The sequence below is a fragment of the Acidithrix sp. C25 genome (genome assembly GCF_904848545.2).
Genome location: NZ_CAJHCI020000006.1, coordinates 576717 through 634387 on the forward strand (window position 1 = coordinate 576717; position 57671 = coordinate 634387).

Below are 57671 nucleotides of genomic sequence, written 5' to 3' on the forward strand. Positions count from 1 at the left end.
CGTAATGGCTGAGCGCAATGGCTGAGCGTACCGGCTGACCGAGATGGTTTATACAAACTTGGAGAAAACGCCTGAGTAGATGAGTTCTTTTTAGGTGGTGAGAGCCATGGCGAAGGCTAACGAGGAAAGGGAACAAAACAAACCAATGTTCTAATTGGAGTATCGATTAGCAATGGTGCTCCTACTCATTGCTTCATGGAAGTAATCAAAGATACCACTGCTAAATCACCCAAAGATGTTTTTGTGAGACGTTTAGATTCTAATACCAAGCTGATAAGTGATGGTAACCCAAGTTACGGGGTATGTGCTGAAAGACCTTGGACTAGCGCATTCGATCACTCTATCCAAAGACGAACAAGCACATGTAACATTCAAATGGCTCAACATCCTGATAGGGAACTGCAAGAAATTTATCGACGGAACCCACCACGGAGATGAAGAACATAAGCAACTTTACCTCGAGGAATTCGCATACCGATTCAACCGAAGGCACTTTGAAATGTCATTGGTAGAGCGACTTCTCAATACATGTGTGTTTGCGTCTCCACATCCGCTACTCCGCGAATCTGACTCCAAAATGGCTCTTGCTGGTCAACTATCCGCTGCTGTTCTTGGGGATCTACTTGGTATTCATGTGACTACTGCCGTTCGTTTGATTCACGAGGCCGGAGGTGACTGGTCAAACTATGCTGCACAACTCAGCTGCACAACTCAGCTACACAACTCAGCTACACAACTCAGCTGCACAACTCAGCTACACAACTCAGCTACACAACTCAGCAAAGTAGAAACCACCCAATCAATTGATCTCCTTCTAAGGTAAGTTATGCATCCTTAACGTAGATGGTGGAAATTTAGGCTCTCCCAAAGATATACCCGTTGTACCCATGGTACCCATGGTAAGCCTGACACAGATACAAAAGAAGACCGATGATGGAGATGCGTCATGAAGGAAAGAAGTTCTAAACCATGTAGAAGCTGGTAACGCTCACACTGCAATGTAAACATAAATGATGGAGGTAGACCCTACGAGACCTCCTGCTGGGTTGGGTAAACTTCTAGCTATTCAGGTAATCCATGAGGGGTTATTGAGTTGTGGACGATTGCCAAGCAAGCGATCACTGAAATGTGGAAAACGCTTCGTGTTTACGCACAATCCAACGATCTTCGCCCACAGGCTCAACAACCAGCTACTACTAATCAACAAAAAAGGCTCTATTAATTTCCCTTAGAGCCGCTTACCCCTAAAAACAACCCTATCCAAAAATCACATTAATTTTGGATCATTAAATGGGGACACGCCACCGAGAAAATTAATCACAAACCATGCGGAATAGCAATTTTCAAAGTATGTTTAAAAACCTATTCGACACGAACGGAACATTGCTCATTACCACTAGCGATCGTCCACAACTCAATAACCCCAGTTAGCTTCCTAAAGAGCTAGAGGCCTGAGATCTCAGAGGGAAGGTGGGTATAAATCACACCACAAGTCCGTCATCGATCAACACAGCCAGGAGGTTTCCTATTTGCGAGCTCCAATGGTCTGTTGCGTGACGATAGTGCGACGATTTTGTTATCCAGCTTCGATCTCATGAGCCCAAAGATATTTAGGATTGTCAATTAGTTAGCCAAATTGGCAGACCCAAGTGTAGTCATTTGATCTAGTTGCCGACTTGTCGTCGGCAACTAGATCAAAATTTCGCCACGGATAAGTCGATCAATGAGGAACCTAAATTAACTAGATTTTGGCGGCACGAAGGTGCCAGAAAACCATTAATCTCAAACTAAGCAAATGTGCCAACTATCTTGGCAGTCACCGTAACTCTAGAGTAAAGTTCGCTATTGAGTGATGCATTGAATATTGATTTATTAACGCATGAGCATAAAAGTATTCATGTTAATTGTCTAATTATTTGAGCTTTTTATTTCCTCTTGGTTTGAAATAAGGATTACGATTGTAATTTTTATAGTTAAGCAAGCTAGCGTCAGTTCTTGTAGTATATTGTTACAAACTACTTTGGTGGTAAGACTACAGATATTTCGTTGAATTCCCTTGGTTGCTTTTGCTCGGTGTTTTTTTCAAAGAGATCAATTTAGTCAACTAGGAGCTGAGATGGTCGATAGATATACCTATCGCAGTAATTTTATTCTCGCGCAGCGATTCGGGGCGGGCTTTAGGGGAGTGTCGAAATAAATGGATGGGGTCGACTCCACACAGCGGGTATTTCTGGCTAAGGTAACTCGAGCGCTGGCATTTCCATCGACTCCAGGAATGGTGGTTAAAACTCTGCTTGAGGAGGCTGCTGCCTTCTTTGGTTGTCGGATTATTCTCTTTAGGCGCCATCAGCTCTCGAAGATTTTAAGACCTGTCCTTACTTCAATTGATGCGCTGGAGGATTTTAAGTATCAGCGTAGAGAGATTGAATTCGACGACTTAGTCAACTTTAGCCACCTGATAGATGAATATTATGATGGTAAAGCCAGTGGCGAGATAGTTTCAATTGATCCTAGGGATATAAAAGGGCTCTTTGATGGTGGTGCTCCTGCCGTAATGGCAGTTTCCATCCACCTCGGCAACGAGGAAGGCGATTTTTTAGGTTTGTTTGTGGGAAGTTGTCAGGGGACCGCACTCTGTGAATCTTGCGAGATCCTTGATCCCCTAACACACTTTAGTCTTGCTCTCAAGCTTGCATTGAGAGGTTATCAAACCCAGTCCAGGTTGACCGTCGCGGAACGAAAGAATGTGGTTGTCCGTGATCTGGCCCATTTCATGGGTGATGAGTTGTTGGACGATAGTTCTTGGTTGAAAACGCTCATTAGTGGTATTTCTTCGTTGCTTCGGGTCAGCAATGTCAATTTCTACTCTAGAAGCATCGTTGGGGAGGCGGATCCCACCAAAGATCGCTTTGGTTCTTCTGTTAAATTTGTAATGGGTGAGCGCATTGCCGCGACGGGCGAGGCCGACTGGGAATCTTTAAATATCTTTAATTCCATTGATTCTGGAATCGAGACCAGAAGACCAAGTGACTGTCTCACCAGCAGAAAAGGGATAAATTATTCAAGTATCGAGATCCGCTTTGGCCTAGAGCGTATCAACAGGGAGTTTTTTATTCGTATCTCATCAGCTCGTCACTTACGCTTTGATTTGGGTGAGATTCTTATCCTAGAAGAGTTAGTCGCACTTTGTCGGATCGGTCTTGAACTTAGGCATGCACAATCAGATCTAGTCGTAGAGCTTGAGAGGAATCGTTATCTTGCCTTAGCATTAGATCAGGCGGTTGAGGGGATCTGTATTTACGATATGGATCTAGGAATTACCTACGCTAATCAATCCTTTTTAGAACTACATGGTTATAAGCGTAGTGAAATATCGGGTTTACACTCTCGAGATTTTTACGACGAATCCACTCCTGATGATGTCTTGTCGTATCTCCTCGATAGAGTCGACAACGAGGAACGGATCGTCACCGATGTTCTGCGCCGACGAAAGGATGGTTCAAAGTTCCAAGCCACAGTCCTTTTAGGATCGATCAGGGATCGTCATGGGATGGTCGTCGGGCGGATGGCTACGGTTCTAGACGCTAGCGAACAAGCAAAGACGATCGAACTGCTCAAGCAACAGGCAGATAGGGATCCCCTTACGGGTCTTTTCAACAGGCGCCATCTGATGAACGAACTAACTAGGGTCTTGGGTGAGGTTGATGGGCGCGGCAATCCCAAGAAGGTCGGTGTAATCTTCATAGACTTAGACCATTTTAAGTCGATTAACGATACTTTTGGTCATGACGCTGGAGATGAGCTTTTGCGTGTCGTGTCGATAAGGCTGAATGGCGCATTACGACTGGACGATATGGCGGGCAGAATTGGCGGGGATGAATTTCTCGTCCTATTGCCCGGCGTTGGCGGTCTCGTCCAAGCATCACGTATCGCTAAGCGCATTGCTGCCAATCTCTTCGACGATCCTGTAGCAATTGGAGAGAGAACGATTCGCTTTGCAGCATCAATGGGCGTCGCGGTGGGAACTGCTGCAGATTCTACTGCTGAGCAGCTAGTTAAGGTTGCAGATACGATGATGTATCGCTCTAAAGCGACTTCGAAGGGGATTTCGGGTGAACGTACTCGAACGAATCGACCACTCGATATGGCTCTGGCCGATCACGAGCTTGGTGAACTCCTTGAATTGGCGATTGCGGATCCGGTTGGGTGTGGGCTGGGTCTTCACTATCGACCAGTCTTTGATGTCTTTGAGGGTTCCGTTGTAGCCCTTTTGGCTTCAATTGAATGGCAGCATCCAAAAGTTGGATACATTAGTCAAGCTAGATTGGAGTCTGCGGCATCAGTGACAAGGCACTCCTGGAGGATATTTTGGTGGTATCTGACTACTGCCTTTGACGAATGGAATGATCTAGCTCTCCATGACGGTGTGCTCTACGACTTGAATCTATCACTTACGATTCCTGATAAATTGATATTAGACGAAGAGCTTTCGTCGGCAGTAGAGCGAAATATCTTTTCTGGAGGAGTCCGGGCCAATAACGTAGTTTTAGAGATAGATGAAGCTGCATTGAACGGACCACTGACCGACGAGGTGGCCCGTGTTATTCAAAAGATGGGCGATTTGGGACTGACTTTAGCATTGGGCGATTTCGGTCTATATTGTGCCCCGTTGAAGGTGATTGATCTTCCGATTTCGATCTACAAGGTATCCAAGCCCAAGCGTTCTGTTCCTTGGGCTGATAATGAGGGATTTTTGGATTCCATCTCTCGTTTGGCTCGTTCTCGCCATGGCGACGTGATGATTGACAATGTTGATTCACAGAGTGACTTTAACTTTGCGCGGCGTTATACCAGATATTGTGCCGGTAATCATCTTGGCCGCTCCTCTTCAGCCTTGTCGCTTCCAAGGAACTTGGAGAGGTATAAGAACCGAATTACAGGACTTCTTGGCCAAGGGTGATTTGTTTTGGTTTTTGATTTACCAGGATGGGATTTCTTTGAGAAACTCAGTAGGGCTATCCGTCATATTGGTAATTTTTATTTATGAGTTTTTTGAAGTCTGCCCCCCCCAAAAAAACTATCTAGTTTCATCGTCAAGTTAGAGGTATCTATAGTCTTCCGCATGGTTGGTTTGATTTTTTCGGCCGTAGGATGAGAGATTCATGGAGATTACCATCTCTTAAAGGATGTTGCCAACCAAGACTAAGGGTCGAATTATCTTGATACCAATCGAGCTTGATTTTTTCTGATCGAGTTTTTCAAAGTAGTATCTTCTCCAAGATAATATTTGATTGCCAATGGTGCTAGTGAAATTGGTAGCTTAGCCATGACAGACAATGACCCAATTGGCTTTCACCCCAAATGGCGAATCAAATAAGTGGCTGAAAAATTCGAAGTTAGAAGTGAATTAGTCTATTGGGAGCCCTCAATAGTGACCTTCATAATTGCCTTTATGGAAGTTTTCGATGGGTTCGTTTTTTGACCTATACCACAAAAAAGACGAAGAATCCCCTGGGTGCTTTGGGGGTCGTCTCCATTGTCGCTTTTTTAATTTTGGGGGCCTTCATCTTGGAGCCGACGGCCAACCAAATGGCCGCTCTGGTGATCCAATTCGGAGCCTACCTTATCCTAATTGCATACCTAATGACGGTAGTGGGAGCTTTTGTCTTTGTTCTAAAGACAACTAAATCTATCCTTCCACTTCTGATCTTGGCCCTTGGGGTAGCCATTTTGGCCTTCATTATCTATAAGACCTTCTCTCCATTTCCAGCGGCGTCCTTTAGCTATGTTGTGTTTGGTGGTGGGCTATGGGTGCTCATGGGAGTTGGACTTACATTGGTACCCACCATTAGATCGTCTATGGTGGATTCTTCTTTACTGGTTATCACGAGGGCGCTCTATGGAGGAAGTTCGAGCCCCTTATGATAGTTATAGTTTGGATTGGGCGATAATTGCCAGGTAACTATTTCTGGGTTGGAATGAAAAATGGCGAAAAGGAGACGATATTTGCAACGAGGCATTGAGAATTGGAGCGAATTTCTTACCAGCTTTCACCAAGAGCGAGCCGGAATAACTGAAGATATACTATCACGCTCGGCAAACCAAGATCTGTACCCCTATCGATGGCTAGAGAGTGCCCTACCGGCATCGGGGCGGATCCTAGATCTTTGTTGTGGTTCTGCGCCGATACTGTCGTCGCCGACTGTGGCTCAAAGTGTTGTGAGGATTGATCGTTCACTTGGTGAGCTCGAAGTGGCCAAGGACCATGGTAGATCTGGATTAGTTGCCGCAGACGCTACTAAGTTGCCATTTCGTAGCGACATCTTCACTGGGATCTCAATTTCAATGGCGCTGATGTTGGTCGAGCCGCTTCTTGGAGCTCTTGATGAGATCCATAGGGTGCTTGAAACTAAAGGCTATGTTACAGCTTTGCTTCCGGGAGGATTTCCGCTTTCGCTCTCAGATTTAAATACTTATAGGATGATTCTCTCCTACCATGACGCGTCACGACAGACTTATCCAAATGGCCGGATGTCTAAAAAGATTGTAAGCCTTTTCACCCAAAGAGGTTTTATTATGACTTTGAATCAAAGAAAGGTCTTTACCTTCTCTTTCGAAAAGAAGAGCGATGCATTGTTGTTTGTCAAGTCACTTTATATCCAAAGTCCCAACAAGCAGTTGGAGCCTCTTATTGATAAGGTCTATGCCAAGGCTAAGGTGACTATTCCTCTTCGGTTGGTCGGATTTCGCAAGGTACTTTAGTCTCTCAAGTGGGAGCTCAATTGAATTAGTTCCATCGTGGTTGCTAGAGGGTTTGGCGGATTCAATAGAGGGTGATTTGACTATAGGTCCCTTGGTCGTGGCTCGATCACATCAATGGATTGATATTGATGTGATCTGGCGGCTTCATAGATCTCCGCTTGGTGGCTAAAAAAAGAGCCCTAGCTCAGTGTCGAAAGAGCTAGGGCGCCAAATTGCGAGCTATCTAAGACAAAGTCAGGGGGTCTATCTATACCAAAAGTGGAGCTTGCCCAATTGTTACTGGTGTCACTAAGGGGAAATGGCAAGCAGCTTCGTGAATGCCGCCGAAGTTTGACATCGGCGGTTCCTCGTCAGAGCAGATCGGCTGCACCCGATCACACCGAGTACGAAATCGACAACCAGAAGGGGGGTTGATGGCCGAAGGGAGTTCACCCTTTATCACCCTTCTGTTCTTAGTTCTTTCAAGTTCTGGCTCTGGGACCGGCACTGCCGACAAAAGGGCTGCAGTGTAAGGATGGGCTGGATTTTCGTATATATCGTAACCGTTACCGATCTCCACAAGCTTTCCTAGGTACATAACCCCGATTCGATCTGCCAAGAATCTAACCACAGATAAGTCGTGAGAGATGACGACGTATGTGAGTCCGTGCGTGGATTGAAGGTCCTTCATTAGGTTCAAGACTTGGGAACGAATAGATACGTCTAATGCTGAAACCGGTTCGTCAGCCACAATGAGCTTCGGATTGAGCGCAAGTGCTCGTGCCAAACCGATTCTTTGTCGCTGACCTCCTGAGAATTCATGGGGGTATCGTTCTACCGCTTTTGGACTCAGTCCTACTTCTCCAAGTAGCGAAACAACTTTGGCATCTCGTTCGGAACGTGTTCCAATCTTGTTGATTTCAAGTGGTTCTCGAATGATCGAGCCCACTCGCATCCTTGGATCAAGACTGGCATAGGGGTCCTGAAACATCAATTGCAAGTTACTACGTCGAGTACGGAGCTCGCTCTCTTTGAGGCCAAATAGGTTTTCCCCATTGAACTCGATGGTGCCAGAGGTAGGCTTTTCGAGAGCTACCATCATGGAACCAGTAGTTGATTTTCCGCAGCCAGATTCACCTACGATCCCCAAAGTTTCGCCTTCGTAGATCGTCAAAGATAGATCCGAGACCGCCTTTAACGTTCCAGCCTTTCGCTGAAGGATTGCGCCTTTTGTTATGGTGAATTCCTTGGAAACGTGGTCTATTACCATGATGGGGCGACCCGTTGGTACATAAGGAGCCTCTGCTTCCTCTAGAGTACGCGTCTCAACCTTAACGTGTTCAGTCTCGATGCCGATTGGGTGAAAGCATGCATAACTGTGGCCGTCATAGCTATTGAGCTCAGGTGAGGTAGTTACGCAATGGTCATCGGCTAAGCGACATCTTGCTGCGAAGCGGCATCCCTCTGGTGGATTTGAGAGGTCGGGAGGTATGCCTGGTATCGAATAGAGCCTCTTTGTAGTCCCGTCGATCTTGGGAATTGACGCTAAAAGAGCCTCGGTGTATGGATGGTTCGTTGCCGAAAATATCTTATCGGTTGGTGCTGATTCAACAACCTTGCCAGCATACATAACTGTAACTCGGTCTGCACGCCCAGCGATCACACCCATGTCGTGCGTGATGAGCAGCATGGCCATTCGAAGCTGATTCTTTAGCGTATCGAGAAGCTCGAGAATCTGGGCTTGAATGGTCACGTCGAGGGCAGTTGTTGGTTCGTCAGCAATGAGGAGCTTTGGCTCGCAAGCCAGAGCCATAGCGATCATGACACGTTGACGAAGGCCACCAGATAGCTGGTGTGGAAAGTCGCCGATTCGTTCAGATGGTTTAGGCATTCCTACTAGATCAAGGACCTCCATTGCGCGCTTGAGGCCATCGGCTTTGGATACGCCCTTGTGCAAGACGACAGATTCAGCTATCTGTGTGCCGATTGTCAGACATGGATTCAAAGAAGTCATGGGATCTTGAAAGATCATTCCTATGTCGTTGCCTCGGACTTTTCGCATTTGGGGCTCTGTGAGTTTTACGAGATCTTCGCCATCTAAAGTGATTGAGCCACCAGCGATGTAGCCAGAAGAGGGAAGCAATCGCATGATTGACATTCCGGTCATGGTCTTACCGCAACCGCTCTCTCCGACCAGACCTACAGTCTCTCCAGCATTTATCGATAGTGAAATACCACCTACCGCTTTGACTTCGCCCTTTCGAAGGCGAATATTTGTCTTAAGGTCTTTTATCTCTAATAAAGACAAGTTCATCTCCAGAATTAAGACCCCGTAATTTGGAATCTGTGATCGGTTGCAAGGTTGGAATTCTTATTGCGCTATCTACCTAAGTAGGTAGATAGCGCCTCTGAGGTTCGTTACCTCTTTTGGAGTCGCACCTCAAGTGAGTCTCTTATTGCATCGCCAATTAAGTTGAATGCTACGACTGTGAGAATGATCGCAAAACCAGCAGGGTAGATGAGCCACCAATAGCCGTCATAGACGTAGTTGACGCCGTCTGAGAGCATGCTACCCCAGTTTGCCGCGGGAGGTGGAAGGCCAAGTCCCAGATAGGAGAGGGTTGCCATGATCAAAATCGCATCAGCGATCTGAAATGTGGCATTGACGACAATGGTCCCAATGGCATTAGGAATGATGTGCCTAACGACTATTCGACGGGATCCTCCGCCCATAACACGGACTGCCTTCACATAGTCCCTGACTCTTAGGGTCAATGCTTCACCGCGGACTAGTCGTGCCGGTGAAAGCCACGAGACGGCTGAGATCACTATGATTAGGAGTTTTAGCGTTGGCTTGAAGACCGATGCTAGGAAGATCAAGAGCAATAGAGTTGGGATTGACAAAAGAGTATCGACGATACGCATCATGATTGTATCGACAATGCCGCCGACGAAGCCAGCTATGGCGCCCCATAGAACTCCGATAAAGGTAGCGATTATTGCGACGCTAAAGCCGATTTCAAGAGATGATTGTCCACCGATCATCAGTCTACCAAGGACGTCATAGCCATTTTGATCTGTGCCCAATGGATGATGGCCACCAGGTGCAGCTGTAATGTTATAGGTCGTGGCTACCTGATTAGTGTGGTAGAAAAGAGGACCAATAAAGCAGAATATGGCTGCTATAACGACCAAGCCGACTCCTACGATCGCTAACTTGTTCTCAAAAAAGGTCTGAAGGATTAACTTAAATTGGGATCCGCTGGCATAGGCTTCACCTCCCTCTGGGGATGATGGAGTGTTGGTCCCAATCTTCGAATTTGGATCGTTTACAGGAGAGCCATATGCGTCTAGATCTTCAGTTTTGGACATTTTTCACCTCATTTCTTAAAGTTGTTGTTGGATTTAGCAACTTTATTCTCGTCAAATGGTTAGCAATTTTGGTGCAAAGCTTTGGTGGTAATCTCATCGGTACCGCACTCTTGGGTCGAGAACTGCATAGGCTATATCGGCTATAAGGTTTCCCACTACAGTTAGAACGCCAACGAAAATGATGATTCCAAGGAGGAGCGAATAGTCCTCTGTATTGGCAGCATTTATAAAGACGAAGCCGGTTCCGGGGAAGTTGAAAACCGATTCAGTTATAACACCTGCTGTGATGAGACTTGGTAGAGACAGGCCAACCAGGGTTGCAATCGGAATTAGCGCGTTGCGAAGCATGTGCTTGAAGAGAATTGTTCTTTGACTCAAGCCCTTTGCCTTTGCTGTTCGAATCCAATCCTGTGCTAGTGCTTCGATCGCAGAAGAGCGCATATAGCGCGAGAACGATGCGTAGCTGACGAGTGTTAGTGTCAGAATGGGAAGTACTAATCCTGAAGGATGAGCCAAGATAGCTCCAAGGTTTGCGCCTTGAGGTGCCTCTGCCGGAAGGAAGTGGACGTTGACGGCGAGAAAAAGGATGAGGATTATTCCGAGCCAGAAAGACGGCATCGAATAGAGTAAGAAAGAGATTGAAGTAGCAGTGTAATCAAAGATTCCATTGCGCTTGACTGCTTGGTAGATACCTATCGGAATTGCGATTATCAACGAAAAGACTAGCGCCGATCCAACCAGCAGGATAGATTCAGGCACCGTTCTAATGAGAATCGAATTCACAGTTTGATTCAATTTGTAGGATCGTCCAAGGTTGCCTTGAAGCAGGTGCCACATGTAGACAAAATATTGGACTACCACTGGCTTATCTAGTCCATTTTGATGGTTGAAAGCCGCTATCTGAATCGGGGTAGCCCTAGGACCAATGATCGCTTTGGCAGGACCGCCTGGCAGGAGATGTTCAAGAATAAATGCAATTATTGATACACCGATAAGCACGACGATCGATTGACCTATTCGTCGAACTAAAAAAGCAATCAAGCTTGACTCCATTCATCAGATATGGTTGGTTTTTGGGAACATCTTTCGGGACCAAAAGGATTCTAGCAGTTCCCGTCGATTGATGTTGAATTGTTGACGCTAAGGAAGATGATTGTCCTGCTGCCTTAGGTCCTAGGAGTGGTTTTGGGTAATGTGGGGCTGGTAACACATGATTTACGCCGATCCTAGACGATATCATTTTCATATATCGCTTGATCGGCGTAAATCGTCTTATTGGATTGGTCCGACCTCTCGCATAATCCTCGATGGGTCTTACTTGGAGGTCGAACCTTTTAGCTTTGCTTTGGCCTACTTGGTGTAGTACCAGAATTCTGGTAGCAAGACGCCAAATGCATTGTGTTGAATACCATGAAGAGTAGAGCGGATCTCACCTAGTTCGTAGTCAGGGTTTGGCTGAAATAGAACTGGCAAGTTGGTCGCTATGTAGTCTTGGTAGGCATTTAAGGCTGACTGGGACTGTGAGGCTGGCGCAGTGTGGGTTGCAGCAATCAATTTGTCCGCAGTTGGGCTGGAATAGCTACCGAAGTTTGATCCAGCGCCAGTTGCGAATAGTCCACCACCGGTAGGGTAGTAGTCAGGTGCATACGTCCAGCCACCTGCCCAGTTTTCCATATTCCACTTACATGCAGCCTGGGTTGCAGTACATGGTGTGGCATTGGAGATAACTTGGTTGAAGGTTGACGAGGAGACACTTATTGTAATACCAGCTTGAGCAGCAGCCGACTTGAAGGCAGCCATAGCTTGCTGTACTGCTTGAGTACCAGATGCATATTGCAAATTGAAGTTCATCTGGGCACCTTGGGCAATTCCGGCACCGCACTGAGTTGCCCCTGTTCCAGGTGAGGTACAGGTATCAGTTCCATTTGGCGTTACAGTCCATCCATGCGACTTGAGAAGGCTTACCGCCGTCGAAACCGAGTATGGAAATGGATTGGTCTTGGATTGCGAATCAGCAAAGGCAGCCGACGGTACAGTCGGAACTGGACCATAGGTAGGAACTGCATAACCCTTATAGAAGGATGAAATCCACTGCGGTTGGTCGATCAGGTGCTGGAGCGCTTGACGTACGTATGGTTGCTGGTAGATCGGTCCAACTGTTGGGTTGTTGAAGTTGAGTACCCAATAGTTGAAGGAGAACAAGATCCATGGACTAAAGGTGTAGCCCTGCGACGCCATAAGGCCCTTTTGAGCTACGTCCGTTACTGGGATATATCCGTAGTCGATGCCTGTGCCGGTTCTAAGAACGTTGTATTCAGCAGTGTCAGAGGTAAAAGGCAGCTCAATAAACTTAGAGAGGCTTGCCTTTTGAGTACCCGAATACGCTGGGTTTGGCACGAAGGTCGCTTTGCCGGCATTGGTGAAGCCCGAAAGTTTCCATGGGCCATCTACAACTGACCAAATAGAGTTTGGAGCCGCAAAGGTTGTGGTGTTCTTTGAGAGACTATTGAGATAGTTATAGACTGCGACTGCGCCTGCGGTCGTTTGGTCTGGAGCATTCGTTGCGGTTGGCGATGGAGGGGTTTGACCCGCTGCTGTGATATCCCAGGCCATTGGCATTGGGGTAATCTGCGACAGTTCATTGTAGGTGAACCAAGTGGGGTTATAGCTCTTGTTCAAGTTGAAGACAACGGTGGAGCTGTTAGGAGAGCTCATTGAGACGATGTTGTCGGGGAATGCGCCAGGTACATAGGCTGCCCAATTGGCCTTGTTTGCCTTGACCATATTCATCCAAAAGAGAACGTCACGGGCGTTGACGGTTTCACCATTGGACCACTTGTAGTTCTTGAGGGTAATCGTTACAGTCTGATCATTGTTTGAAAAGACAGGCGGATTAGCCAAACTGAGGCTGTTGTTGATAAGAACGTCACTACCATTTCCAAAGAAATAAAGGGGACGGTACATCAACTCTTGGAATTGCGAGAGGTTGGCAACTGAGAAGTATGCGCCGCTCGCAAGAGGGAATATATAGTTAGGGGTCGCGTTAGGACCTTCCGCAAATGTTGCGGTGCCTCCTGCGACCTTCGTGGTTGCACCGCTACTACTACTGCTAGATGTACCACTAGTACTCGATGACGTCGACGACCCACACGCGGCTAACAAAGTAGCCGTTGCTGCGGTCGAAGCTAGTGCTGTCGCGATGCGACGCGTTTTCTTCGACAACATTTTCTTAGAACCTCCTGAGAAACAACGATGACTAAAGCAAAGATAGTCGCAAAATTACTGATTGGTAAGTCGCTGTTTGTAATTTGTTCACATTTATCGTTACCGAAACAAAGTAGCACGGAAAGTGAGTTTTATGCATGCATGCATATTTAATTAAAAGTTTCCTGATTGAGGGCCCTTTCTTTCACTTGTAACTTGCTCTAATTGCCTCTAACGACCTTTAGAATTATTTTTAGCAACGGTTTCCGTGGCTTGGTGAGCTAATTTAGGGATAATTTGAGGATATATAGCTATTGTAGTCGTATTTAAGTAGGTATGGAATCCGTATAAGACCTTGAAATTATTTTCAAACAACTATTAGGAGTTGCCCCGTATCGTGAAATCTCATATCTGTAAATTGATATATGCTTGCTTATTGCTCATCTATGTGTGCAAGGTTTAAGTACGTTTTATGGTAAGGCAATTCGTTTATATTAAAGATTGTTCTCTCTTAGTTGAGGCGTTTTGATCAGTTTGGCGTTTCTAAAAGCAAAAGGGGCGTTGACGGTTTCCAGTTTTCGAATGCTGGCCAATCGCTGCTAACCTATCGCGCATTTGTTGGCGGAGTTGAGTGATAGTCCCAATGGTTCTAAGGTGACTGATAGTAGTAGTGTTAGGGTCTTAATAATTTTCTATGCGCTTTAGGTGGTTGCTATTTTGCCTCGATCCGCTAAGGTCGGGTATCCGATTGGGTTTTAGCTGCTTAGATCTTCTAGCGGAGCTGCTAAATTTAGCTGCTAATTGGGTAACTTTGATGCTGAAGTGCTATCGCGGGTGATTCCGAGATAAGTTACCTTTAGTCCGACTTTTCAAGCTATAACTTTTCCAAACGGTAACTGGAACTTGTTTTTTTAGAGATCTCCCTAGAGCAGTTCATAACATAGGTTGTAAAAATAAGTGCCTCAAACCGGTGATCTAAATAGGTCGTCCAGATAGGTGACTTTTTCGGTTTCTACTAGTTGGACTTCAGGTAGTAGAACCTCAGGTAGTTGAACCTCAGGGTGGCCCTCTAAATTATTTCGCCTTGAATGCGTTTTGGAAGTTTTTATGCCCCAATCATCGTTTGTGCGATGGTCGCAGTTTTGGTCGTTCCGAGTTGATCGCTACAGCATGGGCCGTTTCTTATATAAATGTTTCTGCCGTGTATTGATACTTAAAGGATATCTTTGGCCTTAGCCAGGTTCTGATTTGCTTTAGCTTTTTGTGAATTCTAAGATAATTACGAATTTTTACTTTGTCTATATAGACGCTATCAAGACTAAAGATTTGAGGAATCACCTGGTCCGATGATTTTTGCGACTTGGTCCAAAGATGAAAGAAAAGCTGCCCTCCTTGGTTTTTGTTCAAGGTACTCAGATCCCTCAGATTGCAATTGAGGAGTTCTTTTGTTTGTGCTAGACCAATTACTGATTTTAGGTCAGTCACCTCTCTCTATCGGTGCGTTTGGTCGTCGCTAGTGATGCTTTGGACCTCGCAAGTCGTGCTCTTAGAAGTTCACCTCTCGGCATGCGTTGAGGTATTGGCATGCCCTGAAGTTCTAAGAGCACAAGGAGTGGAAAAACCGGAGTGATTTGGTGCCGACCCTCGCAATGGAGTGTCTCTTGGGGCATTAATACGCCATTACAGATGGGGTATTGCCTTGTAACTAAAGTGACGAATCTAAAGTCTATCGCGATTCAATTCGAGCGACAGAGCGCTGTCTAAAGGCCATTGATCGATGGTTAGCGGCATCGGGGTTAGGCCTATCGCTCGATAGGCCTAGAGATCGCATGTTGTAGGTTGTCTTATTCACATGGTTGCTATTTATTTGGTTGTGGGGTCACGCGGAGATACGGCTTTAGCTTGGCGTAGCCCTGGGGAAACTTCGCGGTGGCCTCTTCGTCGCTGAGAGCCGGTGAGATCACAACATCGTCGCCATCTTTCCAGTTGACAGGAGTTGATACCATGTATTTGTCGGTCAGCTGTAAGGAATCGAGAACTCTTAGTATCTCTTTAAAGTTACGACCCGTCGATGCTGGATAGGTCAAGGTTAGACGAAGTCTCCGTTGATGGTCTATTACAAAGACACTTCTGACAGTCGCCGTAGTCGAAGCGTTTGGGTGTATCATCCCAAATAGATTTGCGATAGTAGCATCGGGGTCGCCGATCATCGGAAAATTCACGACCTGGCCCTGGGTCTCTGCGATATCTTTTTCCCATTCAACATGATTATCTACCGAATCCACGCTCAGTCCGATTACCTTGGTGTTTCGAGTAGCAAAGTCGCCTCTTAGTCGCGCAACTTCACCAAGTTCAGTCGTACATACGGGTGTGAAGTCTTTTGGATGTGAAAATAGAATGGCCCAACCTTCCCCGATCCAGTCGTGGAAATTTATAGTCCCCTGGGTGGTGGCTGCCTCGAAATCTGGGACGATATCCCCAAGCTGTAGCGCCATATGATCTCCTTTGAATAGGTCATTAATCGTTGTTTCTAGAGTAAAGTTATAACATAAGTAAAGCGATTCCCGACCAATTTGGTCGAGAATATGGGGATTACTTAGATCTTGACCCATAATTATCTAAAGCCGCCTCTATTTAGATACTAGGTCGTAGTGAGTTTATGGAATAAAGTTTGACTTGTGTTGAGGTTGGTTCTGGTCGACTGCATCTCAATTCACCAGGAATCCTCAAGGCCATTTATCTAAATTAAATGACCTATATTGCTTTTTAATCACGGGGCGACTTTAGAGGGATCTATGAGATGATCACAAGGGTTACCATGTTGGATGTAGACAAAACAGGCTAGTAGAATCAATCTTGTGATAAAGATCTTGTCGATTAAAACCTAGTTCCCATTGTGGTGGTGACCTTGTGATTTTGCCTGGAATTCGAGACCCTACCCGCGTTACCTAAGGTTGCTGTTGCATGTCGATAATTGGAATGGACGGAGTCTCAACTTGGATTTGAAGGGTAAAGGTGAATTTGATAGTGGTCACAGCCATGGTGTCGAGAATCTCGGTGCCTCCTCCTATTATTTTTGGGTTTTAGCTTTAAATTTAGTTTTCTTTTTTGGGGTGCTTATAGAGGGTTTCAAAAGCCACTCATTGACACTAATTTCAAATGCATTTCATTTGATTGGCGATGTAGTTGCGCTGGCAGTATCGCTTTTTGCTTCAGTTCTAGCCAGAAAGCCAGCCTCTCTTCGTAATAGCTTTGGATTAGTTAGAATAGAAGTTTTAGCAGCACTAGCAACTTCGGTACTCTTGATTGTAACCTCATTTATCATCCTTTATAATGCGGGCTCGAGACTCTTTTTTACAAATTACGGATCGATCCCGTCCCCATCGTCTTCGGACCTAACGTGGTTCGGATTTATTGGTGTTATTGTCAATTTGATATCTGTAATGATTGTAGTGAGGGCGGCAGGTGAAGCAACATTGCGCCGCTCCAACATAGTTCATTTTATCTTTGACGCGCTTGGATGGATGGTAGCAATTTTAGCTGGAATTGTTGCACTTTTGATAAATTTTAAACCGATTGACGCTATTGCAAGCATAATAATATCGATTCTGATTATTGGCGCTGCGATTCAGATACTTACAAATGTCACAAAGATTCTTTTGGACTCTGCTCCAAATGAGGTGGATCCAATTGCAATTCGTGACGGAATTGTCCAGCATTTTACTCAGGTAGAGGAGATACACCATCTCCATATTTGGTCGTTAAATTCTGCTCAAACTGCCCTATCTGTTCATGTAGTGATATCAGGGGAGCCGTCGCTTCACGTCGCTCAGGAGTTGGCTATTTCTATCAAAGAGTATTTAAGGGCGACCTTTGGGATTGACCACTCGACCATCGAAGTGGAATGCCATCTATGTGATCAGCCTCTTCACAGCACGAATGGCGAACATCATCATTGATTGAATGGAGTGGTAGCGAGCGTCTTTACTTGAGAGACCATGGTTGTGACAGTACGAAACGATTCACCGATTGTGTGTGTTTTCCAACAGCGTTGCTTCATCTATAGTTCTTTGGTCTGTTTTGCTTTTTTAGAGATGGCTGATGATCTATAAGGTTTGGATCGGGGTTATGGCATCGAATGGACTCCAGGGCGAGATTTAAAAGAATACTTTGTGTCACGATTTGATAGATTGAAAAGAGCAGGTTTCGAGGGAATTGTTGATTTTATGAGCGGGGCACCTTCTTGTGTGATCGTGATTTGACGGTTAGATTCAACTTCGGCCGAAGCGAACGTTATATAACGAAAGCATGAGCACCAATATGACCATATTTGAAGGGTTTATAGAGACCGGGCTTGGTTAGCTATGGTCTGATTAGCTTTGCAATCGAAATTGGCATAGTGGAACGGATCTTTGCGCTTTTAGTTTCGAGATTAGAGAGTGGTATAAAGAGCTCTCTGAATGGAATGCTTTTCTAGCTTTGTTGCAGCAAGAGTAATTATGGAATCGATTCTTGACTTTATCTATTCATTCATGTTTTTTTCTAATGCAAGATTAAGGACAAAATTTGAATAGGGAAAACGATTCCATCTTTAAACGATTTTATCTCTACGACTAGGCGTAGTTCTTGGAGAATCGGACCCCAAGGACTACGCCTGTCAAATATATATGCGCAGGACTATCCGAGCGAAGTAACTATTATTCCTCGAAGCAGAGTAGTCACGACCTGGTCGACGTCTGCTGGCGAAAGAGACTGCTTTGAGAGCATCTTTCGCGCTAAGACCATCCCAAAGGCCATCTCGGTTACGATTTCAGGGTCAAGGCCGTGCTGGAGATATCCTTGTTCGATGCCATGGGTGATTGACTTTGTCAAAAGCCTGTCCTTGAAGGCTCGCCAGCGTCGATCGACCAATAGCGAGAGACTTTCAATTGTTTGTGCTTCTCCAATCAAGCGTGAAATAGCGGTTCCATTGCGTCCCTCAAAGAGTTGGACAATTTTTATCACGACACCCTTTAGGTCGTTCTCAAAGTTACCGCTGAATCCGACGATGGCAATCTTGTCGAATTCTTGACCGAGAGCTTCTTCTACCAGTTCTGCCTTTGTCTTCCAATGGCGATAGATGGTGGACTTGCCGACCTTGGCGTTTCTGGCTACCGCTTCAATCGTGACGCTTGAGAAACCTTTTTCACTAAGGAGCTCCAATGTCGCGTTGATGATTCTTTCGTGCGCCTCTTTGCTTCGTGGTCGGCCTCGCTTGCGTCCTCCGCCTGCTAATTGAGCTGCTTTTTCTAGATTTGCTTCAAGATTGTCTATCATTTAAATATCGCTATCGTTATTGTTTTTCTTGTGCTTTAAATCAATTGGCTTGGTCATATTTATTTTCGGCACTTTCTTATCTGTTTACTAGGATACTTGAAAAGTAGCATTTAGGTATGAATCTATCGATTTCTTTACCGAAACTTAATCGTTCACATGGGACCGGAACTCGAGAACGGCGATCCTATTCTCACACTTTTGGGTCCGGGGCCTGGGCGGGATAAGGCGGTGAACTTTTGAATTAATCCCAGATCGCTTGCCTGAATTAGAGGCCGGCATGGCGGATGGTTTAGTGGCGGGGTTTTTTGAGATATGACCTTACTGGGGAATTAGTCATCTAATGTTGACTCAGTATCGCATATATTCTATCGATGACCCAGGTGAAGATCAGAGTTCCCTTGGCTATTTCCTTTGTCCTACGTTTATTAGCTCTTCATTACCAGAGATCGATATCAAGAATCGATATGGAGCCTTCGGAAGATCCAACTCGTCTTTTGGGCGATTCGAGTCTTTACGCGTGAGATATTTCTGATTCTGGTTTGGAATTCCCTGGCTTGAGAAGCTTTTGGAGGCGGCACTTAATGTTGCGCTATTGCCGTTGCGCTATTGCCAATGGTAGGTCGTACTTGGAGATAGTGTCTTTTCCATATGATTTGGAGATGTGATCATTCTGACCAGGCACGCCCTGTGGCGTATTGGTCATTGTGCCTGAGTCGCAGTTATGGATAATTTCAAATTGAGCCACGAGACGAGCTCGCTTACTTTTGAAGATGGGGTCGATAACTTTCGTTATTTTTTATCAGAAAAAGCTATCCTGGACAGTTCGAATCTTCCGAGAATTACCATTAGAGACGTGACCGACACCAATGCGCCGCCAAATAGCGTTGAATTGCTGTGGTCTTGTATCGCAATTGCGATTCCAATTAGGCACCAAAGGGCGAAGAAGATCGAATCAAAGCCAATTCGCGATCGCAAGAGCGAGCTTAGCTTAGAGATCTCCATCTCAAAGATTCTTCGATCGATCTCATTGCTAAATTTTGTTGAGCAGCTGGCGCCGGGACTGTCGCATTCAGGTTTTCCACATCCGCCAGAGGAGTCACACTCACTGGGAGATGCCCATCTCATCTTTTCATTTCTCCAATTGATGAATCCATAGAGGAATAAGAGTACGCCAATAACAACTGAGATAGCGATCGCAGCGGCAGCGCCCAGGGTGAAGGTCAACGAGACTGCTAAGAGGAGAAGCGAATACAGCCAAAGGCTCGCGCAAAGGAGGCCGAACCTTTTGGCGTTCTTATATGCCGATAACTTTGCAGAAAAGCTTGTTCCTATCGTTACATTAGTTCTAGTTTCGCTCAACTTTCGCCTTTCAAGTCGAAAAGTAGTTTAGCAATTTAGGTTTCATGGTCAGTGGGGTTAGCTTTCGTTTGGGGAACTTTTATTAATTTTGCGGGGGCTAGTTCTTGACCTAGGCCGAACTTACGACTGATTTTGGCCTAAATTCTCACCTCTACCTGGGCAAGTTCTTGTTTTTGGGCTGACAATGTAAACAGCGACGTTTTTTTGACCCACATCAGCGGTTTAAAATTGACCCACCCAATTGAGTTCAATAGTAGTTGTTGGTGTCAGTAAAAGTGTCTCATTTCTAAGTCACCGTGTATCTGAAAATCTCAGTAGAGAAATTCGTTTAGCCGAGCAGTAAGACGTTCTGCATTATCTCTAGTTTGACCGAAGGTGACTATCACTTCTTCATTATCTCGAAGTAACTTGACCATCCAGGATCGCTCCTCTGGTCTACTCCGAGTAGTTGCAGAACCAAAATGTACCTCTGCTCTAATCGGGCCTCTTTTCCTCTGTCTATGAGCTGCCATACGACAAGCTGCTGAGCAATACCTTTGTGGTCTTCCTATGCAATGTTCCGGAAGTATTTGATCACACCCCTGTCTCTCGCAGATCTTTGAGATAGGTAGTTCCGTAACGTTATGAAATGGTTCTCGGGTTCGCTCTAGTGATCCCAGCTGAGATAGTTCCGTAACGTTATGAAATGGTTCTCGGGTTCGCTCTAGTGATCCCAGCTGAGATAGTTCCGTAACGTTATGAAATAGGTATTGGCTCTTCGGTACTTGTATCTCTTCCACTGATTGGAAATCATTTGAGACCGGATTAGGTTCGCTTAGGTAGCGGAAGTGATGATAGGAAGTTTTCATTTTTCCACCTCTTCACCTTTCTTGGCGTTGTCACCAGTTTGTGGGTTGGTATAGATTCCTTGTTTGATTCGATCCTTGAGCCGGTAGCTGTTGCCCTTGATGTTGATTACATGGCAGTGGTGTAACAGTCTGTCTAAAATTGCAGTACTTAGTACTTGATCTGAGAAGAGATCGCCCCACTCGGAAAAGCCCTTATTGGAACTAAGGATTACGGTTCCGGTTTCGTATCTGGCGGAGATAATGTCAAAGAAATAATTCGCTGCCATTCGATCAAGTGGCCTATATCCCATTTCATCGATTATCAGTACCTTAGGAGAGGTGTACTTTCGCATCTTGGTTGGACTGTAGGAACTGGAAAGGTCGTTTGCAATTTTTGACAATGTAGTAAAATAACAAGAGAATCCACCAGCGATTGCCTCAAGACCAAGTGCTACAGAAATATGAGTCTTGCCGATCCCGGGCGGACCCAAAAGGACCAGGTTGGTGGCACTAGAGATAAAGGCCAGAGAACGTAGTTCAGAGATAAATGCCTTATCAATACTTGGACAGAAGTTGAAGTCGAAATCTGAAAATGACTTCCTAAACGGCAGTCCCGCGGTCTGCAGTCTTATCTCATAGGTCCTTTTTCTTTTTGATTCAATTTCAACTCCCAATAGTTCAGATAGAAATGCCAAATAGGAAAGGTCTTTTTCAGTTGCAGAAGATACCTTGGCATCTAATAGTTCAGCCATATGGCCAAGACCCAGTTCTACTAGCTGGTTTTGAGCTAATTCAAGATCTAACATTTGCAGCCTCCACATATTCATCAAGCGAACGGATCTCAACTGAAGTGTCAATGATTTGTCTTACAAGTACCGGAGGAGCCAGTCTGCCAGCTTCAGCAGTGATCCCGCTGTATTGATGAGGAAGGTAAACCAACGAGCGCTTTTGGTAGGTAAGTTGATGAGAAGCTATCAACTCTCCGTTTGAATAAATCTCAACGGTTCGCTCTTTTGGAAGTACCTCTACCTGTGAAAGTGAGTATTTCCAAGGTACTCCGTATTTGACTCCAGCAAATGAGACAAACGAATCAGCTGTTACCTTTCTGATTCTCTTTTCAAAACCGTACAATGTCTCCCGGGTTGGAAGTGGTCCTAAGTGTGGCTGTTCTACTATGAAGGCTTCATTTGGGGTAATACCGAGACTTTGATGAATCCGGTTATCTGCTTCGCTACACCAGATAAGGGCTTGTTGATTTAGATCAGCTAGATCGCTAAAGGTTCTAGCAGGCCAGAAGTTCTCCTTGGCATATCTAATCCCTCGTTCTACCTTGCCTTTGGTTTCTGGCCGTCTCACTCTGCATAGTTTGATTGATATTCCCAAGAAATTAGCCAGATCTGCCATTTGCGAGTTGAACTGATATCCGTCTTTTCCGTTTCCACCGATTACCACGGTCTTCATATGATCAGTGAGAAACACATCGGTTAGTCCACCAAAGTAGAAAAAGGCATTGATCAGACAAGTTATAAGACCGTATATATCGCCACTCAGTGCAAATTCCAGATAACTCCTGCGACTTCGTCCAAGTGTTACATATAGTCCGGGAATATGTCTTTTTGTTCCTCTCGAATCGACATAGCTAAATATTCCCCAATCGAACTGACACTGTTTACCTGGTTGGGTTTCATATCGCCTGATAGCTACCTGTTTTGGCTTTGCCGGTGGTCTGATACTACTGACATATGTTCTCAAGATACTTTCTTTACCGGTATAACCCAGTGGAACAATTCTTGACATGATTGCCGGAACGCTCAGAAGTCCTTCAGATACAAGTCGATCGATCTCAGACTTATAGGGATCGAGTTTTGAGTTTCGTTGTGGCTTTGTCTCGATTGGTTTAGAACTTGCTCCGTCTCTTAGATATTTACGTACGGTGTTTCTTGAATGTCCAGTTTCTCGGGCAATTTCTCGGTAACTGAGACCTTGTTGCTTCAAATCAAATATGTTCATAAGTGGCCTACCCTTCAGCATGTAAAACTCCTTCGTGAAAGTGGATATTCACTCAAGAGTATTGTCTGTTGGGTGGGTCAATTTTTATCGCTGATGGTGGGTCAATTTAATTCCGCTGTTTACAGACAATGTAGGCACTAAATTACTGGACAGATCTAGTGGCATCTGCTAGGCTATCTGGTATAGCTCGTCGCGGTAGTGGGGTTCATGTACATACCACTCGTCGTAACTACAAGGACAAGGTCTATGAGAGCCATCTCCTTCGAAGGTCTTATCGCGAAGACGGTAAGGTCAAGAATGAGACCTTAGCCAATCTCTCTCATCTTCCTTCTGTAACAATTGAAGTTATTCGTGAATCATTAGCTGGTAAAAGCCATGTAGTAGCAGGAGGGGAATTTGAGATAGAGAGATCTCTATTTCATGGCCATGTAGCAGCAATAGCTGCAATGGCCAATAAGTTGAAGCTTGCATCTCTATTGGGTCCAGAATCCAAAGAGCGAGACATTATCCTCGCACTTGTAATAGCAAGAGTGACAAGTCCTTCTTCTAAGCTTGCCACCACCCGGTGGTGGCAAGACACTACTATCGCTTGTGACTTTGGTGTTGGTGACGCTTCTACTGATGATCTATATGGAGCAATGGATTGGATATTACAGCGTCAAGGGGCTATTGAGACCCAACTATCTCGACGTCATCTTACTGAGGGTAGCCAACAAGGTGGAACCCGACTTCGCGATAGTGCTAAAGGAATTGGAGGCTGGCAAGCGACAAAACCTTACCAGATACCTGCTTTGGTGCGAATATGAATACGAGGTAGGCGAAGATCATGCCTATGGATACTCAAGTTTCTGTGAGAAACTTGCCCGTTTTGATGAATCCAAAGAGATATCGATGGTCCTTCATCACGCTCTAAGGTGACGTTGCAATGGTTGACTACGCCGGGCAGAAAATACCAATTTATGATTGCACAAGTGGCGAGGTAAGTTTCGAAGCGTCAATATTTGTTATGACTCTTGGTTATTCGGGATACGTCTATGTCGAGGCCCAGAGGTCACAAGATATCGCCAACCTCATGGAGGGCCATTCTCGGGGGTTCGAATTCATAGGAGGTGCATCGATTGAGCGTCTTCGCCGAGTGCCGCTTGGCATAGAAAGTCCCATAGGAGTATAAGTTACTTATCTGGGTGAATAGGTAATTTTATTTGTAGCGTCTACGTGAATGACCACCGGAGAATGGCCTTTCACTTCGCTTTCTTCAAAGTCAGCGTAGGTGAGTATGATGACTTTATCTCCCACGTGTACTAGCCTAGCAGCGGCACCGTTTAAGCATACCTCACCTGGCTTTCCAACTAAGGCATAGGTCTCTAACCGGGCGCCATTATCGATGTCAACCACCATCACCTGTTCGTTTTCGAGAATGTCCGCTGCGGCGAGCAACTCCGGACCGATGCTGACCGAACCGACATAGTGTAGGTTAGCGTCGGTAACCGTGGCACGGTGGATTTTAGCCTTTAGCATTCTCCGTCGCATCGCTCCAGTCCTTTCGATGTAGTTATTTGGGGTCAATTCTGCGACCACCCTATGGTCTAGAGCTGGGCACTTACTAAAGTCCCGGGAATTTCGAAATGATCTTCCTCTGGATTCGTGGCTGTGGCACAACTTGCGACCAACATTAATGTACCTGAACTTCGGTACTAGATGCCTCGTTTTTTGAGATTTATTTGTACAAAAACCTCCCGTTATTGGATTAGAAAGTCATCGTTGTCTCTTTGAGGATTATGAACAACTCTCAGCCGGGGGTAGGACTAAAGGGCAGCTGATTCCAAAACAGCGTATGCGAATCACAACCCTTTAGTTCGAATCTAATAAAGCTAAAAATAAAACTCTTAGATCCAATTACCGGACTTTTTATTTCTTTGGATCCAAAGAAATGTCCGAGGAGAGTTCTTGAATTTGAAGCAACCATTTCGTGTAAATGCGTTGCTATCGAATACGCCAACATGCTCATTTCGCAATAGCCCCTGTGCTGGGTTAAAAGTACTGGTAAAGATTTTGGAATGCTCACGGTTGACCGTATTGATGCCGGAACCTCCACCATGGCCGTGTACCGCAATGTGTTCTGGATTCCCTTTCCTCGCCCATGAGGAGCCCACCAGGAGCCCATGAGGATCAGAGAGTCGAGATATTTGTTTTGACCTAGCCTTAGCGCTTGCTTGAGATATGTCTTCGATAATGACGTATCGAGGTCTCGAGCCTGGAAGTTGTGGAACCCTGCGAGACTCGCATGTTCTGTTTTCGGCTCCATGGACCACTTCTTTGATTGTAGCGCCCGAGATGGTCCATAGTTATGCCTTTGCGCGCCTGAAGCGACCTTGGTGTCTCCTCGCATCCAGGTTACTTCTGGCAATGCGTCGTCCATGTCTGGAACAGCATTTCTCTTTGATCGAGCATGAAGTCTGTTCTTTTCATTGCCGGTCTCATTCGAGCCTTTTGTCATAGGACTTAGCACTGGGGCATATTCGCTACTATGACGAACTCCGACCTTTTAGTAGCGGCCTCCCTGGTTTCCCAGTCAAGGCCCTAGTACGGGCCCGGTAGAGTCTTGGTTAGGTGCGCAACGTCGTAGCTTACGTGTATGAAGGCTCGCTTGTGGTCTTCATCGAGTACAACCTTGATGTTGCCTGATGCTAAAGAGATGACAGACGGAAGTAGTGGGATTCGTTTTTATTGCGAGTGTTAATGCCAACAACCTTGAAATAGCGTCTGGTTTTGCCTTTATGGGTGTCATTTTCGACCACTAAATACAAGCTCTGAACACAAGCTGGAGTCCAGAGAGATGGAGCGAGACTCGATAACTTTCGGCCAACTATTGTCAAGTATATTCTCGAATGACACGGTGTGGGTACGAGGCTATCCTTCACTCTTTTTGTAGAGATAGTCACAGTGAAATTCTCTGGCAAACCTCCAGCCATGATCTGGCCAATTGTGACGTATTGTGTTATACAAGCCCAGGTATAATGCCTATCATCCTCGTCGCTGAAGAGTCTACGCCTCTTTGCCTTGACATTACCTCTGGCAAGAGGGGAATCGAAATGACGAATGCAGGTGTCTGCGGCATCAAAAGCGGCTGGGTCCATCAGATGGACATTGATGCGCTCGAGGTGTAAGCGGGGTATAAACTTTGTGCCGTGACGGAGTCATGGAAGCTCCTGCTTCTACCTATTAATCTCCATGGGCTAACCTGGCCAAGCTAAGCTGCCAATACTCCTTTGGGCCGCTATAGTGCCCAACTGCCGAGCACACCTCGTCTACTTTTCCTCGTTGAGCGGTAATATAACTAGGCGTATCGCGCCTTTCATAACACTAGCCACAGGATGAGGCTGCGACATGCAGTAATGGCTTTGCCTCTTTGGCTACATCTTGAAGCCCCTCGATAACCCGTTTGTTTTTTGGTTGTGTGATCCATATAGCCTGGCCGAGAATACGGTCACGATCTCAATGACATCATCTTCTAGATCTTCTTTGGCGGTAGAGTTCTCGCTAACGTCGATAACGATTACCTTAACACCCAAACGCTCACCATCACTCCAGCCAACAAAGCTATCTCGTGGACGACATGCAAGCGCAGCAGCTCCGAAGCCAACCAGCGCCAACCATTCCCCGTCTGGAGATAGCGCTACATAGCGCATCGTTTCACCTACGAGACGGTGACCGAGCCAGTGATGCTCATCGAGACCAGCATCGAAACGGGCCTGCTCGCTCAGAAGGATAGGACGAACGCTTATCCGGCCCACATCGATTGGCGGTTCTTGCATCCTCTATTTCTAACAGCTACTGAAACAAAACGTCAATCCTGTTGTGTCAGGCCAGGTAAAGCGACATTCAGCTGGACTTTGCAATGGCCCTGGTTGGTACCCGTAGGCGAGTAGCCAGTCGCCAGGGGGAGGCGGCGAGCGACACGGGAGAGGATGTATGAGGCGAGGTTCACAACACGTACCTGAGGAAGAATGAGAAACCTCGCGTTGCCAACCACAAGGTGCAGCCGTGTCTCGCGGGTCGCTTTGTCCCAGCCGATATAGTTATCGCGTGGTGCGCAGCTCCATGGCGAGGCAGCGAAGCCGATCGCACCGATAGTTCCAGAGGAGCTCTCGATGAGATAGCGCCCCTTAGCACCGGCAAAGGTGGTGTAGCCGAGGTAGTGGTAGCTTGCAATGAGGTTTCGCCAGCGCTGCTTTTGGGCTTTGGTATCTGCTATGGCGAACTTGATTGGACAGAGATCGTCGAGCGATTCAGGATAGGCTAAGGGTAGCTCAGCGATTGGCTTTGCGTAGCGGGTGATGAGTCCGTTGCCGTTGCCATGCAGTGGCTTGGGCAAGGTGATGAGTCCGTCTCTGTCCATACGCAACAATGCAACGCGCGCCGACATGTCCTTCTTGCGCCCGTCGAGACGATACCAGCCAAGCGCCTCGCAGACTGCGTCAGCAATTGCCTGTCTTGTCGGGTACACAGCGATCAGGTCGGAGATGACCTCAAGGTCTGCTTGGGAGAAGTCCCGCCCACAGTAGCGCAGTGTTTCACTCATGGCATTGGACCAGGTGGCGACATGCGCCACTCAACAAGATCAGTCTCGCTCGCAACCCAGGGGAAGAACCGCTCCAGCGCGGCGGGATTCGGGGCCCTTCCCCCAGCGGCGGCACATTCTTGTAGGTAGGCGATGAGATAGGCGAGTGGGTTGCACCCAGCACGCTGGGCGGTGGCGGTAATGGTCCAGATCCGCGCGGCCAGGGTGGCTGCCCATATTGAACCGGATCCATAGCAGTTCTTGCGTATTACTGCCGGGTTGCGAAGTACAGCCTCTGCTGGGTTGTTATCGAGTGGCAACTCGGGGAACTCTTCATGACGGCAAAGGCCTTCCCATTCACGATCCAGTGTTGCGAGCACCTTTATGGCCCCAGGGTGAAGCGTCGGATCGCAAGCCTCAGCCTTTCTGGCAGTATCCATTGCTCTGATGATCCTGGTAAAGTCCTCCTCAGCGCGTAAGCGCCCGGTAGTTCCCGTCTCAAGTGCTTGGCGTGCATGATGTGCTACATAAAGCGACCCGATGCGAGCGAGCCATGAAGTAGTCCAACTCCGCAGCTCTTGATGCGCATCGCTAGCGCGGATGAAGTAGCACCTGATGTGTGCTCAACACCACAACGGGTCTACTCCCTCAAGTGCACCAAGGGACTGGTAGACACTGTAAAAGTCTGAGCTTATCAGGAGCTGTCGGCCAGGTTCGAGCGAACCCGCATCTATATCGATACCCAAATGCTCGGCTACCACTCTCGTCGAGCATTTGGGATCGATCAAGAACACCACGGTGTCGGGACCGAGGAAGGTCCACAGCCACCAGCGGTTGCCCGCTTTGTCAGCTACCGCCTCGAACACCTTCCAGGATGTCTCGTCGATGTGCAGATGCGCCGACTTTGCGTTCCTCTCCCTAATCGCTGCGTCAAGTTGCTCAAGTAGGTCCGAAAGCGCCTTGAGCGCTCCTGTCAAGGTGCCTTTTGAAACCTCGAACCCGTCATTTGAGAGAGCTGCGACGATGCGTTCCAAGGGACGCCCGATCACGTACTTCTCCACTACCAAGCGGCCCAGGAACCCTGAAGTGAACATTCCCTTGGGGATTGGCTTGGCCGGGACCGGTGCGACGAGCATGCCCCGAGTCTGACACTTGCAGGTGCGCCGGTAAGTAGGGCGGCGATGTCGGTGTCGCACGATGTGTACTTGCCAGTCGATCTGATAGAGGTTGAGGTTGCCCATAAATAATGGACACATTGACTACGCCGCCTTGGCGGACTCCAATAATGTTAGTTCATAACCAACTGGTGAGACGTTACCGATCTTCGAGTACCGCCTTTTATGGTTATAAAAGTCCATGTAACTCCTAATCCCAGCCCTTAATTCGGACATACCTTCAAATACGTGCCGGTAGAAGTACTCGTGTTTGAAGATCGACCAGAACGATTCAGCTGTTGCATGGTCGTAGCAAGATCCAGTTTTACCCATTGACCGGATAATGCCATTCTGTTCACAGAGTTCCACGACGCGACGATCGGTGAATTGGCTCCCGCGATCGGTATGGAAAATTGCGCCTTGGATATCGTCTCCCCTGAGGGAGATTGCCTGCTGGAGTGCTTCAATGACAAGGCTTGTCCTCATGTGGCGATCGACAGAATATCCAAGCACCCTGCCGGAGTGCTCATCACGAATAGCACAAAGGTAGGCAAATCCCTCTCCAACTCGCAAGTAAGTGATATCCGAGGTAAGAACGGCATTTAGATATCCCTTGTCGAAGTCACGTTCGACGAGGTCACTGGGATAACAAGCCTTTGGATCAGCGGTAGTGGTTTTGACTTTGAATGATCTGGGGGATATACCCTCTATTCCAAGATCTCTCATCCGAGTTGCAACGCTGTTTTTACTGATTACCTCCCCGCGATCGTGAAGCTCAGCGGTGATTCTTGGAGCGCCATAAGTTCCATTAGATTCCCTGTGAATGGAGAGTATCTTTGCCTCAAGGTCATTTCTAGCCACCTTGGCATCGGCTGGGTTCTCTAACCGATGTAGCCAGGCATAGTAGCCAGATCGAGACACTTCAAGTAGTCGCGCCATTCGTGCTATCTCAAAGTTAGCGCACTCCGCTTCCATCAGGGCAAATCTTTCTTGTTTGCTTGCTTGGCTGTAAAAGTACGCGATTGGCTTTCCCTCAGAACTCATTATCTTTTTTGAGCTCTGCCATCTCACGACGAAGCTTTATGAGTTCTCTTCTTTCATCAGCGCTCAGTGGTCCTTCATTGACACTAGAAGCTGCCTCTAGACGTATTCGTTCATCTTTTACCCACCTATATAGAGCCTCTTTTCGAAATAGATAGCTCACTAGCTACCTCTGGAACGAACGTGGCGGAATCTATAACTCGATGAGCAGCTTCAGTCTTGAACTCAAGGGTGAATTTACGCCTTGTTGCTCCCATGATGACATCCTTTCTACCAACAATCTATGTTGGCTTAACAGGTGTCCACTAAATCTGGGGAACCTCAGACACCAACAACTACTATTGAACTCAATTGGCTGGGTCAATTTTTATCGCTGATGGTGGGTAAAAAAACGTCGCAGTTTACAAAGACGAGCTTGGTAAGCGTTACCACCTTCTCCGAGAGTGCACCAATCTGGCCTTCGAGTTCACTAACCCGTGCTCGAAGCTCGGCGTTCTCCGCTTGAAGACGGGCATTATCGTGGGCCAAGTGCGCGTTGTCATCAGCCAGACGTTCTATCTCTGCCCGCAAGTACGCTGTCTCAGTTGTATTCAAACTGTCCATGACTACCAGTTAACACTATCTAGCGCTTCGTGTTCAGTCCCTGTTTTCGTCAGGGGTGGTACGGGTTCACCGAACGTTTACCTTTCTTTTCGTTGGTTGTAGCGTTTAGGAAAGCCTTCTCCAGCTATCTGATTCGATTAAATCATTTTGGGTCGCCTGAAAACGCTAATCTAGCTATGGTTTTAATATGTTAGCTAAACTTGACGAAATTCGCCAGATATTGACGGCGCCAGGGCAAAGATTTGAAATTACCGATACGCACATTCGAGGGACGACCTATCGGACTTGGAGTCAAACCCCAAATTCTCTCAGAGATATTTTGGAACGATCGACAAAGCACGCAAGCGCGACCTACCTGGTCTATGAAGACGAACGAATAACCTACCAGGAACATCTAGCTCTTGTAGCTAAGACCGCCCACGGGCTGATAGCTCTCGGCGTCAAAAAAGGCGATCGGGTTGTGATTTCTATGAGAAATTACCCGGAATGGATCATTTCGTTTTGGGCGATATCGTCAATTGGTGCCATCGCTGTTCCGCTAAACGCCTGGTGGACACAGCAAGAGCTGGAATATGGCATCGCCGATTCAATGGCCAAAGTGGTAATTGTCGACGCCCAACGTTATAGCCGGATTGTGCCCTCGATAAAAGGACTTGTTGAAACACTCCAAGAGATAACTATTTTGGTCGTTAGGTGCAACGAGGCAACCTTTGCCGATCTAGAGATTCCCGATCTTGGCGATTCAGACAGTTCCCTTAAAATCTTGGACTTTGGCAAGGTGATTGATGGTTATTGCGACCTCCTTCCTCAAGTTGAAATCCTTCCCGACGACCCCGTAACGATCTTCTATACATCTGGCACCACAGGCGCTCCGAAAGGAGCCCTTGGAACTCACCGCAACATTTGCACCAACCTAATAAGCGTTCTTTACATATCGGCTCGAAACCAAATGGCATATCCGTCAAGCCAAAGGACTGCCCTTGATTCAAATGGAGACAAACAACAAAATGCATACCTCTTATCGGTTCCACTCTTTCATGCCACAGGCTGCCACGGTGTATTGATACCAAATACCTTTGCTGGATCGAAGATAATCATGATGTATCGCTGGAACCCAGAGCGAGCACTGGAATTGATCGAACGAGAAAAAGTCACCGCATTTGGGGGTGTGCCGACGATGGTTTGGCAGGTCCTAAATTCGCGCGACTTTCCTATGAGAGATACCTCAAGCGTCAAACTGATTACCTATGGAGGATCGCCTTGCCCACCTGAGTTAGTGCGAAAGATAAAAGAAAACTTTCCCATGGGTAGTCCTTCGAATGGATACGGTCTGACCGAAACCTCCTCGGTTGCAACCATGAACTCCGGCGATGACTATTTAGAAAAACCAGATTCTGTTGGTTTGCCATTGCCCGTCGTAGAGTTAGCAGTTGTGAACGATAGCGGCGACCAGCTAGGCCCTAATCAAGTAGGTGAACTCATTATCAAGGGTCCCAATATCGTTGACGGCTATTGGAATAAACCTCAAGCAACAAAAGACTCATTCAGGGATGGATGGTTCTATAGCGGCGACTTAGCCTACGTGGATGAAGAAGACTTTGTCTATATTGTCGATCGAGCAAAGGACATGGTTATCAGAGGAGGCGAGAACATCTATTCCATCGAAGTTGAGTCCGTATTGTATGACTTTCCCGGAGTGGTCGACGCAGCCATCATTGGAATACCGGACTTAGTTATGGGGGAGGAGGTCGCAGCCATCGTAACTTGCAATCCGGGGATCTCAATCAGCGAACAGGACTTAAGATCCTACGTAGCCCAACATCTAGCCGCTTTTAAGGTTCCCAAATACATCTTCTTTTACGACCAGCTGCTCCCGCGTAACCCGACTGGCAAGATCCTAAAGAGGCAACTTCGGGAAGAAGTTAGCCGAACGATCCTAGATCAACCTTCTTCACTCGGCTAAAACATCACTTTGGAAGAGGGATATGCAACTATCTCCCAGTTCTCCCCTTTCTCCATTTCTATTAACTGTTCGGCTAAAGGTCAACTTGGAGTTAGGGCTCTCGGCCCGGGAGTTCTAACGACGAGAGATCACGTCAATTGCATAAGGGGCCACAATTTGACAACAGGAGCTAATAAACCAAGAAGATTAAAGGCTTGGATCAAAGACGATAATTGAAATTTTAATGTTGAAACCCCTAATCAAACAACGAAAAGAGATCGGGTAATCGAGGGATTGCTGAAAGCACCAAGATGGCTACCGTTGAAACTGAGTGATAAGTAGTGAGCTCACTCATTGCGATTTCACCTTTTTCAAGGTTCTCGTCTCGAACTTCATTCTCACTTGTCCGAGAGTTGTTCTCGTCTCTTTGAGCATGGCCAGTATTGCTACTGGTCTTATGCGCTCTCTTGCGATGATGAGTCGTCCCATCATCGCTACTACCGATAAACAGATAATAAAAAGAAGGGTAACCGATTCCAATACTACGTATTGGAATCAAACCTCTTTAGTTCGAATTCAATGGAGCTAAGAACACAACTTTCAGATCCAATTACGGGACTGCTTATTTCTTTGGATCCAAAGAAACGCTCAAGGGGAGCTCTTGAATTCTAAGCAACCATTTTGAGTAAATGCGTTGCTGTCGAATACGCCAAAACGGTCATTTCACAATGGCCCCTATGGTAGGTTAAAAGCACTGGTAAAGAGTTACTGGAATGATTGGTAAAGAGTTTTGGAATACTCACCAAGACCCCAGACGGAGCACAACAAGAACTTTGGGCGCTATTGTGCGCCTAACCTGCGATCCGTGAGCTAATCGTCGCAGCTGGCGAGATGACAAAGCAAGACCCGCTACTAATCTCATTTATCACTGGTCTTGATGCAGTGCGCGGCCCGGTTGGAGACCCGGCCGCTTCCCCCCCCCTTCTCTCACAAACGATTGACCAATGCATAGGCGCCACACTTAGAGTTATCGCTTCGGTCAAAAATAGGCAATGTCATGGCGGGTCAAATCCTCGCCACGCCAAGCGGACTCTTCGTTATTCGAGCCGGCCCGCTGACCCAACTAAACGACCTATCCCAAGAGGATCCCTAACACTGGTGATGCTACCTCTGAGTGTAATGTCTCAACCTTAAGTTGAGGGTATCGGGTTCCCCAGTAGGAACAACCGAAGCAGAACTTATCTTGGTCTTTGCCATGGATACCCTCTTAATGCGTCTCAACCCGCCGCTTCGATTGCGTTCCAACCCTCGATTAGTCAAGCGCAAGGTCCTGAAGTGGGCGATCAAACGCTTTTATCACCACAGTTGGCCTAAACTTGAGCATCCGCCTCAGATCTGTGTGCCGGTGTTCAACTGAGCGGTATTGAACTAAGTCCAAGCAGAGATTGGATTTGGATTTTTACGACCCCGCCACGGGGTTCGCTTTTGGAAGTCGCACAGTTACTACGGCTCCGCCTTGATCGTGGTTTCTTGCCTCCACTTCGCCTCCGTGAGCCACCACCAGATGTTTAACCAAACTTAAACCTAGGCCAAAGTTATTTGAGCCAGGACTAGTGCTGACAAAAGGCTCGAAGACGTGGTCGAGAATCTCCCGATCGAAGCCGTCACCATGATCACGAATGGCAATTATGGCCTGTGTGGAACTTTGATCGATAGTTATCTCAACGATACCTCCAGGTCTGCTATGTCGAATCGCATTTAACGTCAGATTCTCCCATATTTCGCAGATTCTCACTGGGTCAACGTAGGCATGGACATCTTGGGTGACATCTAGAACGAGTCGGACCTGGGCGGCACTTGCCTGTGGTGAGAGATTTGTGAGAGTTGCGGAGATGACTGATTCCAAATCACTATCGGTCAATTTAAGGGGAATGGTTTTGCTTTGGCCTTGTGCCACCTTGAGGAGGCCATCGGTCAGATAGATGAGATTGTCGACTCTTTTTTCAATTCGATCCATCAAAATCGCCGGGTCGCTCCCGAACGAGCTAGACCATCGGGAGTCGAGTTCCGCTTTCATCCCAGCTAAGGGCGTTCGCAATTCGTGGCTAGCGGAAGCGATAAATCGACGCTGCAGTTGGGTGGAGTCGTGGATTTTAGTTAAAAATTCATTTAGGGTGTCGGCCAAAGCAGCCAGCTCATCGCCGGTTCCGGGGTTGCTGAGTCGATCCATCGAGTGGCCCTTTGAGAGATCCTGTGCCTGCTTTCGCATTCGTTCTACAGGTTTTAGCACGATCGAGGCGAGTAATCCTGCACCAAGGCTTGCAAATATTATTGCGCTGATGCCTCCGATAGCCAGGAGTTCCTCAGCGATATTGAGCGAATCGTCAACTTTGTCAGTAGAGCTCCCAACGATAGCTAGCTCACCGTGAGTCGATGGGATCTTCTCAATTAGAAGAATATAGGGGCTCGATGAACCTTGGTGGGGGAGGGTAATGTAGTACGGTTTGCCAAGGTGTCCATTCATTTGGCTCCAGGTCAACAGTGCTTTAGCGCCTGCTACCTTGGTTGTATATAAGATCCTTAGATTCTTTGACAATACCTGAGATACCGATTGATCCGGAACCAGAATTATCTTTTTGCCGCTGGTGTTTAGTTGGATTAAGTGGCGTTGTGTGGCAATCTGAAGGCGATCCATCCGCCCCCTCAGAGAGCGCTCCAGGGTAGCTCTAGTAGCGGAGCCGACATATGCGTCAAATCCAATGCTCGCTACGACAGTGATAAATAAGGTGAGCGCGGCCACGGATAAGACTATCCGCATTCTCATCGACAATTCAGTCGTTCCAATTTTCATCTAGACACCAGCCAACACAGTAGATCGTTTTTATGAACGGCCTACCGGTTTCGGCCTGAAGTTTTCTTCGAAGCTGGTGAATGTGCCAGTCCAGTGTGGCGTTGGAGAGCGTAGTTCCCTTGTTTTGTAGTATCAGCTCCACGGATCTACGTGTAAGGACGACCCCAGGCCGCCTTAGAAATAGGTCTAGTATCTCGAACTCTCGTGGTCGTAGGATTATGGTATTATCGCGATAAGTAACGCTTCGGTCGATGGGACTTAGAGCAAGGTCGCCGAATTTGTCGACTTCGTTTCCGCCAGACGATCGCGCCAACGATTTGTTTTCGTTAGCGCGATCGCCCCTTCGAAGGATCGCATGCAATCTTGCTTTGAGTTCCGCGAAACCAAATGGCTTTACCAGATAATCATCGGCGCCGAGTTCTAACCCGTTGACTACGTCTTCGACGCCGCCGAGGGAGGTGATCATCAAGATCGCTAGTTCGGGCCAGCCCTGAACTGCAATCTTGCAGACCTCCAGCCCTGACATTCCTGGTAGGAGTATGTCTAGGATCAAGATGTCAAAGTAATTTTTGCTTAGTTCTTGTATCGCTAACTCGCCACTATTTGAGATCGTGACGCGATAGTATTCCTGTTCCATTCGACGCGCAAGCGCACTGGCGAGTTCAAGGTCGTCCTCAACCAGGAGGACTCTACCAATCCACTCGTCGCCCTTTGGTGAACTAACTGCCTTTTGCATATGATCCAAAGACTCCATGGCTAAATTGCGCTTGCTCCACTCATATAGGAGTTGCCTTGACTTTGAAGTTGAGAAATCGCAGTACTTATAGTCATACCACCAGTTACAGCTTGTTGAAACGCTGAGTCAAGTTCTGCCTGGACCTGTGCGTAACGGTCGCTTACTGGGCGTCCATAGGTATATGGCGACTGCATCGCTTTAACCGATGCAGCTAGTCCAGAGTGGGTCGAGAGAAACGAGGCCGGAAGGGCACTAGCGCCGGTTTGGGTTTCGGGAGCAAAGCCAGTATTTTCATCCCAATATACTTGCTGTGCTGGTTGAAGCCACCACGATACAAAGGTCCATGCTGCTTGGTCTTGTGCTGGACTGTGTCCCTTTGGGAGTACAAAGCCGAGCCCTTGGACCAGATTGGCCGCATGACCAGTTGAGCCAGCGGGTTCAACGAATGCTCCTACCTTGAACTTTCCACCGACCGCATCTAGCAGCTTTTGCTCACCAGCTGATGTGCCATCGATCATTGCCATATGGCCCGATGCCAGATCTTGTCGCAGCGTTGTACCATGGTCAAAGACTAGATCCCCTGAGGAGTATAGATTTTTGAAGTAAGTAAATGTTGAGGTTGTGGCGGCGTTATTGAAATTTACCGACGTTCCAACGGCGTTTCCGCCGGCGAGCATACTTCCACCGTTGCTTAGAATCGCTGGAAGTATATGGGCCGAGGAGTCCTTCCAACCGATTGGAATAACAGTTGAACTCTTTAGTTTGGCAGCGTCGGTTGCAAGTTGAGCCCACGTGGTTGGCGCTGTCGTGATGCCGGCGGCTTGGAAGAGAGTTTCATTGTAGAAGACCTCTGAGACCTTCGCGCTAGCCAAGATTCGATAGTGCTGTCCTTGGACTAAACCATTAGTCCAAACCGATGGGAAGACATTGGATTGGGTTAGCTCACTGGATCCCTTTAGGTAGGAGTTCCATGAAACTAAGGCACCTCCCTTTACGAGTGTCCCATCGTAGTGGCTAATTTCAGCTAGCGTTGGCGGATTTCCAGCGGCAATTGCAGCTGGAAGTTTTGATGACGCCTTCGTCACAACTACCTTGACCGTGATATTTGGATGGCTCGCATTGAACTTGTCGACGAGAGCCGTGACTGCAGCGCCAACTGGGCCGCCATTATGTGATTCCCAGAGAGAAAATGAAACGGGTGCTGCCGTGGTTGCGGCCTTGGTAGTAGCTGTTGACGCGGATGCGCTTGAGTTTCCACATGCGCTAAGGATTATTGCTGCCGCAGCTGCAGAGCCGAGTAGATTCCTCCTTGTCTTGGACTTCGCGAAATTCCAGTTAGCCATGGAAGATTGGATGGAATTTGGATCAACTTTAGATTTTTTGGCTCTTTGCGAAGCTTGCATTGTTAGAATTAACCTTTCGACTATGTGTTAGTAGTTGTTGTGTAGATGGTCGTCGACGTTCGGAGTCGATGGCCATCTTTTTTTAGGTGGTAAATTCGCACTGCCGCCAGCTCGTTGGATCTCTTGATTACACAAGGGGTATGGTCGGAGCTAGAGGTGTATTCGAATAGGGGTCAGATATTGACCCCGCTATCTCTTCCAGCAACCCCCGCCACGATGTGGCGTTGCAGAAGGAAGAAGAGGATTACGATCGGCGTAAGTGCCAAGATCGCCGCTGAGGTCAATTTTCTCCAGTTTGCCTCGAACGTTTGCATGTAATGGCTCAATGCCACTTCGATAGGTTGAACAGAATGTGAAGTGGTCATAATTAGGGGCCATTGAAATTGGTTCCATGAGGAGATGAAGGTTAGAAGGGCCACGGTTAGTACCGCTGGTTTGGCCAAGGGCACTGCCACCTTGATAATGTACCTTAGATGTCCAACGCCTTCCAATCGGGCTGCTTCCCAATACTCCCTGGGAAGGCTCTTGAAAAATTGCCTAAACAGAAAGACTCCAAAGGTGGATGCCGCAAATGGTATGATCTGAATTATGTAGGTGTTGAGGAGGTGTAGATGGAGCGCTATTGAATATTGTGGAATCAAAAGGGCTTGGGTTGGGAGCATCATTACGCCTACGATCATTATGAAAAAGACCGATGATCCTCGAAATTTGATTTCAGAGAGTGCGTAACCAGCCATTGCCGAGGTGATCAGGACTAACAGGACGGTCGATCCGGCGATTAAGACGGTATTGGCAATGTAGTGAAGCCAATTCGTATGGGTGACGACGTAGCTAAATGCGCCGGTGTGCATCGCTGGCGTTAGCCGAGGTGGTATCGAAAATACTCCCCCATGGGTATTGAATGCTGTTACCACCATCCAATAAAGTGGAAATGCAAATATACAACTTACAAGAACCACGAAGATTCGATTGACAATGCGTCCAGGGGTCATAGCGGTAGCTTTCATCGGTAGAAGACGATTCGATCTGAGATCCACTTCTGGACCATTGTAAGTGTGAGGATTATGAAGAACAAGATGAAGCTCATCGCCGCCGCCAGACTGAAGTGGAGATAGGTAAAGGCCGTTTGAAAGATCAATACTGCATCAGTCGTAGTTGAGAATGCTGGACCACCAGCTCCTCCGTGTGCACCGCCGGTCATCGTGTAGATCTGGGAGAATGCTTGCCAAGTATTTACAGTTGAAAGAATGACCACAAAGAAGGTAGTAGGTGAGATCAGTGGCCATATGACTCGCCGAAAGATCCTATATTTCTTCGCTCCGTCTAGAGTTGCGACCTCTATAAGTTCACGGGGAACCCTAGATAGCCCAGCCAGAAAGATGATTACGTATAGTCCAAGAGAGTGCCACAGGGAATCTATCATGACGGCTGGTAGTGCCCAAGTGGTACTTTCGAGCCATCCGAGTGCCGGAAGATGAAGTAGGCTTAGTACGTAGTTTGCCAGGCCAAAGTGTGGATTAAAGACCCAAACCCATATGATCGAAGTGGCTACTACAGGGGTAACGTGAGGCAGAAAGACGGCAGCTCGCCAGATGCCACCTCGCTTGGATTGCATACCATCTCTAAGCAACATTGCGACCGCTAGTGACAATAGGGTCGTGGCAGGAATCATTACCAGTGTGTAATAGGCAGAATTGACAAGAGATCGCCAAAATAACGGCTGGTGAAATAGGATTCTAAAGTTTTTGAGGCCGACGAAATTTGCCGTAGGTGAAAGTATGCCCCAGTGGAAGAAGCTTATGACCAACAGATAGGCTGCAGGTATATAGAAAAAGACCAGAAAGACTGCACCAGCAGGAAGGATCAAGCCATAGCCAACGAGCTTCTCCTTAACCATCAGTGCCATATCTCGCTGACGTTCGAATCTACGAGGTTTAGTAGCTTCTAGCTTTAGGTCTACCCCTGGAAGGGTAGTTGGTCTGTTGGAGATCTTTAGAGCCATTTCGATTTAGACACGCTTTCTGGAATTGATTTCATCTCGATTGGATTTGCACTTTTTGTGGTCATTGTTCTATCCAACTAGTGACTCTGCCTTGACTTCATCTATATCAAGCAATCGATCTAAAGCGTTTCCACTAAGGGCGTCGAAGAAGCGTAGGTCGCTAGGGCGCGCGAAGAGGGCTATCTTTTCACCGATTCGTGGGGTGGAATCTGGGGGAAGCTTAGCAATAAAGTTTTGGCTACTGCTGGGACCCTCTATTTTGAAATAGGTTTGCAGTTGGCTTCCCATTTGTTCTACCAATTGGATTTCGCCTACGATTTTTGCGTCGTTTTCGTCGCCGACTAGAGAGAGTAGTTCTGGTCGTATCCCGAGTAGGACCTTTTTATTTAGGTGTGAGCCTACTACTCGGGCTGCCTCTCTGGGAAGCGATATAGCCTCTCCGCCCCTAATGCGATCGCCATCGGTACGCAGTTCAACCTCAGTCAAGTTCATTCCTGGGGAGCCAATAAATTTTGCCACGAACGAGTCGGCCGGGGAGTTGTAGATCTCTCTTGGTTTTGCAACTTGCTTTATGGTTCCATTGTGCATGACGACGATGCGGTCAGCCAGGGTCAGGGCTTCGCCTTGATCATGGGTTACATATATTGTTGTGATGCCAAGTGAGTGATGGAGTTTGCCTATCTCGATTCGCATCTGCTCTCTGAGATTCGCATCTAAATTAGAGAGAGGTTCGTCCATCAAAAAGACCGAAGGTCTACCCACCAGGGCCCTACCAAGAGCGACCCGTTGGCGTTGACCACCCGATAGCTCCCTGGGCTTGCGTCGTTTCATCGCGCTTAGTTCGAGCATCTCAAGAACTTCATCCACGCGAATTGCAGCCTCGACCTTTGTGGTTCCTCGAGATCTTAGGCCAAATGCGAGGTTCTCAAAGACCGACATATGTGGATAGAGGGCGTAGTTCTGAAAGACCATGCCAACGTTGCGTCGATCACCAGGGATATCGTTCATCACTTTGTCGCCAAATTTGATGCTCCCTGAGGTTACCTTCTCGAGACCTGCGATCATTCGGAGAGTTGTGGTTTTGCCACAGCCAGATGGCCCTAGGAGGACGACGAATTCACCGTTTTCAATTTCAAGGTTGATCCCATCTACGACAGCCGTTCCGGCCTTTCCGTAGGATTTAGTCAGTGATTCCAGCATTATGGATGTCAAGGTATGATCACCTTTCGATTTCTGTAAAACTACTTCTCTAGGTAGACGACATAATTGCCGATTCCTCTTCTGTACCTATTTTCTATTTGGTGTGAATTAATTGGGGTTATATCCAAAGGTACCCAGGGCTGAATATTTCGTGAATTAGTCCTTTGCTAAATTGTTAACCTTTGGCATTTTGGCTTCATATGGTAAGTAAGACCTTGATGGGGGCCATTCGAAAGATTTTGGCCCATCAAAGGATCGATCCCTTGGGTCAGTGAATTCGGTAGGTGATTTGTAGCTTTCACATCTATGGCTTGGATGAGATTTCTTTGGCCTTGGTTGCAACCCTACTGGGCTAGATTCTTAGATTTCCCTAAGGTTTTATGTGATCACCTTGAAGGTGTAGATATGATAGTTCTGAATTTTTTAACTTTGAGCTCTCGATCTAAATTTTCGAGCCACGTCTTCCTTACAATCTGCTCAGGAAGTATTTTGCTTTCGAAGCCTTGTCTCCTTGAGGTTAAAGTCTCCATTTTGGCGGTTCGCCATTCGACGTGGTTTCGGTAGAAGTTTTAGATGGATCTCTTCAATTGTGTTCTCAACCGTGCTTTTCAATTGCGGATGGCTACTTGAACTGAATAGTAGCTAAGGTTTTGATGGTGGCCTTTCACCTGTCTCTAATTTACCCTCTGGGCCTATTGGCGCTTTTTTTCTTAGGGGGTAGGTCTCTATTCGCTGGAAAGGGCCAGAGTGATGATTTGGATTCCGGATCACTTTTTGCCCTAGGTGAGTTGGGTATCTCTATAATCATTCCTGCTCGTAATGAAGAAAAAAGTATTGGCGACTGTCTTGATGCGATTCGCAGCGCTGATCTTGCAAGACATTTTTCATCCTTTGAGGTCTTGGTGGTCGATGATGATTCGTCGGATGGTACGGCGACTATCGCAAGCGCAAAGGGGGCGAAGGTAATTTCATCAACAGAACTTCCACCGAGTTGGATCGGTAAAAACTTCGCTTGCCACCTCGGCTCTGAGGCGACGAGCAATCCGATAATGGTATTTTTAGATGCCGATGTTAGGATTGAAAGGGGAGTCCTTAGGTTAATTAGCGATGTTGTTGAGGCGAAGGTCGACCTTTATTCGGTCCAACCGTTTCATTTCTGTTTCACCTTGGGTGAATCCTTTGCTCTCTTTTTCAATTTGGTCGCCCTCTTATCCTCCGGGGCGATCTCATTTTTCAAATCAAAGCGGCCCAAGGCGATCTTTGGTCCAGTACTTATTACCACTCGAGAGAGCTATAGCAAAAGTGGTGGACATGCCGAGGTCCATGACCAAATAGTTGAAGATGTAGCCCTAGCGCAACTTTATCAAGAGGCTGGTTTGGCCATTGGGGTTACATCCTCTAGAAAAGTGGCTTGGTTTAGGATGTATCCAGATGGTTTTAGCTCTATGGTGGCGGGGTTCACAAAGAACTTCGCCAAAGGAGCAACGAGTGTCGCCGGACTATCATTTTTAGCAACTTTTGTGGTTATTACGATGTGGCTCTATCCGATTCCACAATTGTTTTTCTCCTCTGGTCGCCAGGGCTTTTTTATCGCAATCGGGGGATACCTCTTTGGGGCCGTAACGGTTTGGATTGCAAGTCGTGAAATAGGTAGGTACTCATCGGTGCTCTTTTTCCTTTATCCGATTGCTCTTTTCGTCTTTCTCTGGGTATTGGTGCGCTCGGGTTTCAAGGTGATCTTTGGGGGAGAGGTTTCATGGAAGGGGAGGTCGCTTCAAAGATAGGCTACCGATTTAGAAGTTGTGCCCGACCTAACGGAGAAGTCTGAACCAACGAGAGCGCAATCGGTTTCCGTGAGGGAGGGGTCAAGCGACCTAATTCTTTCTCGGTCTACCTGATTTACCTCTTGGGAGTTTCTGGTTTTCTATGTACTGTTTCACTTCCTCTAATGGGGCTCCACCACAAGACACTATCGACTAGGAGGGCGACCAAAAGTGCTCCCCCCACAAAACATCTCGGACTTCGGGCCAGTTCTTTGCCCTTACTCTCATGGCGATAAGTGTCTTCATAGACATCACCAGTCTCGACAGGGCAACTTTAGCTGCGTTGGTGATCAGTAGGTGGGCATGATCGCCGTCTGTCTCAAAAGCATCAAGGGTGGAATCGAAACGAGTACACACCTCAATGAGGGCAGATCTGATCTCGTCACTAACTCTCTCGGTCATGACATTACGTCGATATTTAGGTACCAAGACGATGTGTGCATGTAATTGATATACCACATGCCTTCCATTGCGCCAATCATCGTCATGTAGTGAAATATAGTCCTTAGTAGATAATGCTATATTAGTTATCAAATGGCTAGTAGAAGCACAGAGTATACAACAGCTATCGTGCCCGTCACTCTGACAGGGGCCTCTTATCGTCTAGCCCATGACTCGTGCCATAGAGCAGCACTGTTATGGAACCAAGCGGTCAATTGGGTCCATGGCGAATGGAAAGCCAAGCGCTCTCCTAATAAGTACGACATTCAAGCCTTCCTCAACTCAATACCTCGCCAAGACCGTCCATTACACGCCCATACCACTTTAGACAATCGCTCACGATCTCTCAGAGGCCATAACCACAGCTAGAACAAACAATAAGAAAGGTATGAAGATCCGATCTCCTTGGCGTAAGAAGAACTACCGGCCTCTATCGTTCTCGAAGAACTCTGGCTGGCGTATCTCCAAAAGTCAGCTCCACCTGTCACTAGGTAGGGGCCGTCCACGTATAGATCTTTCTATTCCCACCGTTTTAGATTCTGCAACTGGCGAAGAAGTTGACCCTGGGCTATGGGGTGAGATTCAACTGTGCTGGGATAGAGATAAAAGACGATTCAGTCTGCATATCCCTTATGAGACGGTGCGCGTAAGTTCCCATGGAGACGCCGTCACCGCTATCGACGAAGGAATCATCAACTCTATGGCGCTAGCTACTTGGGTAGATGACAAGACCATAGACGTAACGATTATCAATGGACGCGAAGCCCGAGCTATCAAACGACAAAGAAACAAGGCCGTCGGTCAACTACAGCACAAGATCAGCAAGTGCAAGAATGGATCTAAGAAGCATAAAAGGCTGGTAACTGCGAAGAAGAAGATCAACTCCAAAGCAAAGCTATCGCTTCGTGACTTTGATCATCAGGTTTCCAACAAGGCGGCCAATCACGTCATTAGCCACAACACCGCCAGAGTTATAGTTGGTGACGTGAGGGGTATTGAGAAGGAGACCAAGTCCAAGCGGCGCATGGGCCGCCACGGTCGTCAACAATTCTCCCAGTGGTCAAGGGGTCGACAGGAACGCTACCTCAAAGACAAGACCGGATTAGACCTAGATTTCCTGAACGAATCAGGTTCAACCAAGACCTGTCCAGCGTGCTTGACACGCAATCGACCATCAGGTCGGCCCTACCGATGCAAGAACCCTATTTGTGGTTTTACTTGTCATCGAGACGCTGTAGGAGCGATCAATATCCTCCAGAAGGCGTTATGCGGGGAATACACTCCAATTGGACCGGACATAAAAGTCCGAGTCACGTATCTCCGGGCTGTCGAACGTTGGTCACTTGATCAACGTGAAGCACACCCCAAGGTGCAGTGCCGCAAGGCCAGAGCCCGAAGTAGTGCCCAGAACCGGGCCTTGTCTGAGGCAACTCAGATTAGCAAGCCGAAGCTAGCAAACTCATCCACCAGTACCGATTCATCGGTACCAGACCAGTTGGTCGTGGTGGCGTGACGGGAGCGATGCTTGGTAACCCCAACCAAACGGCGGAGCCAGAAGCCCCGTCCGTAAGGGCGGGGAGGTTCACCTCTCAATGAAGCTACCCTTTCACGGTTTATGGGCCTTAGTGGTCATCGATAGTATCTATTGGCTATCGATGAGTTTTTTGGTTGGATTTATCGCCTCCAAAATACCCCTTAGGTGGCTATCTCCACGACTAGAGCGCCTAAGTGGGCGCTCGCTGTCGGATAGAATCTCTTTCTTGCGGATGAGAACGAGGGTCGATAGATGGAAGTCGTACCTGCCCGAAGCCGGTGGTTTCTTTGGCGGTGGGGTTTCTAAGTCTCACCTCGGAAGTCGTGACCTCGATGGGATGAAGGCTATGCAAAAGGAATTTGTCCGTGCATCATTCGTCCATCAGATCCTGATCATCCTTTGGATTTTTCCATTTTTCTTCAATCCGTATTGGATGGGTGTGACTATGGGTATTTACGTCTTTTTCGCTAACGTTCCATGTTTGTTATCGATTAAATTTTCGACCTACAGATTCGAACTTTTATTGCGTAAGATTGAGTCGAAAGGTTCTTAGGAGTCCTTTTTGAAGAAGCTTTCGCGGTAGTAGCGAAGCTCTTCAATCGACTCCATGATATCGTCCAACGCCCTATGTCCTCGTTTTTTAGTGGGCGTTTCAGCTGAAATTTTAGGAGCCCATCGCCGGGCAAGTTCCTTGATCGAAGAGACGTCTATCGATCGATAGTGAAGATAATCATCAATTGAGCTAGCATGTTCAGCTAGAAATCGCCGATCGGTACCGATTGTATTTCCACAAAGAGGGCTACTTCTTGGGCTTTTAATATGGGACTTTATGAAGTCAAGCGTCTTTGTCTCTGCGCTCTGGATGGTTTCTGTCGAACTTCGAATCTCCTCCAAAAGGCCACTAGTGGAATGCATGGATTTAACGTAGCTATCCATCTCTAAAAGCTGTTCCTCCGAAGCGTTGATAACCAGGTCAGGGCCCACTTCTATAACTTCTAATTCATCGTTGGTTATGATTGTCGCAATTTCAACTATTACATGCCTCTTAGGGTCGAGGCCGGTCATTTCAAGATCTATCCAAACTAGCACCCTACGAAGTCTAGCTATCTTGGGGGTATGATGTAAGGGTAAAGGAGAATCGTGACCGATATCAGACCTAGTCAAAAACCTTTTATTGTGATTCCAACCTACAATGAGGCTGGAAATATCGTAGGCGCCCTAAATAGAATTCGCCTGGCGGTTCCAAATGCCCGTGTGATTGTAGTTGACGATTCGTCGCCTGATGGTACAGCGGATCTGGTGAAGGCTCTTGTGGTTGATGACGAGTACATCGATATTCGGGTTCGTCCTGCAAAGTCTGGTCTTGGTTCTGCATATCGATTTGGCTTCAAACTGGCACGCGAATCGGGTGCGACTGCAGTGATTGAGATGGATGCTGATCTCTCACACGAGCCCGAGGCGCTTCCTGAGCTTTTGAATGCTTTAGATGATGGCGCAGATATGGCCATTGGCTCTAGGTACATTCCCGGCGGCGAATCACCTGGGCTATCGCCTAGCCGTCTTGCACTTAGCATGGGTGGGAACATATATGCTCGCATCGCGTTAGGAATCCCAGTCAAGGATGCGACTTCAGGTTTTCGAGCTTATCGTCCGTCGCTTTTGGATTCGATCGATCTTGATACGGTGAGCGCTGATGGATATGGATTTCAAATCGAAATGGTCTTTAGGGCAACTCTTCTTGGTGCCAAGATCGCAGAACGGCCGATTATCTTCAATCAACGCACCGAAGGCGTCTCCAAGATGTCAAGGATGATAGTAATCGAGGCGATCTCCCTTTGTAGCGTATGGGGACTCCAGAGACGTTTTCGTCAATTACGAGGCAATGACACCGATTTTGTTCCTTATCACAAGGGCAATAAGAGCGTGGTGCGAACCCTTGTCTCTTCAATTAAGGGATAATAACTCAAAAGTAGTTTTTAAGTTGGAAGTCCAAGCAAAGGCCCTTTCTTCGTGATAGTCACTGAATTCTCATGTGGTTGCCTATGTCAGTAATAAGGTATCGTCGGGTTGACCCTAGAGGCAAGGTGCCAAGATACGCCCACGACGGCGATGGTGGTAGCGATCTCTATTCGATTCAGAGTTATCTTCTTGAACCGCTTCAAAGGGCAACTATCAGAACCGGCATAGTCCTAGAGATCCCAATGGGTTTTGGGGGCTTGATTTTGCCTCGTTCGGGTTTGGCGAGCAAATTTGGCGTAACACTCTCTAATTCTCCGGGACTTATTGATTCGGGTTATCGCGGGGAACTTATGGTTGCGCTAATTAACTTAGACCCCAAGAACTCCTTCGCCATAGAAGAAGGAATGAGAATTGCTCAACTGGTTATCGTTGAAGTTTCACAATTTATCTTTGAGGAAGTTGAAGAACTTGAAGGTACAGACAGAGATCGAGGCGGTTTTGGATCCTCCGGGTTAGGTTGAATTTGAGCCAGTTCTATTGGTAGCCGCCGAGAGCTTTGGTGAGAACATCTCTCTTGGATTCATGCGGGATTTTAGCTTTTGAAATTGATAAACCCCTCTTGGCACCTTACATTGGCTTCCGATCAAGGGATCATATGGGCTGATGGGCGCTGGAACTTATCAAAATATCACAAGATGATCAATGGGTAAATCATAAGGAGTTCAAATCTAATGGGTTATGGAACGATAAATCAATCTCTCCTCCTTGGTCTATGGTCCGTTTCTTTTGAAATAGGTAGCTTGGGATAATAGAATCTATTTTTATCGGGAATTATTAGGGGTTTTCATGGGCTGATCTCATGAAGATTGCGTTTTAGGTAGTGGGGTAGTGTGCAAAAGCTAAGTGGACTCGATACGGGATTCTATTATCTGGATTCACCCGGAATGCATTTGCACATTGGCGTTGTGTTGATCTTCGACGGTACCTCGATTCCTATTGAGGAACGCCTCGCTGCGACTAAGGCACAGATTCTCGATCGCATTCACGCGATGGACCACTTTAGTCAAAAGATCGCTGAGATTCCCTTTGGACTCGGAGAGCCATATTGGACGAATGATGCCAACTTCAATATTGACAACCACGTCAAGGCTGGGGTTCTAGATTCAATCGATAGGGACCGTCTGGTTGAACTTGCGGGTGAGTTTATCTCCATTCCACTCGATAAGGCTAGGCCACTGTGGGAGATTATGGTCCTCCCGCACTTAGATAAGTCGCGCTTTGCCTTGGTTGCCAAACTTCATCACACTATGATCGACGGAATTATGGGTATAGAGGTATTAGCCAACCTCTTTGACTTTGAGGCTAATCCGAGGGAATTTTGGGGACCCAAGGCAGTCGCGGTCGAAGCAGAGGAGGTAGGAATGGCGAATCTGGTCGGTATCTTTGCGAACTCGTTAATCGATAAGTTTCAATCGGTCCCTGAGGACGCCCGTAAAACGATTTCGGCCCTTTCTCAGTGGTTAAGTTTTACCTCAGATTCCGACAACTCTAGGCTTCTAAAACCCCTATTTGCCGCACCGAAGACTCCTATTAACGGAGCGCTTACAAGTGAAAGAGTGGCTCATTCAATCACGTTTCCTCTAACGAGGCTCAAACTTTTAGCCAAAGCCGCACATGTCACAGTGAATGATCTATTGATGTCAATAGTTTCCTTCGCACTAGATGACTACCTCAAAGGTAAGGATTGGCAAGGTGGAGTTGATCTCGTCTCAATGATGCCTATGGCCAATCATCGCCGGGATGATCAAGGTGGTTCAAATCAGATCAGTGCTCTCTTTGTATCTTTAGGAAATTCGATCACAGATCCAAAGGATCGAGTTATCGAGATAGCCAGAGCTACCTCGGCTGCGAAAAGATTTCATCGCAAAGCCGATCTTGCTGAACTAGTTCGATTGACGCACTATGTGCCACCGCTTTTCACCTGGGCACTTTCTCGGGTGGCACATCAGCTAAAGGCATTTGATTACATAGGCCCCGCTTTTAATATTCTTATCTCCAGTGTTAAGGGTCCAGATCAACCACTCTTTTTCGCAGGAACAAAACTGGAGGAAGTTATTCCCTTTGGTCCTCTAGCGGATTCAACTGGTTTGAGTGTTACCGCTGTAAGCTACAGTGGGCAAATGGTTCTAGGGCTGGTAGGCGACTCTAAATTGGCTGGCGATGTAGTGAAGTTTGGGGATGCCATCTCCGATGCAGTGGAGCTGCTTGAATCGATATTTTCAGCGGCTTGAAAGCATTAATGCAAGATCAGTTTTGTTGAATTGTTGCCAAGGCTTTTGGCTTGGATCCATAAGTTACAACTTTGTAATCGGATTTTCTTTAAGTGAATGACCTTGACGATCGTGCGGTTATACTGGTTAGAGCAGTTGCGGACGTGGCTCAGTGGTAGAGCATCACCTTGCCAAGGTGAGGGTCGCGGGTTCGAATCCCGTCGTCCGCTCCAAATTGAATAGTAATCCCCTAAAGTTTGTTCATAATCAAAGACATACGCTAAGAGCGCCGTCTTCGTCTTTTTTTCAAAATGAAGTGCGTTACTTTACTCGTTAGGTTACGGGTTAGAGATATACCTGGACACCGCTAAAAACTGAACGAACCATTACGTTTGAGTGAGTGGCGCCTGCACCATTTACTTCAATGACGAGGCCGCCATTAGTCAAACATCGTTTTTGCGAAATGCTGTCGTTTTTGCGAACTTCTTATAAAAAGAATACAGGAGACACCCATCGTCAAGGAACCAATATTGGCAAAATCAAGATGGATGAAACTCACATGAACTCTTCTGAATAAGTGGGTGATAGCTTTCAACGAAAATATCCCCCGAAAGAGATTAATTGAGGAGAGAGAACGCTCTTTAAATCAGGGGTTCCACCCAATTGCAGCAGCCCATTCTTCGGCGGCGACCGCTATAACGTCGACTATCGGATCCTTGGTATCTGAATAAGTGGCGGTGTCGTCACAGAGTTGACTAAGGGCGAGCTTGAATTGACCATAGGCTACTACCGCTTCAGGGTGTGCTCTAAACCAATCACGAAATAGAAGCGCTAACCGCTCGTTCGGCGATCCAGCAAGCCTTACGTGTAGATTTACATCAATTGCACCGTCTATGCGACGCAACCAAAGGCGCTTTGACCACAAATTGGAATTATCAAGTCGGCCCGCGGGAATATGGTCTAATTTAATCTGTGACAACTCAAATCCGAGTGACTCAAAAAGACCGCTTCGGAAACGTTTTAAGGCATCGAGATCGTAAACACTCAACTGGATGTCTAGAACATTCTTTGACGCCATTGCCTCGATAGCAGTGCTTCCAATATGATCAATTCGATCTGCAAGATTACCAAGCTCACTCAGAAGGTCAGCAATCAATCCTTCGGCTTCGACCGGCCATGAGGGGCGGTAATTGACTACTAACGGTTTGACTAAGTACACTTGATCAGCCTATCGTTGTGATTATTCATGAATAGTTTATCTAGCTGATTAGAGCTCCCCGAAATCTCGTGAACTTCTATGGACGATTTGTAGCAAAATGATCAAGACTCTGAGTGCATCGAAATGTCGGCCCTCCCCCATAGAAACGGACCCGCTAGAAACGCAAAAGTCCTATATATTGGCCTACAGATTCGCTTTGGGACGGAACATTCCAAGTAAGTGTTATATCCATGACCCTATATTGGCGGTTGCTACCCTGAGAAGCGTCAAAGGTGTAGCAGGAAAGAGGATTCTATTTGGGATTGAGTTTGCAATGCAATCGTTATCATAGGTACCACGGGCCTGAAAGGGTTTTCTCGGCGTCTTTTCGATCACAAGCACCGCCAAGGTCTCAATAGTCTCTAATGTTTAGAGGTCGGATCAAGGCTTCCAAAAACGGGCCTTTTTGGGTTTCAGATAGATATGGCCAACGATTTCATGTTGGGCTCTTGAGTGCCATAGCTCAAAAGCGAGCTATGGCATCGGAGACTTTTGCCCATGAATGCCAAATGGCCGATGATCTGGAATTAGCAACTGTTGTTTTAGCGGATCATCGAGTGGCTAGGAGGTTCAAGGGCGAACCTTGCTTGGCATGGATAGGTAGATTTCGGCACCTCCGTCGACGAATTGCGCCGATTTGTCTGCCATGGAGTGTTTCAAAAGTTCACCATCGGAGGTTTTGAGTCGTTGAGAAAGGGCCATTGAGCAGAACTTGGGTCCGCACATTGAGCAAAAGTGGGCTTTTTTGGCTGCGGGAGCGGGGAGTTCTTCATCGTGAAAGGCTCGAGCTTTTTGTGGGTCAAGTGAAAGGTTGAATTGGTCCTCCCACCTAAAGTCAAATCGAGCTCGAGATAGTGCTAGGTCTCTTTGTGCTGCCCCCAGGTGGCCTTTAGATAAGTCACCAGCGTGTGCCGCGATCTTGTAGGCAATCATACCTTCTTTTACGTCGTCTGCATTTGGGAGTCCCAAGTGCTCTTTGGGCGTAACATAACATAACATTGCGGTTCCATGGCTTGCAATTAGTGCAGCACCAATCGCCGATGTGATGTGATCGTATCCGGGTGCGATATCTGTAGTTAGTGGTCCCAACGTGTAAAAGGGCGCTTCGTCACAGAGTTCGACCTCTTTTTGCACATTCTCAGCGATACGATTTATTGGTACATGACCAGGGCCTTCTACCATTACCTGAACGTCGTGGGCTCGACAGATCTTTACTAATTCACCAAGGGTAGCCAATTCGGCAAATTGAGCTTGGTCGTTAGCGTCTGCGATAGATCCCGGCCGCAGTCCATCACCAAGGGAGATGGTGACATCAAAGGTTGAAGCAATTTCACATATCTCAGCAAAATTCGAATAAAGGAAGTTTTCTTCATGGTGAGCAAGTGCCCAAGTTGCCATTATCGAACCTCCACGACTGACAATTCCGGTAACCCGTGGAATCGTCAGAGGAATGTGGCTCAGGCGAAGACCCGCATGAATTGTCATATAGTCGACCCCGCCCATTGCTTGTGCAATCATCGTCTCTTTGAATGCTTCGAAACTGAGATTTACGGGGTTTCCACCAACCCGTGCGAGCGTTTCGTAGATTGGCACTGTGCCAATCGGGACTGGGGAGTTTCTAAGAATTGCATCTCGGGTTAGAGCAATATCTGCTCCGGTGGAAAGATCCATGACCGTATCGGCACCCCATTGGATCGCGGTATGGAGCTTGGTTACCTCGTCGCCAATGTTGGCAGAGACTGAGGAGTTGCCTATATTGGCATTTACCTTTACCAAAAAGCGTGAACCGATGATCATTGGCTCGGCTTCAGGGTGGTTGATGTTTAGTGGAATAATGGCGCGACCCTTGGACAGTTCTTCTAGGATAATGCCAACGTCGACCCCTTCTCGGATTGCGACAAATTCCATTTCTGGGGTGATTATTCCTGACTTTGCATAGCCATACTGGGTAGGGCGTTTGCCTTTGTTGGCAACCCTAGGTGGCACTGAACCCCCAGTATCGGTTTTATCTGAATCTATAGCATGGGTGTCATCTCGGTTGGAAATCCACCTCTGTCGCAGCGGCGTAATTCCACTATTCCCAGGGGAATCTTCGCCAGTTGTATCATAAAGATCTAGCTTTACGTTATTTGAGTTTTCATCGAGTTCGTCGAGCACCACTCGTCGAAATGGTACTTTTATGTCAAATAAGGAACCATTAACGTAGACTTTAGATGGTTGTTCACTCATGTAAGGTACTCCCTCCGCCGGCGTTATCCGGATCAGGTCAGACGGTCGGTTAACCGCAATTAGCGGATCCCTCTCAGCAATATGGCTCCCGTGTTTTCGAATCAAACGCTAGTCGCCCGTGGCGAACTTCCACGCCTAGATTTAGTATTTGCCTTTTTTAGCTGGAGATTTGGATCGATAAAATGTAGATAAAAGGGGCTCTCCTAACCCTCATGTGGGTCACCAAGACCCCATAACCGATAAGTAACGCCTGTACGATAAGAACTTTTGGGTCGTTAAAAGCAATGAATGAAACGTGCACGGTTTGTGACCTCTAAATTTGAAGTTACTAACACACAGATTTAGGAGATCTAACCGTGCACGCTAACTCTCTAGTCAAGCAGTTGCTTGACGTTAAAGGTGTCATTGTCAACGATATTTTTATCTCAAAAGATGAAATTGTTGTAGATGTCAAACTTGCACGATCCAAGCTCGCATGTCCAAAGTGTTGTTGAATAAGCCGTAAATTCAAAACAAAATACCGCTACGACATCAGAACTTATCAACTCTCGCTGGAGACATCTTGACATGGGAATACGTCGTACTTGGATCTCTTGTGCCCTACGGAGACCGAAATGCCCCAATCATGAAGTAATCACTGAGTCAGTGCCATTTGGGTGACCGGTATCGTAAATCTCGCTTCACGAGAGACTTTGAACATCTAGTTGCCGGCTCAACCGCAAAGATGGATAAAACAACAGTTACGAAGCTCACCCGGATTGCTCAGAAAACAGTTGGTACGATCTGTGAGAGAGTAGTAGCCAAAGAGATCGATCCAAAGCGACTAGAGAAGCTCTCAATAATAGAGGTAGATGAGATTGCCTATCGTAAACACCATAAGTACATAACCCAAGTTATTTAGAGCCCGTAACAGATCATGAAACTGGAAAGATCGTCTATGGAGCAGAAGGAAAAAGCGCTAAGAGTCTAGATGGGTTCTTATGTGAGCTTGGTTCGCAACGTTCCAAGCTCTCACACAAGTAGCAACAATGGACATGGGACCAGCTTTTGCTAAAGCTTTCGCTTATCATGCACCAGATACTCAAATCGCACTCGATCCTTTTCATGTCGTTAAATTGGGCACTGAGGCCCTGGAGGAGGTAAGATGCGACCTATGGCGCCAACTGAGAAAACTTCCTACTCCAGATTACGCCCGTAAGTTTGTGAGTGCAAGATGGGCATTACTAAAGAATCCTGGTGATTTGACTCAACGCCAAAATGAGACTCTACGTCAAATAAAGTCAACCGCTGCAATACTCCTAAAGCCCTTAGAGATGAAAGAATCCCTAAGAGGGATATTCGGTAGTGGATTATCCAATGACGAAGTAGCTGAGTTCTTGGATTCCTGGTGTGCTCGTGCTTCACGATCACAGATACCTAGCTTTGTCAGATTGTCAAAGACAATTCGAATCCATAAAGCTGGAATTATGGCTGCTATTGAGCCCCCTAGCTTGAAAAGGGTGTCTCTAATGGAAGGCTTGAGGGTCTAAATAATAAAATTAGATCCATCATTGCTAGATGCTATGGTCTTCACTCTGCAAAATCAACACTTGGCTTGGTGATGCTTTCATGCGGTCCGATTGATCTAAAGCTCCCCTACGAAAGGGTTGCTTGATCCACATCTATGTTAGGAGAGCCATAAAAGGTTATAGAAATGATGCATAGACGACTAAGACATGCTCTTAGTCGTCTATGGGTTTAAACCGATTTCGCTCTAATGAATCGATAGCTCAACCTATGAATCCTGGTTTGTCTTATAGTAAGTGGCTATTGAGCGCCTCTATTGACAGTTAGAACTATAGAAAATGGCGCCATTATTTCACCTAATCAAGTGCGTTAACAGATGGATTTGATCCAAGATAAGTCCAAATAGCATAGGAGTGGGGCTAAAGGTGAAGATACTTTAGATCTTAATAGACGCGTTATGTTTAATTGCAATCTGACGCGTAATCTACTGCAATTATAAATTTTAGGTTTGTGTGTATTTCTTTGTAATTGAGTTTTATCGAATGCGATGCCATGACTATTTCGGCCTCCTTATCCGAGCCCTTCGATAAGGTGGTTTCCGCCATCTACCACCAAGAGGTGTCCGTTGATGTAGCTAGCTTCATGGCTAGCCAGAAAAGTTACGGCGCTGGCAACCTCCTTCGGTAGTCCTGAGCGTCCCATCGGAGATGCTAGACCGTGGTGACTCTCTGTCTCGGTCTGAGCTGGTGTTGCTATCCATCCCGGAGCAATTGCATTCGCGGTAATCAAAGCCTTGGCGTGTTCGACTGCTGTAGCCTTTGTGAGTGCCACCATCGCTGCTTTAGCACTCGCATATGGTCCTTCGTTTACCACTGCACCGATTGGCCCGGTCGTTGAAGCGATGTTGACGATTCGTCCATATTGGCGATCAACCATCGTTGGCAATACATGTTTGGTCATCAAAAAGGCAGTTGTAAGATTGCGATCAATTGATTCCTTCCACTTCGCCAATGGAAGTTCGAAAAGAGGTATAAAAGTTTCAGGCGCCGTAATAGTCCCCATGCCGGCATTGTTTACCAAGATCGAGAGGCCCCCAAAGAGCTCAAGGGCTGCTTGAACTATCTGCTTGGCGTTTTGTTCTAAGGTTAGGTCTGCAACGATGCCATGGGCTTGGATTCCTTGGTCTTGAAGCTCTTTAACTCGCATGAAGATCCGTGTGGTAGTCGATGTGATTACGACTTTTGCGCCCCTATGACCCAGTTGGCTGGCACAGGCAAAGCCGATCCCACCTTCGCTGCCAGCACCGGTTATGATCGCTACGTCACCTTTTAGTGAAAACATTTCCCTACCCAAGTATTCTGATTATTTTGAGCCATGGCATTTTGAAACCGAGGCTGATCAAAGATTGATCCTCAGTGTCTCCGAGCTAGCGCGCACAGATCGCTAACCTAGCACGTTTCCTGGTTCAGTGAGAGGTACATGAGTGAGAGGTAAATCATCATGGGACTAATCGCCCATCAATCTCCTCTGAAGTACATTGGCGATGGGGGTCAGCGCTTATTGGTGCTAATTGCCAACAATGCGAGAACTGCCGGAGTGATTGAAACCATGGCAGTGGTTCATTCAATCTTCGAATAGGCGGCAATCGATGGTGTTGCTTTATTTGATTTAGCGATTCTAAGTCTCAGTATCGCCGATAGTGGTTCTGATACTCCGAGATTGGGCCCAAGATCCAATCCAATTAGAAGGTTGATGAGATGCTTTGGTAGATGCGATGAAAGCAGAGTGGCTGCTGACAATTTGTTGGCAGCCAAAGTGGTGATTGGCGCTACCCACGCAGTCAGAAATGGTCCAAGATGGCAAATCAGATCTGATGGAAGCGTCTAATGCCTACCAATTGCCCCAAGCAATGTCGAAAATATAAAGAGGCCGAAGATCGCAATGGGATTCATCTAAAGTAGCATTTTTAGAAAGGGAACCGCCCAAAGACAGATCAATGGCAGCTGCATCTAATCCAATAAAAGCGAGTAATGGTACTGGGCTGGCTTTGGTTAGCACTGCAATGGTTGCTAAGGAAACCCCAGCTATTCCCGGTCCCAACCGAAATGGTAGTGGTCCAAATTACTTTGGGGTGCATGGCTTAGATCCAATCTGCGCCAGATCATGATGACTATCATGGTGGCCACTATTGCGATCACCCATGGCAAAAGGATACGCGCGGCAAAACTAGCTCCGCTGATGTGATCTGTAGAAAGCACCAGGACATTGGTCAGATTGAAACCTGGCAGCTGCAATGAGGCTGAATTGGCTATGAAGATCGATCCACAAGCAAAAGCTTCCTTTGGCTCTTTTGTGTCCTTGATGAATGAATCAAGGTAGGGGTTAGAAAGACCACAGAGTTATCAGGGTTGAGAATAACGGTTACGACAACCACCAGGGCCATCATTGCTATGAGAAGTACGAATCCGCTTCCTCTTATTTTGACTGTGAAGCCGCCGATTGCCTCAAATGGACCATCGGCCGCGGCGACAACGCCAATCTAAAGTAAGCCCGATAATAATAGAAACGTTGTTGAGGTTTGATCTATAGAGCTCACACTCTGACTTGCTCCTTGAAATCAAGCAAAGAGTATGGGAATGTCGTCGTGTTGAGATAGTCGACTAATTCCTTTGTGACTGGTTCAATCTTGGGAATGAAGCGATTGTGGGTTACAGCAGAGCGCCCTTGCTTCCAAACGTGTTCCTGGGGATTGAGTTGCGGAGAATACGGAGGGAAATGGACTGCTTCGATGTGATGCTCCCTAATTGCCTCTTGAGCGACGCTCCCTCTGTGCCATCCTGCCCCATCCCATATAAGCAGAATCTTCTCTCTTGGGTAGATCTTGCGGATCGCCAGCAGTATGGCCGCTGTTTCATGCATAGTCTGGCGCTCTGTTGCAAATGCATGCTCCTTGCCTGTCTTGAGGTTCAAAAACCCATAGATGCTCCGGTTCATTCTGGTTCCATTGGTCTCAATTACAGCTGGTGTGGTTCCTTTCGGTATCCACACTTTCTGAGTAGTTGTCGCCTGAGTGAGAACCATCTCGTCTTCACAGAGAATCACCGTATCTGGATCAGAGAATGCCTCTTTCAGACGTTCTTGCTGCTCGTCTTTCCATTCAGCTACCGCTTGTGGATCAGCCTTCTCGTACTGTTTGCCCGGCAGATGGAAGCTGAACTTACTTTCCCGAAACAGAACGTAATAGCTAGTCCTAGAGGCATAGAGAACACCGTATCTGCGCTTGAGTACTGTAGCCAGGATCCGTGTTGACCAAAACGGGGAACTGCTATAGCCGTGGTCATTGGGAGTTGTAGTCGTGAGCATGATTGCCACTTCATCTCTTTGAGACTTTGAGAGAAGTACCGGAGCGTTGTTATGGCGCTTGTCCTTGAATGCCTCAGTGCCAACGCTGCGGAATGACCGTCGAATTCGCTGTACATGCTTGACAGAGAGGCCTGTCCTGTTGAGGGGACTCCCATCTTCAAGGGTGAGAACTGCCAGCGCCCGCTTATATTCGTCGATGTTTTCAGTCTTCGCCATGAATGCTTCAATAGTGGCGAGTTCCTCGGGTGTAAGCATGTCATGAGAAGATTAACACACCCCACAAGAAATTAAAAGGGCTCATTGGAGCATTTCAGAGTGTTATGCGAATAGTGCATTTTGAACCAACGGGAGCGTAATTGCTTTCCGTAAGGGAGGGGTCAAGCGACCTCAATTCTTTCTTGGTCTCCCTGATTTACCTCTTGGGAGTTTCTGGTTTTCTATGTGCTTTCTCACCGTACTTCTTTACCGTCTCTAATGGGGCCCCACCACAAGACACTACCGACTATGAGGGTGACCAAAAGTGCTTCCCCCACAAAGCATCTCGGACTTCCGGGGAGTTCTTTGCCTTTGCTCTCATGGCCGATCGCGTCTTCATAGACATCACCAGTCTCGATGCCTAGCCATATCCTTGCTATATGAAGAGGTACTTGGGATGAGTCTGTGGACCCTCCTCGTGGATGCGCCCAATTGATCTCTACTCTAGATGACCTCTTTTGAGCGCGATAATGGTGCTGTTGGCTGTGGTCCTTCGAATGAAAGGCCAGTTGTCTTTCTTTGATTTGGTGTGGCAGTTATTTTGTAGTGATCAGAGACCGTGTCTTTGATTTGCAATCTCAATGCTCTCGATTATGATGATCGGCCATAACCAGCCTAGATCCGCGCGCTTTGGCAATGATTTGTTGGCTTTACTTGCGCCCCGCTTTCGACATTGTTGGAATAAAGTGTAGGAATGATAAGAGCATTTTT

General features: G+C 47.0%; 51 protein-coding genes, 1 tRNA gene and 3 pseudogenes (2 of these 55 cut by a window edge). 21 read left to right on the top strand and 34 right to left on the bottom strand.

Annotation, left to right across the window (positions count from 1 at the left end):
- The 4 genes and pseudogenes from ACIDITHRIX25_RS71720 to ACIDITHRIX25_RS71735 all read left to right on the top strand — a co-directional run.
- Positions 1 to 589, top strand: a pseudogene (locus ACIDITHRIX25_RS71720) (IS1595 family transposase); its annotated part reaches 403 nt to the left of the window's first position; the annotation flags it as partial.
- Positions 590 to 2197: 1608 nt separating this feature from the next.
- Complete coding sequence (locus ACIDITHRIX25_RS71725) at positions 2198 to 4960, top strand: diguanylate cyclase (RefSeq protein WP_201732456.1); 2763 nt, start codon at positions 2198 to 2200, stop codon at positions 4958 to 4960.
- 518 nt (positions 4961 to 5478) lie between these two features.
- Positions 5479 to 5925: a hypothetical protein gene (locus ACIDITHRIX25_RS71730; protein ID WP_152626130.1), complete on the top strand. Its 447-nt coding sequence runs from the start codon at positions 5479 to 5481 to the stop codon at positions 5923 to 5925.
- Positions 5926 to 6006: 81 nt separating this feature from the next.
- Complete coding sequence (locus tag ACIDITHRIX25_RS71735; protein WP_201732457.1) at positions 6007 to 6762, top strand: class I SAM-dependent methyltransferase; 756 nt, start codon at positions 6007 to 6009, stop codon at positions 6760 to 6762.
- A gap of 247 nt (positions 6763 to 7009) precedes the next feature.
- On the opposite strand, the gene ACIDITHRIX25_RS71740 is transcribed toward ACIDITHRIX25_RS71735, so the two are convergent.
- The 5 genes from ACIDITHRIX25_RS71740 to ACIDITHRIX25_RS71760 all read right to left on the bottom strand — a co-directional run bounded on the left by ACIDITHRIX25_RS71740 (position 7010) and on the right by ACIDITHRIX25_RS71760 (position 15812).
- Positions 7010 to 9055 carry an ABC transporter ATP-binding protein gene (locus ACIDITHRIX25_RS71740; protein WP_201732458.1) on the bottom strand — a complete coding sequence of 682 codons (2046 nt, stop codon included), beginning with the start codon at positions 9053 to 9055 and terminating at the stop codon, positions 7010 to 7012.
- Positions 9056 to 9159: 104 nt separating this feature from the next.
- Positions 9160 to 10113: an ABC transporter permease gene (locus ACIDITHRIX25_RS71745; RefSeq protein ID WP_082058801.1), complete on the bottom strand. Its 954-nt coding sequence runs from the start codon at positions 10111 to 10113 to the stop codon at positions 9160 to 9162.
- Between the two features lie 93 nt (positions 10114 to 10206).
- On the bottom strand, positions 10207 to 11154 hold the full coding sequence (locus tag ACIDITHRIX25_RS71750) for an ABC transporter permease (RefSeq protein WP_052606729.1): 948 nt from the start codon (positions 11152 to 11154) through the stop codon (positions 10207 to 10209).
- A 309-nt stretch (positions 11155 to 11463) separates the two neighbouring features.
- Positions 11464 to 13338 (bottom strand): ABC transporter substrate-binding protein, encoded by a 1875-nt coding sequence (locus tag ACIDITHRIX25_RS71755; RefSeq protein ID WP_201732459.1) that lies wholly within the window; start codon positions 13336 to 13338, stop codon positions 11464 to 11466.
- Positions 13339 to 15176: 1838 nt separating this feature from the next.
- Positions 15177 to 15812 (bottom strand): peroxiredoxin, encoded by a 636-nt coding sequence (locus ACIDITHRIX25_RS71760; RefSeq protein ID WP_201732460.1) that lies wholly within the window; start codon positions 15810 to 15812, stop codon positions 15177 to 15179.
- Positions 15813 to 16319: 507 nt separating this feature from the next.
- On the opposite strand from ACIDITHRIX25_RS71760, the gene ACIDITHRIX25_RS71765 reads away from it, so the two are divergent.
- The gene (locus ACIDITHRIX25_RS71765; protein ID WP_283770410.1) at positions 16320 to 17276 is read left to right on the top strand and encodes a cation diffusion facilitator family transporter; all 957 of its coding nucleotides are present in this window, start codon (positions 16320 to 16322) and stop codon (positions 17274 to 17276) included.
- A gap of 718 nt (positions 17277 to 17994) precedes the next feature.
- On the opposite strand, the gene ACIDITHRIX25_RS71770 is transcribed toward ACIDITHRIX25_RS71765, so the two are convergent.
- The 6 genes from ACIDITHRIX25_RS71770 to istA all read right to left on the bottom strand — a co-directional run bounded on the left by ACIDITHRIX25_RS71770 (position 17995) and on the right by istA (position 22850).
- Complete coding sequence (locus ACIDITHRIX25_RS71770; RefSeq protein ID WP_052606715.1) at positions 17995 to 18633, bottom strand: TetR/AcrR family transcriptional regulator; 639 nt, start codon at positions 18631 to 18633, stop codon at positions 17995 to 17997.
- Positions 18634 to 19222: 589 nt separating this feature from the next.
- Complete coding sequence (locus ACIDITHRIX25_RS71775) at positions 19223 to 19378, bottom strand: hypothetical protein (RefSeq protein ID WP_213333395.1); 156 nt, start codon at positions 19376 to 19378, stop codon at positions 19223 to 19225.
- 44 nt (positions 19379 to 19422) lie between these two features.
- Complete coding sequence (locus ACIDITHRIX25_RS71780) at positions 19423 to 19992, bottom strand: hypothetical protein (RefSeq protein ID WP_201732462.1); 570 nt, start codon at positions 19990 to 19992, stop codon at positions 19423 to 19425.
- 311 nt (positions 19993 to 20303) lie between these two features.
- A complete protein-coding gene (locus tag ACIDITHRIX25_RS71785; protein ID WP_201731989.1) occupies positions 20304 to 20840 on the bottom strand; it encodes a hypothetical protein in 537 nt (178 codons plus the stop codon).
- Complete coding sequence (gene istB / locus ACIDITHRIX25_RS71790; protein WP_201731988.1) at positions 20837 to 21625, bottom strand: IS21-like element helper ATPase IstB; 789 nt, start codon at positions 21623 to 21625, stop codon at positions 20837 to 20839. Before istB ends, ACIDITHRIX25_RS71785 begins: the two co-directional genes overlap by 4 nt.
- Positions 21612 to 22850 carry an IS21 family transposase gene (gene istA / locus ACIDITHRIX25_RS71795; RefSeq protein WP_201731987.1) on the bottom strand — a complete coding sequence of 413 codons (1239 nt, stop codon included), beginning with the start codon at positions 22848 to 22850 and terminating at the stop codon, positions 21612 to 21614. Before istA ends, istB begins: the two co-directional genes overlap by 14 nt.
- A 137-nt stretch (positions 22851 to 22987) precedes the next feature.
- Between istA and ACIDITHRIX25_RS71800 the strand changes: the two genes are divergently transcribed.
- Together ACIDITHRIX25_RS71800 and ACIDITHRIX25_RS71805 are read left to right on the top strand one after the other, a co-directional pair.
- Positions 22988 to 23635 carry an IS1634 family transposase N-terminal domain-related protein gene (locus ACIDITHRIX25_RS71800; protein WP_201732463.1) on the top strand — a complete coding sequence of 216 codons (648 nt, stop codon included), beginning with the start codon at positions 22988 to 22990 and terminating at the stop codon, positions 23633 to 23635.
- A 119-nt stretch (positions 23636 to 23754) separates the two neighbouring features.
- Positions 23755 to 24000 carry a transposase gene (locus ACIDITHRIX25_RS71805; protein WP_052606712.1) on the top strand — a complete coding sequence of 82 codons (246 nt, stop codon included), beginning with the start codon at positions 23755 to 23757 and terminating at the stop codon, positions 23998 to 24000.
- 5 nt (positions 24001 to 24005) lie between these two features.
- Here ACIDITHRIX25_RS71805 and panD read toward each other — a convergent pair whose 3' ends face one another.
- The 9 genes and pseudogenes from panD to ACIDITHRIX25_RS71850 all read right to left on the bottom strand — a co-directional run bounded on the left by panD (position 24006) and on the right by ACIDITHRIX25_RS71850 (position 30179).
- Positions 24006 to 24359, bottom strand: a complete 354-nt coding sequence (gene panD, locus ACIDITHRIX25_RS71810; RefSeq protein WP_052606728.1) for an aspartate 1-decarboxylase — start codon at positions 24357 to 24359, stop codon at positions 24006 to 24008.
- Positions 24360 to 24618: 259 nt separating this feature from the next.
- Positions 24619 to 25326, bottom strand: coding sequence for a hypothetical protein (locus ACIDITHRIX25_RS71815; RefSeq protein WP_152626129.1), 708 nt, complete (start codon positions 25324 to 25326; stop codon positions 24619 to 24621).
- A gap of 916 nt (positions 25327 to 26242) precedes the next feature.
- A complete protein-coding gene (locus tag ACIDITHRIX25_RS71820) occupies positions 26243 to 26644 on the bottom strand; it encodes a Druantia anti-phage system protein DruA (RefSeq protein WP_201732464.1) in 402 nt (133 codons plus the stop codon).
- 32 nt (positions 26645 to 26676) lie between these two features.
- Entirely contained in the window at positions 26677 to 27336 is a 660-nt protein-coding gene (locus tag ACIDITHRIX25_RS71825) for a Druantia anti-phage system protein DruA (RefSeq protein WP_201732465.1), read from the bottom strand.
- A 71-nt stretch (positions 27337 to 27407) separates the two neighbouring features.
- Positions 27408 to 28646, bottom strand: a pseudogene (gene tnpC / locus ACIDITHRIX25_RS71830) (IS66 family transposase).
- Between the two features lie 3 nt (positions 28647 to 28649).
- Positions 28650 to 29588, bottom strand: a complete 939-nt coding sequence (locus tag ACIDITHRIX25_RS71835) for an IS3 family transposase (RefSeq protein ID WP_283770391.1) — start codon at positions 29586 to 29588, stop codon at positions 28650 to 28652.
- On the bottom strand, positions 29578 to 29748 hold the full coding sequence (locus ACIDITHRIX25_RS71840) for a hypothetical protein (protein WP_201732467.1): 171 nt from the start codon (positions 29746 to 29748) through the stop codon (positions 29578 to 29580). The genes ACIDITHRIX25_RS71835 and ACIDITHRIX25_RS71840 overlap by 11 nt, the downstream gene beginning before the upstream one ends.
- Positions 29714 to 29842: a hypothetical protein gene (locus ACIDITHRIX25_RS71845; RefSeq protein ID WP_283770392.1), complete on the bottom strand. Its 129-nt coding sequence runs from the start codon at positions 29840 to 29842 to the stop codon at positions 29714 to 29716. Before ACIDITHRIX25_RS71845 ends, ACIDITHRIX25_RS71840 begins: the two co-directional genes overlap by 35 nt.
- A 103-nt stretch (positions 29843 to 29945) precedes the next feature.
- Positions 29946 to 30179 (bottom strand): hypothetical protein, encoded by a 234-nt coding sequence (locus ACIDITHRIX25_RS71850; RefSeq protein ID WP_160291716.1) that lies wholly within the window; start codon positions 30177 to 30179, stop codon positions 29946 to 29948.
- A gap of 196 nt (positions 30180 to 30375) precedes the next feature.
- Here ACIDITHRIX25_RS71850 and ACIDITHRIX25_RS71855 point away from each other — a divergent pair, with 196 nt between their 5' ends.
- A complete protein-coding gene (locus ACIDITHRIX25_RS71855; RefSeq protein WP_201732468.1) occupies positions 30376 to 32151 on the top strand; it encodes a class I adenylate-forming enzyme family protein in 1776 nt (591 codons plus the stop codon).
- A gap of 235 nt (positions 32152 to 32386) precedes the next feature.
- On the opposite strand, the gene ACIDITHRIX25_RS71860 is transcribed toward ACIDITHRIX25_RS71855, so the two are convergent.
- The 7 genes from ACIDITHRIX25_RS71860 to ACIDITHRIX25_RS71890 form a co-directional block, all read right to left on the bottom strand.
- The gene (locus ACIDITHRIX25_RS71860; protein ID WP_052604471.1) at positions 32387 to 32689 is read right to left on the bottom strand and encodes a hypothetical protein; all 303 of its coding nucleotides are present in this window, start codon (positions 32687 to 32689) and stop codon (positions 32387 to 32389) included.
- 900 nt (positions 32690 to 33589) lie between these two features.
- Positions 33590 to 34981 (bottom strand): HAMP domain-containing sensor histidine kinase, encoded by a 1392-nt coding sequence (locus ACIDITHRIX25_RS71865; protein WP_052604470.1) that lies wholly within the window; start codon positions 34979 to 34981, stop codon positions 33590 to 33592.
- Positions 34962 to 35717: a response regulator transcription factor gene (locus tag ACIDITHRIX25_RS71870; RefSeq protein WP_160291715.1), complete on the bottom strand. Its 756-nt coding sequence runs from the start codon at positions 35715 to 35717 to the stop codon at positions 34962 to 34964. The genes ACIDITHRIX25_RS71865 and ACIDITHRIX25_RS71870 overlap by 20 nt, the downstream gene beginning before the upstream one ends.
- Before the next feature lie 20 nt (positions 35718 to 35737).
- The gene (locus ACIDITHRIX25_RS71875; protein ID WP_201732469.1) at positions 35738 to 37120 is read right to left on the bottom strand and encodes an extracellular solute-binding protein; all 1383 of its coding nucleotides are present in this window, start codon (positions 37118 to 37120) and stop codon (positions 35738 to 35740) included.
- 173 nt (positions 37121 to 37293) lie between these two features.
- Complete coding sequence (locus tag ACIDITHRIX25_RS71880; RefSeq protein WP_201732470.1) at positions 37294 to 38112, bottom strand: carbohydrate ABC transporter permease; 819 nt, start codon at positions 38110 to 38112, stop codon at positions 37294 to 37296.
- A gap of 11 nt (positions 38113 to 38123) precedes the next feature.
- Entirely contained in the window at positions 38124 to 39122 is a 999-nt protein-coding gene (locus tag ACIDITHRIX25_RS71885; protein ID WP_052604466.1) for a carbohydrate ABC transporter permease, read from the bottom strand.
- Positions 39123 to 39191: 69 nt separating this feature from the next.
- Positions 39192 to 40334 carry an ABC transporter ATP-binding protein gene (locus tag ACIDITHRIX25_RS71890; protein WP_201732471.1) on the bottom strand — a complete coding sequence of 381 codons (1143 nt, stop codon included), beginning with the start codon at positions 40332 to 40334 and terminating at the stop codon, positions 39192 to 39194.
- A gap of 641 nt (positions 40335 to 40975) precedes the next feature.
- Here ACIDITHRIX25_RS71890 and ACIDITHRIX25_RS71895 point away from each other — a divergent pair.
- Positions 40976 to 42106, top strand: a complete 1131-nt coding sequence (locus ACIDITHRIX25_RS71895; RefSeq protein ID WP_201732472.1) for a glycosyltransferase family 2 protein — start codon at positions 40976 to 40978, stop codon at positions 42104 to 42106.
- 192 nt (positions 42107 to 42298) lie between these two features.
- Here the strand turns inward: ACIDITHRIX25_RS71895 and tnpA are convergent, their stop codons facing one another.
- On the bottom strand, positions 42299 to 42679 hold the full coding sequence (gene tnpA / locus ACIDITHRIX25_RS71900; protein WP_201732473.1) for an IS200/IS605 family transposase: 381 nt from the start codon (positions 42677 to 42679) through the stop codon (positions 42299 to 42301).
- 295 nt (positions 42680 to 42974) lie between these two features.
- On the opposite strand from tnpA, the gene ACIDITHRIX25_RS71905 reads away from it, so the two are divergent.
- Together ACIDITHRIX25_RS71905 and ACIDITHRIX25_RS71910 are read left to right on the top strand one after the other, a co-directional pair.
- A complete protein-coding gene (locus ACIDITHRIX25_RS71905; RefSeq protein WP_201732474.1) occupies positions 42975 to 44099 on the top strand; it encodes a zinc ribbon domain-containing protein in 1125 nt (374 codons plus the stop codon).
- A 79-nt stretch (positions 44100 to 44178) separates the two neighbouring features.
- A complete protein-coding gene (locus ACIDITHRIX25_RS71910; RefSeq protein ID WP_201732475.1) occupies positions 44179 to 44673 on the top strand; it encodes a glycosyl-4,4'-diaponeurosporenoate acyltransferase CrtO family protein in 495 nt (164 codons plus the stop codon).
- Here ACIDITHRIX25_RS71910 and orn read toward each other — a convergent pair.
- On the bottom strand, positions 44670 to 45209 hold the full coding sequence (orn, locus tag ACIDITHRIX25_RS71915) for an oligoribonuclease (protein ID WP_052605881.1): 540 nt from the start codon (positions 45207 to 45209) through the stop codon (positions 44670 to 44672). The two genes, ACIDITHRIX25_RS71910 and orn, sit on opposite strands and share 4 nt — an antisense overlap.
- A gap of 51 nt (positions 45210 to 45260) precedes the next feature.
- Here orn and ACIDITHRIX25_RS71920 point away from each other — a divergent pair, with 51 nt between their 5' ends.
- The 4 genes from ACIDITHRIX25_RS71920 to ACIDITHRIX25_RS71935 all read left to right on the top strand — a co-directional run bounded on the left by ACIDITHRIX25_RS71920 (position 45261) and on the right by ACIDITHRIX25_RS71935 (position 48582).
- Entirely contained in the window at positions 45261 to 46079 is an 819-nt protein-coding gene (locus ACIDITHRIX25_RS71920; protein WP_201732476.1) for a polyprenol monophosphomannose synthase, read from the top strand.
- Between the two features lie 83 nt (positions 46080 to 46162).
- Positions 46163 to 46600: a dUTP diphosphatase gene (dut, locus tag ACIDITHRIX25_RS71925; protein ID WP_201732477.1), complete on the top strand. Its 438-nt coding sequence runs from the start codon at positions 46163 to 46165 to the stop codon at positions 46598 to 46600.
- A 369-nt stretch (positions 46601 to 46969) separates the two neighbouring features.
- Positions 46970 to 48370: a wax ester/triacylglycerol synthase family O-acyltransferase gene (locus tag ACIDITHRIX25_RS71930; protein WP_201732478.1), complete on the top strand. Its 1401-nt coding sequence runs from the start codon at positions 46970 to 46972 to the stop codon at positions 48368 to 48370.
- A gap of 137 nt (positions 48371 to 48507) precedes the next feature.
- Positions 48508 to 48582 (top strand) — tRNA-Gly (locus ACIDITHRIX25_RS71935).
- 413 nt (positions 48583 to 48995) lie between these two features.
- Here ACIDITHRIX25_RS71935 and ACIDITHRIX25_RS71940 read toward each other — a convergent pair.
- Together ACIDITHRIX25_RS71940 and thiC are read right to left on the bottom strand one after the other, a co-directional pair.
- Positions 48996 to 49568 (bottom strand): GrpB family protein, encoded by a 573-nt coding sequence (locus ACIDITHRIX25_RS71940; protein WP_201732479.1) that lies wholly within the window; start codon positions 49566 to 49568, stop codon positions 48996 to 48998.
- Between the two features lie 609 nt (positions 49569 to 50177).
- Positions 50178 to 51836: a phosphomethylpyrimidine synthase ThiC gene (gene thiC, locus ACIDITHRIX25_RS71945; RefSeq protein ID WP_201732480.1), complete on the bottom strand. Its 1659-nt coding sequence runs from the start codon at positions 51834 to 51836 to the stop codon at positions 50178 to 50180.
- A gap of 652 nt (positions 51837 to 52488) precedes the next feature.
- Between thiC and ACIDITHRIX25_RS71950 the strand changes: the two genes are divergently transcribed.
- The 3 genes and pseudogenes from ACIDITHRIX25_RS71950 to ACIDITHRIX25_RS000000104150 all read left to right on the top strand — a co-directional run.
- Positions 52489 to 52737 (top strand): helix-turn-helix domain-containing protein, encoded by a 249-nt coding sequence (locus ACIDITHRIX25_RS71950; RefSeq protein ID WP_052607167.1) that lies wholly within the window; start codon positions 52489 to 52491, stop codon positions 52735 to 52737.
- A 127-nt stretch (positions 52738 to 52864) separates the two neighbouring features.
- The gene (locus ACIDITHRIX25_RS71955; RefSeq protein WP_283770394.1) at positions 52865 to 53365 is read left to right on the top strand and encodes a transposase; all 501 of its coding nucleotides are present in this window, start codon (positions 52865 to 52867) and stop codon (positions 53363 to 53365) included.
- 5 nt (positions 53366 to 53370) lie between these two features.
- Positions 53371 to 53490: pseudogene (locus ACIDITHRIX25_RS000000104150) on the top strand (hypothetical protein); the annotation flags it as partial.
- Positions 53491 to 53912: 422 nt separating this feature from the next.
- Here ACIDITHRIX25_RS000000104150 and ACIDITHRIX25_RS71960 read toward each other — a convergent pair.
- Positions 53913 to 54683, bottom strand: coding sequence for an SDR family NAD(P)-dependent oxidoreductase (locus ACIDITHRIX25_RS71960; protein ID WP_201732483.1), 771 nt, complete (start codon positions 54681 to 54683; stop codon positions 53913 to 53915).
- Positions 54684 to 54842: 159 nt separating this feature from the next.
- On the opposite strand from ACIDITHRIX25_RS71960, the gene ACIDITHRIX25_RS71965 reads away from it, so the two are divergent.
- The gene (locus ACIDITHRIX25_RS71965) at positions 54843 to 54980 is read left to right on the top strand and encodes a hypothetical protein (protein WP_201732484.1); all 138 of its coding nucleotides are present in this window, start codon (positions 54843 to 54845) and stop codon (positions 54978 to 54980) included.
- Between the two features lie 446 nt (positions 54981 to 55426).
- Here ACIDITHRIX25_RS71965 and ACIDITHRIX25_RS000000104155 read toward each other — a convergent pair whose 3' ends face one another.
- Both ACIDITHRIX25_RS000000104155 and ACIDITHRIX25_RS71970 read right to left on the bottom strand, forming a co-directional pair.
- Positions 55427 to 55705, bottom strand: coding sequence for an ArsB/NhaD family transporter (locus ACIDITHRIX25_RS000000104155; protein WP_502756209.1), 279 nt, complete (start codon positions 55703 to 55705; stop codon positions 55427 to 55429).
- 229 nt (positions 55706 to 55934) lie between these two features.
- Positions 55935 to 56960, bottom strand: coding sequence for an IS630 family transposase (locus ACIDITHRIX25_RS71970; protein WP_201732178.1), 1026 nt, complete (start codon positions 56958 to 56960; stop codon positions 55935 to 55937).
- A gap of 101 nt (positions 56961 to 57061) precedes the next feature.
- Here ACIDITHRIX25_RS71970 and ACIDITHRIX25_RS71975 point away from each other — a divergent pair, with 101 nt between their 5' ends.
- Together ACIDITHRIX25_RS71975 and ACIDITHRIX25_RS71980 are read left to right on the top strand one after the other, a co-directional pair.
- The gene (locus ACIDITHRIX25_RS71975; protein ID WP_052605872.1) at positions 57062 to 57325 is read left to right on the top strand and encodes a hypothetical protein; all 264 of its coding nucleotides are present in this window, start codon (positions 57062 to 57064) and stop codon (positions 57323 to 57325) included.
- A gap of 329 nt (positions 57326 to 57654) precedes the next feature.
- Positions 57655 to 57671, top strand: partial view of an MDR family oxidoreductase gene (locus tag ACIDITHRIX25_RS71980; RefSeq protein ID WP_052605871.1) — the 5' end (the start) only. 985 nt of this gene lie beyond the right edge of the window; the window shows 17 of its 1002 coding nt (coding positions 1-17); the start codon lies at positions 57655 to 57657; its stop codon lies beyond the right edge, outside the window.

What these genes read in the sequence shown, in the direction of transcription:
- ACIDITHRIX25_RS71725 (WP_201732456.1), top strand. Translation starts at nt 2,198, where the DNA reads ATGGATGGGGTCGACTCCACACAGCGGGTATTTCTGGCTAAGGTAACT.
- ACIDITHRIX25_RS71740 (WP_201732458.1), bottom strand. Translation starts at nt 9,055, where the DNA reads ATGAACTTGTCTTTATTAGAGATAAAAGACCTTAAGACAAATATTCGC.
- ACIDITHRIX25_RS71745 (WP_082058801.1), bottom strand. Translation starts at nt 10,113, where the DNA reads ATGTCCAAAACTGAAGATCTAGACGCATATGGCTCTCCTGTAAACGAT.
- ACIDITHRIX25_RS71755 (WP_201732459.1), bottom strand. Translation starts at nt 13,338, where the DNA reads ATGTTGTCGAAGAAAACGCGTCGCATCGCGACAGCACTAGCTTCGACC.
- ACIDITHRIX25_RS71760 (WP_201732460.1), bottom strand. Translation starts at nt 15,812, where the DNA reads ATGGCGCTACAGCTTGGGGATATCGTCCCAGATTTCGAGGCAGCCACC.
- ACIDITHRIX25_RS71770 (WP_052606715.1), bottom strand. Translation starts at nt 18,633, where the DNA reads ATGATAGACAATCTTGAAGCAAATCTAGAAAAAGCAGCTCAATTAGCA.
- ACIDITHRIX25_RS71785 (WP_201731989.1), bottom strand. Translation starts at nt 20,840, where the DNA reads ATGAAAACTTCCTATCATCACTTCCGCTACCTAAGCGAACCTAATCCG.
- istB (WP_201731988.1), bottom strand. Translation starts at nt 21,625, where the DNA reads ATGTTAGATCTTGAATTAGCTCAAAACCAGCTAGTAGAACTGGGTCTT.
- istA (WP_201731987.1), bottom strand. Translation starts at nt 22,850, where the DNA reads ATGCTGAAGGGTAGGCCACTTATGAACATATTTGATTTGAAGCAACAA.
- ACIDITHRIX25_RS71805 (WP_052606712.1), top strand. Translation starts at nt 23,755, where the DNA reads ATGGTTGACTACGCCGGGCAGAAAATACCAATTTATGATTGCACAAGT.
- panD (WP_052606728.1), bottom strand. Translation starts at nt 24,359, where the DNA reads ATGCGACGGAGAATGCTAAAGGCTAAAATCCACCGTGCCACGGTTACC.
- ACIDITHRIX25_RS71815 (WP_152626129.1), bottom strand. Translation starts at nt 25,326, where the DNA reads ATGACAAAAGGCTCGAATGAGACCGGCAATGAAAAGAACAGACTTCAT.
- ACIDITHRIX25_RS71820 (WP_201732464.1), bottom strand. Translation starts at nt 26,644, where the DNA reads ATGCAAGAACCGCCAATCGATGTGGGCCGGATAAGCGTTCGTCCTATC.
- ACIDITHRIX25_RS71835 (WP_283770391.1), bottom strand. Translation starts at nt 29,588, where the DNA reads ATGAGTTCTGAGGGAAAGCCAATCGCGTACTTTTACAGCCAAGCAAGC.
- ACIDITHRIX25_RS71845 (WP_283770392.1), bottom strand. Translation starts at nt 29,842, where the DNA reads ATGGGAGCAACAAGGCGTAAATTCACCCTTGAGTTCAAGACTGAAGCT.
- ACIDITHRIX25_RS71855 (WP_201732468.1), top strand. Translation starts at nt 30,376, where the DNA reads ATGTTAGCTAAACTTGACGAAATTCGCCAGATATTGACGGCGCCAGGG.
- ACIDITHRIX25_RS71865 (WP_052604470.1), bottom strand. Translation starts at nt 34,981, where the DNA reads ATGAAAATTGGAACGACTGAATTGTCGATGAGAATGCGGATAGTCTTA.
- ACIDITHRIX25_RS71870 (WP_160291715.1), bottom strand. Translation starts at nt 35,717, where the DNA reads ATGCAAAAGGCAGTTAGTTCACCAAAGGGCGACGAGTGGATTGGTAGA.
- ACIDITHRIX25_RS71875 (WP_201732469.1), bottom strand. Translation starts at nt 37,120, where the DNA reads ATGCAAGCTTCGCAAAGAGCCAAAAAATCTAAAGTTGATCCAAATTCC.
- ACIDITHRIX25_RS71880 (WP_201732470.1), bottom strand. Translation starts at nt 38,112, where the DNA reads ATGACCCCTGGACGCATTGTCAATCGAATCTTCGTGGTTCTTGTAAGT.
- ACIDITHRIX25_RS71885 (WP_052604466.1), bottom strand. Translation starts at nt 39,122, where the DNA reads ATGGCTCTAAAGATCTCCAACAGACCAACTACCCTTCCAGGGGTAGAC.
- ACIDITHRIX25_RS71895 (WP_201732472.1), top strand. Translation starts at nt 40,976, where the DNA reads ATGGTGGCCTTTCACCTGTCTCTAATTTACCCTCTGGGCCTATTGGCG.
- ACIDITHRIX25_RS71905 (WP_201732474.1), top strand. Translation starts at nt 42,975, where the DNA reads ATGAAGATCCGATCTCCTTGGCGTAAGAAGAACTACCGGCCTCTATCG.
- ACIDITHRIX25_RS71910 (WP_201732475.1), top strand. Translation starts at nt 44,179, where the DNA reads ATGAAGCTACCCTTTCACGGTTTATGGGCCTTAGTGGTCATCGATAGT.
- dut (WP_201732477.1), top strand. Translation starts at nt 46,163, where the DNA reads ATGTCAGTAATAAGGTATCGTCGGGTTGACCCTAGAGGCAAGGTGCCA.
- thiC (WP_201732480.1), bottom strand. Translation starts at nt 51,836, where the DNA reads ATGAGTGAACAACCATCTAAAGTCTACGTTAATGGTTCCTTATTTGAC.
- ACIDITHRIX25_RS71955 (WP_283770394.1), top strand. Translation starts at nt 52,865, where the DNA reads ATGGACATGGGACCAGCTTTTGCTAAAGCTTTCGCTTATCATGCACCA.
- ACIDITHRIX25_RS71960 (WP_201732483.1), bottom strand. Translation starts at nt 54,683, where the DNA reads ATGTTTTCACTAAAAGGTGACGTAGCGATCATAACCGGTGCTGGCAGC.
- ACIDITHRIX25_RS71965 (WP_201732484.1), top strand. Translation starts at nt 54,843, where the DNA reads ATGGGACTAATCGCCCATCAATCTCCTCTGAAGTACATTGGCGATGGG.
- ACIDITHRIX25_RS71970 (WP_201732178.1), bottom strand. Translation starts at nt 56,960, where the DNA reads ATGCTTACACCCGAGGAACTCGCCACTATTGAAGCATTCATGGCGAAG.